We start from the raw sequence: 50,115 nt of genomic DNA on the forward strand, positions 1-50,115 counted from the left end.
CCGTTTTTAGCCTGTTGTGGCGAAAATAGGCCAAAAACGCAAATTCCACTTCTCCCCTTTGTCATCCTGAAAGGAACTTAGGGAACAATGGGCGAACTAAACAGGCCGAAAACAGGAGCTTAAACTGTTAAAGCTTAGGCAGAACTCCCGCTATCTATCTGTCCGGAATGAGGAAGCGGGCAGTCCTTCTTTGTTGTAGAGGTTGGCGCCTTCCGGGTTGTTGGCCCAGGCATACCTGACGGCTACCGGCTGGGGAACACGGTCACTCCAAACTTCTACCTGGTCTCCTTTGATGTGGGCAGTGGCCGCCACAAACGTACCGCTGGCCCCAGCCACCATAAACTGATTCAGTTCTCCGCCGCCTTTGGCTACCAGCCCACTCCCTGTATGCTCAAAAGAAAGCACCATCTTCTTGCCATCCTGCTTAACCGCTTTCAAGGTAGGCCCAGAAGCAACAACCTCAGTATTACCATACACCAGGTTTTGCGCCAACAGGGCCAACCGGTGCCCCACCTCTTTTTTGTTTCTGGGGTGTATGTCATTGGCTTCCCCAATATCATGGGTTACCGCCATGCCTGTGTTGGGCAGGGAAAGAGTTTGGGACTGGGCCTCCCGCAGGAGCGCCCAGGAGTCATCCCCTGGTTTTGCTTTGGGTAAGGCATAGTTGGCGAGCTGCACAAACAGAAACGGAAAATCTTTCTGCCCCCAGTGCGAGCGCCAGTCTTTGATTAGCGCCGGAAACAGTTGGGCATATTCTTTGCCTTTCCCCGCGTTTGCGTTGGCCTCCCCCTGGTACCAGATCACCCCTTTGATTGTGTAAGGGAGGAGCGGCGCCACCATGCCATTGTACAGGACTGACGGCTTTTTCTTCTCCCCATTTTCCTTTAATGGCCCGGCTGGGGCGCTTTTGGGAATAAGAGCCTGGTACTCCGGAAATTCTTGCAGCGCGTCTGCACTCATCCAGGCTTCTGCTGGCGTTCCTCCGTTAGAGGTGTGCAGCAGTCCAATGGGAACTTTATATTTTTCAAACAGCTCTCTGGCAAAGAAATACCCAACAGCGGTAAAACCCAGCACCGTCTCCGGATTCGCCTCCTGCCAGCCGGCTGACTCTACATCACGGGCAGGGGAATACGCCAAAGCATGTTTCACCAGAAAATGCCTAATCTGAGGATTGGCCGAACTTGCAATCTCCTGGCGGTACCGGTCTTGTACGGTTTTCATCTGAAACTGCATGTTAGACTGCCCGCTACACACCCAGACATCGCCCACCAGTATATCCTGAAGGGTGATGGTGTTGCGGCCTTTCACCACCATTGTGTAAGGTCCGCCGGCCGGGGTAGACGGCAGTTTCACCTGCCACTTCTGGTCAGCCCCGGCTTGGGTAGCAAAGGTTTTGCCGTTAAAGGTGAGGGCTACCTTCTCTTTTGCCTCTGCCCAACCCCATACGGTTATGGGCTGGTCCCGCTGCAGCACCATTCCGTTCCCAACAAGGCTGGGTAAGGTAACTTCTGCCTGCGCAGAAAAAGTTACCACAAAAATGCTACTCACAAGTGCTACCCACTGAAAGGCGGGAGCCACGTTAAGGTGTCTAAATTGAGTGGAGAACCTCATTATCACAGCTATATAAGAAACCGTAAGAAGACAATATCAATATTGTGTTCAATCCTGATGCTTTCTATTTGCTCCCACCTCTGTGTGAAGAACTTTCTGTTTTGACCTGTTTTTCAGAAAACAGGTCCAAAACAGAAGGCTGGCCGCGTTTAGTCCTGACGGCTATGCACCTTTCTTCCCTCACCAGCGGGTAGCTTTACAGGGGTACCCGCTGGAATAGGTGTTCCAAAGACGGGGTTCCCCTTCTTATCCCAGGTAAATTTCTGCAGCCTGATATCTCTGGCCCACCCGGGCTGGGTAGAGATCTTTGCGTGGTAGATAATCCAGTCTTCCGTGCCATCTGCCGAGGTGGTGAAACTGGGGTGCCCTACGCCAAACACCTGATCAGTACCCTGAAAGACCGGCCCGGTTTTGACCCAATTCTTCGGTTCCAGGGGGTTCAGCGTAGAGTCTGCCAAAGAAAGCTGGCCCAGCCTGTACTCTTTGAGCCAAGACTCCCGGGTGGAATAGATTATAAACACCTTCTTATTTTTCTTCAGGATCTGTGGCCCCTCCTGCAAATCTAGCGGCCCTCCCGTTTCCCAACTTTCTTCCGGTGAGGAAATTTTGACCCGGTTACTGCCAATGGTCCAGGGGTTATTCATGCGGGCCATGTACAGGTGCTGCCTGGTGGCATCTGTTTTCGCATTCTTCTGCCAGCCAGACCAGACGGCATATAAACTGCCGTTCAACGGCAGAATAGTCACATCAATGGCCCATACCGGCTCAGAGCCGGTGTACTGTAGGCTGTCACCGGTGTACAACATGCCTTTGTCTCTGTAGGGCCCAAACGGGTCCTGCCCTACAGACTCCAGCACACCAGAACGCTGGTGAATGAACGGCTTGCCGGGCGCCTTGGCCGCAGCATAGTAGATGTACCATTTACCGTTCAGAAAGTGTAGTTCCGGGGCCCAGACACTGTAAGCATTCCATCCTTCTTCGGGGGCTTTCCAGACGGTTTTCCGTTCGCCTACCTGCGTAAGTTTATCTGATTTCGCCACGTAAATCCCGCCTTTCCCGGCCCCGCAGGAATAATAAAAACCGTCTTTTTTGATAAACCAGGGATCAGCCCCCTTGGCTATAGGATTGGTAAAATATCCCTCAGTGGTTTGGGTAGTGCTGACCGATGTTACCGAACGGGGGGTACACCCAAACAGCGCCCCACCCAGAAGAAACAACAGATAATAAACTTGAGAAAGCTTTAATGGCATGACAGCGGTTATACAGACACCTATTGATGTTCCCTTTTTCTCTTTATCTGAATAGACTTATGATCCTTTCTCATCACCGTCTCAGAAGCCTACTATACACAAACATAAAGGTAGTACTCTAGATAACAGGTTCTTCAGCGTTCACTTCTGTTTTCCAGTTAGTAAGCAATTGTTGCAGCTCCCTCACTTTGTCTGGCATTTTTTCAGCCAGGTCTTTCTTCTCCCCCGGGTCTGCTTTAAGATTGTAGAGCTCTACCCGCGGTTTAGCGTAAAACTGGATGAGTTTGTAATCCCCCTTCCGGACGGCACTGGCCATTCTAGGTTTCCATTTACCCGTTTCTGAGGGATAATGCCAGTACAGCGTCTCCCGGTTGGGGGTTTGTCCTTTGGTAAGGAACGGCGCTAAGCTCACCCCGTCCAGCTTGTAGCCGGCGGGATTCTTCCCTTTGCCAAATTCTACAAACGTGGGGTAAAAGTCCATAGTGGTCACGGGCACGTCTGTTCTGGTGCCGGCTTTGATTTTACCGGGCAGGCGCATAATGAGAGGCTCTCTGATCCCCCCTTCATAGAGCCAGGTTTTATTCATGCGCAAACCACCGTTATTGGCCACGCTCCCGGCTCCGCCGTTATCTGAATAAAATACCAACAGCGTGTTGTTTGCCAGACCGGTTCTCTCCAGTTCCTGCATGATGGCCCCTACCCCTTGGTCTATGCTCTCCAACATGGCGGCCAGGTACGGGTTGTCCAGGTGCTTGGCTAAATGTTTGCCATCTGCCCCTTCTTTAGCACTTTCAAACAATTTATCTGCTTGCCCGGCACCGTACTTGGCGTCAAACTTGCGCTTGTATTTATCTACCAGTTCCTGCTTTGCCTCTAGTGCGGTGTGCACGCTATAGTATGAAAGGTACAGGAAGAAAGGCTTCTCCTTGTTACGCTGAATGAATTTTACAGCCTCCTCACTTTGTCTGTCTGTGAGGTACTCATTTTCTTTTCCGGTGGTAAAGGTGCTGATTTTGTCATAAGGGAAGAAGTAGTCCCCGTCTGCAATGTATTTGGTCTCAGTACCAATGACTTCATGAAAGCCGTGCTTTTTGGGGCCTCCAATAGACTCTTTGTAATTAGTATCCAGATGCCACTTGCCTACCAGCCCCGTGTGATACCCTGCCTGTGCCATTGCTTCATTGATGGTCACATATTTAGCCGGATCCAGCGCCCGGTCTGTCTGGGTACCCATAAAATCTGTAATTCTCACCCGCGCCGGAAACTGACCGGTAATTAGACTGGCACGGGTGGGGGAACACACCGGCGCGGCGGCGTAGGCGTTAGTAAACGTGATTCCTTGACTAGCCAGCTTATCCAGATGGGGGGTTTCATTGAAGGTGTTGCCATACGCGCCCAGCTCACCCCAGCCCAAGTCATCTGCCATGATGAATATAATATTGGGTTGGTCCGTCTGGACTACTGTTTCTGCATTTCCGGCATTGTTGCTGGAACCTGCCGTGGCAATTTTACTTTGGCATGCACTTGCTTGTAGCAGGCAGGCGGCTATGAAATATAAAAGCGGCTGTTTCATGAAATTTTATGGTTTTTAGCCATTGACAGGGGAGACAATTAAACTTATAAGAACAAGAAGCAATATTACTCCACCTCCCATTGGCTGACTAACACTATTGTAGCAAAAAATGGTAATTATGTGGTCTGAGACGTCTAGCTCCCTGTCTCAGCAATTCACAGGCTTGGATTCTGAGCTTGCCATAAACAACAGGCGATCATTACTGCAGCACTTTTTTCAAAAACGCGTTTTCAAACATGGTGCTATCCCTCCCCCCCTTACTTCCACAAAAATTTAGATTGCCTAAGCACACCTTATTTTGCCAATTCTTTAAAAAGAAGTAATTTAAGGGTGGCTAATCTTTAATTTTACAAAATTTTAACACAAAGTTTTTGTTAAAATTAAACTAAGGAGCTAAACCGTTGTCTATACCGCACCCTTAGAACTCTATTACCGCTTCTCCCCTAACCTGGCGGGAGTTTGCCCATGTTTTGAAAGCGTCTGCGTACCTGAGAATACCTGCTTATGTTGTGCATTAAAAAGCTCCTTTTCACCCTTTGCTTATTTTTACCTGTTCCTTTTTTGCTTTCTACCCACGCCCAGGAGAGAATCCATTTCAGGAACTACTCTGTATCAGATGGGTTAAGCTCCAACACCGTCTGGGCCATCTCCCAAGATGCGCAAGGCTACATGTGGTTTGGCACCAAAGATGGGTTAAACCGCTTTGACGGGCACCAGTTCAAGTCTTTCAAGTTTGATAAGAAAAACACGGCTTCCTTGGGAAACAACTTCATCAGGGACATTCTCAACTTTGACGCCAATACTTGCTGGGTTGCCACAGAGCAGGGTGTCTTCCTATTAGACCTGGAGAAAGAAACATTTCAGCCCTTTGCCAAATTAGGACCGGTCATGGTCTATGACTTAGAACGTGACCAGAGGGGTAACATCTGGATTGCGACTGCAAACAAAGGCGTCTTTCAGTATAATACGGGTGAGGGTACGCTGGTGAATCTGGTTCACCAGAAAGGCAACCCCAATACTATCTCAGACAACCAGGTACGCAAAATAAAGACCGGCAAGGATGGGAGCATCTGGATTGGCACTTTCAGCGGCTTAGACCGTTATACCCCCACCAATGGCACCTTCTCCCATTACTATGCCTCTACGGCCCCTACCTCCTTATCAAACAATAACATCATAGAACTCTATCAAGATGTAGACGGAATGCTCTGGCTAGGGACCCTTACGGGCGGCTTAAACAGACTAGATCCGGAGACAGGCATCTTTACCCGTTTTCAAAAAGCAGGCCCTAATTCTATCAATGATAACATTGTACGCGCTATTTACCAGCCCCAGCCAGACCGGCTGTACATTGGCACTGAGAAAGGTCTTAATATTTTAGATACCAAAACCCTCACCTTTAAACACTTCTCTAACAAGAACAATGACCCCTTCAGCATTAGTGACAATGCGGTGTATTCAATTCTTGAGGATAGGGAGGGAGGAATTTGGCTGGGCACCTATTTTGGGGGAGTCAATTACTTCCACAGCAAAGACAACAACTTTGAGCTGTATTACCCCACTGGCGAGAAAAACATGCTTTCAGGCAACGCAGTGAGTGCTTTCCTGGAAGACAGCCCCGGGAAAATATGGATTGGCACTGAAGACGGCGGGCTTAATCTTTTTGACACAAACTCTAAAACGTTCTTACAATATCCGTTCTCACCCAAACAGGAGAATCTTACCTACCATAACATTCACACCCTCTACAAAGACAGACAAGGCAACCTCTGGATTGGCACCTTCTCTGGTGGCTTAAACGTGTATACTCCTAAAACTGGCAAGATTAAGAAATACAGGCACAATCCGGCAGATCCTCACACCATTAACAACAATACCGTTTACACCATTAACGAAGACAGCCAGGGCAAAATCTGGGTGGGTACGGTAGCGGGGGTAAGTATATACAACCCGGAGAAAGACAATTTTGACCGCATTACCTATACTACCCTCGCCAAGGCCTGTATCTATGACATCTATGATGATCACCGGGGCATGATCTGGTTCGCCACCTATAACTATGGAGTGGTGGGGCTAAACCAAAGCACCAGGCAATGGGTACACTATGGCAAATCAGAGAAACCGGGGGCAATCAGCTCCAACAGAGTCATCTCCATCTACGGTGATAAGAAAGGCAATTTATGGCTTGGTACTGAGGGAGGCGGCTTAAATTTCTTTGACCGTAAAACCAAGACTTTTCAGGTGTTTGATGAAGACAACGGGGTGAACAGTTCTGTCATCTACGGGGTACTTGAAGACAACAAAGGCCACTTATGGTTATCTACCAACAATGGCATTTTCAATTTCGACCCTAAAAACCAGCAGAGCATTAGGTACGGTAAATTTGACAAGCTGCAAAGCCGACAGTTCAACTACAAAGCGTATTTAAAAGCCTCTGATGGAAAGTTTTACCTGGGCGGAATCAACGGGTTCAATGTTTTTCACCCAGACAGTGTCAAAAGCGTGACCACCAGGAACAACGTGGTATTTACAAACCTACAGCTGTTCAACAAAGATGTGACCCTTAAAAACGAAGGCAGCCCCCTCAAGAATCTGATCCATCATACCAAAGAGCTCACGCTCACCCATGACCAGTCTGTTATCAGTTTAGAATATGCGGCTTTAAGCTTTGTGGCACCGCAAAAGATACACTATGCCTTTAAAATGGAAGGCTTTGACAAAGACTGGAACTATGTAGAAGACCAGCGGAAAGCCACCTACACCAACTTACCGGCAGGAAGGTACAGGTTTCTGGTAAAAGCCACCAACAATGACGGTTCCTGGAACAACCAAGCCACCTCCATTCAACTTACCATTCTTCCGCCTTTCTATAAAACCACGGCAGCCTATATCTTATATGTATGCGTTGCCATAGGTTTATTCTGGGCAGCCCGGAATGCCGCCATCAAGCGGGCCAAAAAACGGGCCAAAGCACGATTGGAAAAGCTCAAGAACAAAGAGCAGAAAGCCTTTTACCGGCAGAAGATTGATTTCTTCACCACCATGGCACATGAAATCAGGACCCCGCTTTCTTTGATTACCGCTCCTCTGGAGAGCCTTATCCACTCGGGCAAAGGCGGGGCTGAGGTGCAGGACCAACTCAAGATTATGGATGAAAACTCTGACCGACTGCTCACCCTGGTCAACCAGCTGCTTGACTTCAGACGGATTGAAAGCCGGATTTACACCATCAATCTGGAGAAGATGGAACTGATCTCCATGGTGCGCTCCCTGTACGCCCAATTCACCCCAATCGCGCAGAAGCGCAACCTGCAATTCACCCTGAACACCAACATTAAGCGATTACAGGTAGAAGCTGACCCAGAGGCACTAACCAAAATTCTAAGTAACTTATTGAGCAATGCCTTTAAGTTTACCAGAACCCAGGTACAGCTCCATATCAATGAACCCACTCATAACGAGGCCGGGCAACGGTTCTTCTCCATTAGTGTACAGGATGACGGTATTGGTATTCCCAAAGAGCAGTTGAGCAGTATCTTTAAAAAGTTCTTTAAGATTACTTCTGGCCAGCACCAGTACAGCAATCTGGGTGGTACAGGTATAGGTCTGGCCTTGGCCAAGTCGCTGGCGGTTAAACATGGCGGTGATTTGCAGGTAAAAAGCGAGGAAGGGGTGCAAACCACCTTTACGGTACTGCTGCCCCTCCAGGAATATGAACAGGCAGAAAGTTCTCCAACCGCTACCGTTTTAGAAGATGAAGCACCTAACGCAGATGAGGTTGTATCTGCTCAAGAGACAAAAGGCCTTTCAACCATTCTATTGGTAGAAGATGATGCCTCGTTACGGGATTTCCTCTCTAAGAGCCTTCTCCTTGCAAACTACCGCTGCCTCACCGCCCAAAATGGAGTCCAGGCGCTGGAAATCCTGAAAGATGAGGAAGTAGACCTCATTGTTTCTGACTTGATGATGCCTGAGATGGATGGCATCACCTTGTGCCAAACGGTGAAGAATGACCTGGAATATAGCCATTTACCATTTGTACTGCTCACCGCCCAGGCCAACCCAGACGCTGAGATTGAAGGAATAGAGAGCGGTGCCGATTTCTACATAACCAAACCGTTCAAGTGGCGCCACATTTTGGCTGTCATCAAAAACCAACTAGAGGCCCAGGCCAAACTGAGGCAGAAGTTCTCCCAGCTGCCGTTTGTGGAACCCGCCACCCTCACTACCAATTCCCGTGACAATGTGTTTCTGCAGAAGATTGTGGAGGTCATTGAAGAACGTATTACAGACCCTAAGCTGTCTGTAGAGGAGCTGAGCCGCGAAATGGCCATGAGCCGTTCCTCCCTCCATAAAAAGCTCAAGTCGCTGACCGGTCAGGTACCCAACGAGTTCATCAGGATTGTACGGTTGAAAGAAGCTGCCAAACTGCTGCTGCAAAACCAGTATAACATCTCTGAAGTGGGCTATATGGTGGGCTTTAATTCGCACTCTTATTTCTCCAAATGCTTTGTTCAGCAGTTCAAAGTCACGCCAAGCGAGTTTCTGGAGAAGCACGTGGCAGAGCAGGTGGACCATCCTATTTCCTAACACCACTATTACCGTTTCTGTTTCCGCTGTTTTCCAGAAAACAGGCCGGAAACAGAAACCGGATACAACACTCTTATTCTGTACACCAGCGCTCCAAACAGAACTTGTGTTTTCTCTACATCAGAGACATCAATTACAAGCCTTACTATTGCTGGAATAGCCTCTACTTCCTCTTGAGCCGGAGTAAATAGTGGATTCGCTTTCAATCAATTGAGTACACTTTTCGCCACATGGCGAAAAAAAAATGGGATAAGTTGTAAAGAACGGGGAAGTGACGCACAAAATCTAAGTGCAACATAGCTCTTGGGAGAAGTGGCAATAGGAGCAATACGCTGCGGCATTTATCCTTCAAAAAACTGCTAATCTTCCGGGTAAAAGGTTGAGGAAGTAGAACGCGGCTTTCTGGTAGTACCAGGTATTGTCACCGGTGGTGTTCCTACCTTTACTGTAGCAGGAACAGTAAACGTCTGGTTAATTGGTTCCCCTTCCTCAGTGGCAGGCCCAAAAGGAGGAAACAATTTTATAACTCTAATTGCTTCCCTATCCACTTCTGGCAGGAATGATTTCACAATTTCTATCTTTCCTATTTTCCCAGTTCTATCTACCTGAAATTGCACAACGGAAGTTCCAGAGGAACCAGTTCTTGTGGCGGCAGCTGGCACTCTAAAGTTCCTGCCCCAAAACTCCCGCATCTTCTGTGGCCCACCAGGAAATTCAACAGGCGTGAAATGAGGAAAATAGCTTACCTCTGTTCCATCTTCTTTAAAACATTGTCCTTTATCTAGTTTGCCATTAATGAAATTCTCTCGGCGTCTGAGGTTTCCATTAGGATAATACCCTACTGCCTCCCCTTCCTTCATACCATTCACTTCTGAAAACCTGTAGTACACCTGCCCATTGTCATGCCACTTGGTTACGCTGGTTTCTTTGCCTTTCACTACCCTTTCTTCTTTCAGTTGCCCATTCTTGAACCACTCCTTGTATGGGGCTACCTTACGGTACCTGCCTTCCTTATTTTTCGCCGTAATATTTTCAGAATACTTCTCCCCCGTCACATAATAGGTAGTTTCTGTTCTTCGTTCATCAGGCGTTTCTGAAACATGAATGACTTTGTAGAAAAACGCATCTCCCTTTGGCGCTTTGAAAAAGGCACCATCTAAATAAACTGTGTCAGATTGGCTATAGGCCGAAAAACAGATGTAAAAAAAGAATAAAATAAACAGGCTTCGTTTCATTGAGATTTAATTTACCAGATAACTATAGAATATAGAGATAGTTAATCAAGGTAGCTTTTTCCTTCATAATCCGCAATGCTGTTTGCTGCAAATTGCATGACAATAAGCCTATTAATACCTATTCGCTTTTACAAAAAAAAGATAATTCCTGTTTCCGACCTACTTTTCAGAAATGGGCCAGAAACAGGAAGTTTAATAAGACATCTTCAGTGAAGCCTATACAGTTTAAGTATTTAGGCTGAAGCTAAAACGAGAGGAGTTTTTTACTGCATTTCTCCAACCTTTTCTGTTTCTCACCTATTATTCAGAAAAGAGCCAGGAAACGGAAGCTGAACATTACTTCAGTTCTGCCACCACTACTTCCAACGGCGACAGGTTTATAATAGCTTTCCCATTCTTCACGGCTACTTTTTCTTCTTTAACTTGATAGTCAAACTCGCTGCCGCTGATGCGCCAGACAGAACAAGAGGTAGCATTGCTTTTTGCTCCCGCTAATAGCACAGTCACAGGAGTAACTTTGTCAATTTTACTGCCACTCAAAACCACTGTTGCTTTGCCGTTGGCCGCAGTAGAAGCAAACGCCGCGAAATCACCTTTCACTTCAGTTGGCACCACCGCGCCTTTCAGGCTTTGGGACAATTTGCGGTGAATCTGGTACACCATGGTGGGTTGGGCTGTTTTTACATCTACCAGGGTGGGTTTCTTATAGGCCATGCGCATGGGCCAGAGCATGGCCAAATCGGTTTTCGCCTCCAGCATGGCACCAACCATCTCGGTAAGTTCCAGGTGCGACGTGGCGTTGCGCTCCAGCACATTGTACTCAGATAGGTTGAGCAGGTAGTTCTTGCCTGGGTTCTTCTGGGCAAACAACTCCCGTACCTCCAGCAGCTTTCTGGTCACCATGGGCAGTTGGTTCGCCCCGAAGTACCAGTGCACAATAATCATATTCACGTTCTTGCCGCAGATGCCGGCCACCGTTTCCCACCACTTCTGCTCGCCGGTGGTGATGGGTTTGATGGTATTCTCTTCATGGAATTTCTTGTAGGCATTGTAGCTTTCGCGGCTGGTGATGTTTTCGCGCATTTGCAGCACCCGGGGCAGCTGGCTTTCTTTGATGCGCTCTTTGGTCCCCACAAAATTTACGTCCCAGTGGCCGTTCACGCCCAGCACCACGTTGGGGTCTACCCGGCGCATGGAATCAGCGTACACGTTCACCAGATGGGCATATTCATCAGCCGACATCACCGGATGCCAGTACGTCTCGTTGCCAATTTCCCAGTATTTCACCTGATAGCCTTTCTTCTTGCAGTACCGGAGCCAGTTGGCCGCCTCATGGGCTCCGCCTGGTATGTCTTTCTTCACGGCCCAGCTTTCGGTGTTGAGCACCAGAGACGGAGTGGCACCTACTTTCTTGCATTGCGCCATGAATTCGTCAAAATCGGTTTCAGCGGGGCCACTCTCATAGGGGAACATGTTGGTGTTGTCCAGGGTGGCAGTCTGCCAGTGGAAGTTATCGGCCACGGTGCCGCCGGGGTAGCGCAGCACTTTCATGTTCACGTCTTTCAGCCTTTGCACAATCTTGCCATCGGCCAGGGCCGCATCATCATCTACCCAATACAGAAAGTTGGTGCCCCAGAAATCTGGGTGAATGGGGTGAAGGGGTTTCTGGGTTTGCACCACCACCTGGGCATTTGTGTTTTCCTGACCTGCTTTTTGCTGGGTTTTCGCTTGCAGAGCAGCCACTAAACCAACGAATATCAATACAATTTTTCTCATTCTAGGAATCGGGAACTGTGTAACGGGTACTAAGAATTTTTCTGTTTTCGCTGTTTTCTGGAAAACAGGCCGAAAATAGAAAAGCATCAACTGGGCAGGTTATTTTACTTTCTGGGGCTTCAGGTAGCCTAAAGACGTCAGGAAATCATCTGCGGCCTGCAGGGTTTTCTGGTAATATTCTTTGTCTTTCTTTGTGTAGTTGAAGAAACCGTGCGGCTGGTCTTCATACAAAATCAGGTCACAGCGGGTGCCCACCGCCTCCAATTTCTGTTTGTACAGCTGAGCGGTTTTCACCGGAATTAAGTGGTCTTTAGTACCCAGCAGAACCAACGTAGGGGCCGTACCTTTCCTGATGTTGTGCATAGGTGAAATCTCCTGATATCTTTCCTTCACCCGCTCATAGCCATACCCGTCCGGGCCATTGTCAAACACGGGGTTGAACAGCACCAACACATTGGGCCTGGAGCTAATGCTTTTATCTTCTTTAGGTTCGTCCAGTTGCGTTAAATCAGCCGCCGCCGCCAAATGTCCGCCCGCCGAACCTCCGCTGGCGGCAATCCGATTCGGGTCTATGTTTAATTTTCGGCTGTTGGCGCGCACATACCTTATAGCTGACTTCGCATCATTGACCGCTACAAAAGGACTGGTGTTGTGCCGCTTGGCCACGCGGTAATCGGCCAGCACAGCCACCATGCCCCGCCCCGCGAAATGCTTGGCCTGCTCCTCAAACTGGTCCATGGAGCCGCTGCTCCAGCCACCGCCAAAGAAGAAGACAATGGCTGGCAAGGATTTGCTTTTCCCCGCGCCCTCGGGCGAATAAATTTTCAGTTTCAGTTGAACCGTGTCAATTGTTTTGTAGACCAACTCCTGCACCTGCAGGCCAGATGCGTTTGGCGCTTTCTGGGCAGAAGCCGGGTTTGTCTGGAACAGAAACACCAAAAGCCAAATGAGAGTGAGAAATGGATACCGGATACGCATGTGCCTTCTTTTGCTTGGAAAGAGATTTTGCGTTTTCGGCCTATTTTCTGAAAAACAGGCCGAAAGCGCAAATTGGTTGAGAGTTCTATTCTGCTGCTGTCCTGCTGTTCGGGATTTGCAATCCCGAACTTGTATAACCGGGGATTTAAAATCCCCCTTCTGCTCTACAAGTAACTGGGGATTACAAATCCCCGGTTACCTACTTCCTGTGTAGAAATCCAGAAGAGCGAGGGGCCAAAGCCAGCGGGATTCTTACGCAAGAGATTCAAGCCCACTCCTAGGATTAGACAACCCAAGTTGCGATTTATTAAAGCAGTTTACTCATTACCCACCCCTACCCCTCCAGGGAGGGGAATAATCTGCAAAAGTAGCAGGGGGAAATCCCCTCCCTGGAGGGGTAGGGGTGGGTATCAAAGTTAGGCGGTAAACAGCGCAACTTGAGTTAGATAATATGTCTTTCCGTTTTCGGCCTACTTTTCAGAAAACAGGCCGAAAACGCAAAACCTGATTAAGCTGGAAATTTGTTACTTCACCTGCACCTTCACCTCTCCGCTCTTCAGGCCGTCGGCATTGGCTTTCAAAACAATCTCTCCGGGTTTGTCAGTCGTTTGGACCATCACCAGACATTTGCCTTTGAACGCCTTGCGCTGCGGAATTTTCATAGACGCGAAGTCAATGATATCGCCGTTCTCTACGCCAATGATTTTGCCAGGGCCGGTGAGGGTAAACTTGACCAGGTTATCGGCTTCAGGCGCCAGGTTTCCTTGGGTATCAGTAATGTCTACTTCCATGTGAATGACGTCCCGCTTGTTGGCGCGCGCCTGTTTTTTATCTGGGGTTACCCTAATGTTAGAAGCGGCGCCAGCAGTGGAGACTGACGTTTCGGCCACCACTTTTCCGCCTTGGCGGGCAATGGCTTTCAAAGTACCGGCTTGGTACGGCACTTGCCAGACAATCTGCAGGTCTTCCGGCATTTTCTGCTCACCCAGCGATTTCCCGTTCAGGAAAAGCTCCACGGTTTCAGCGTTGGTATACGCCACCACCGGAATAGCCACGCCCTCTTTGCCGGGGTGCGTCCAGTGCGGCAACAGGTGCACCATGGGTTTCTTGGACCAAAGGCTTTGGTAGAGGTAATAATGGTCTTTGGGGAACCCGGCCAAATCCAGAATCCCGAAGTTGGCGGTGCGGGCGGGCTGAATGGTGGCTTCACCCAGGTAATCAAACCCCGTCCACCGGAACGTGCCAATCAGGTAATCCAGGCTTTCGGTGCGTTTGTGCTGATCACGCACGCCAATGCGCACAATGGCGTTGTCATAACTGGACTGGTAAAACTTTGAATTGTTTTTAAAGACCTCTTCCTGGGTTAAATCAGGAATCATAAACACTTTGCTTTTGAAGTTCTCCCACTTCACGCCGTCTTCCCATGGCGCGGGAAAATCACGGGTTCTATAAGAGGTTTTGGAAGCATACACCCCACGCGTCTGCAACGAATGGGTAATCTCTGTGCCCAGCAATGGTTTGTCTGGGTGTTTCTGGTGGAATTTCTCCAGCGTTTCGGGCATTTCGCCTTCGCCGTTGAAACCGGGAATGTCAATGTACGGCGAGCTGGAACCGCGGGCTTGGGTCACGGGGCGGGTGGTGTCCAGCTTTTTCAAGGCTTCTACCAATTCCCGCTGGCGCTCGGGCTCAAACTCGGGCACCTCGTTGCCAATGCTCCACATGACCACGCTGGGGTGGTTGCGGTCGCGTTTGATAAAATCCGCCAGGTCTTTCTGCCACCAATCTTTAAAGTACAGGCCGTAGTCAAATTTAGCTTTGGGTTTATCCCAACCGTCAAAGGCCTCGTCCAGCACCAGAAAGCCCATAGTGTCGGCCATTGTATAAAATTCGGGCGCAGCCGGATTATGGGAAGTTCTGATGGCGTTGCAGCCCATTTCTTTGAGCAGCTTGAGGCGGCGGTACAGCACATCTTCGGGTACGGCACTGCCCACGGGGCCGCCGTCATGGTGGTTGCACACGCCGTTCAGTTTCATTTTCTGGCCGTTCAGCACAAAACCGTCTTTGGCGTTCACCTCCACAGTTCTCACCCCGAAATAGGTGGTGTATTCCTGCAGGGTTTGCTTGCCGTTCTGCAGCCGGTGCACTGCCTGGTAGCGTTGCGGCTTCTCTGGGCTCCAGAATTTAGGTTTGCTGATGGTGGCTTTTTGCGTGACCGTCCGTTGCCCGGGATTGAGCGTCAGTTGCTGGGATACCTGGGTTACTTTCTTACCGCCTGGCTCTAGAATGTCTGTGAGCAAAGTGAGTTTTGTAGGCTGGCCGCTGGCATTCTCCAGGTCAATCTGCAGTTGCACCAGGGCCTGGTCTTTGGTCACTTGCGGGGTGGAAATGAACGTGCCCCAGGTAGGGATAAAGACATTTTGGGTCACTGCCAACCGCACGTGGCGGTAGATACCTGAGCCCGTGTACCAGCGGCTGCTGGGCAGTTTGCTGTTGTCAGCCCGCACGGCAATTACGTTCTGCCCATTTACCAGGTACGGCGAGAGGTCATACTGAAAGCTGATGTACCCGTACGGACGCTTGCCCAAATGGTGCCCGTTCACCCACACGTCTGAGTTCATGTACACCCCGTCAAACTGAACGAATACTTTCTGGTCTTTGGCCGGTTTCCAGTCAAAAGTTTTGCGGTACCAGCCAATGCCGCCGGGCAAATACGCCCCGCTCCACCCCGAGGGGTGGTTCAAGTCAAAGTCCTGCTCAATGCTGAAATCATGGGGTACATCTACTTTCCGCCATTGGCGGTCATCAAAGGCTTTCTCTTTGGCCGCGGACACGTCGCCTAAATGGAACCGCCAGTCAAAATCAAAGTCAATGGTTTTCTGTGTACCAGTTGCCCCGGGTTGCGCCGCCCTGGCGGGCGAAGTTCCCCAGAAACAGAAAACCAAGAGACAGGAAAAGATGAGTTGCAAAAACTTCATAGGTGAGAGAATACATTCTAAACCCAAACCTAAGCACCAAACAGGGTTTGTTCCTCTCATATAGGGTTTGTTTTTGTCTCACAAGCGCGATAACACTTACACCAGGGCCTTCTCTGACGGGGCTCCCTCCTGTTTCATATAATCGGTAGGGGTTAAGCCGTATTCCTTCAGGAAGCTTTTGGTAAACTGTTTGGGGTTTTTGGAGCCTACCATGTATGCTACCTGTGACACGTAAAATTTGCCTTCTTTCAGCAAGGCGGCAGCTTTTCTGAGGCGGGCCTTCTTGATAAAATCTGAAGGCGATTCGCTGAGCAGTTCCTCCATCTTACGGTAAAGGGTGGCGCGGCTCATGCACATGCTCTCTGCCAGGAACTCTACATTAAGGTCATGGTTGGCCATGTGGGTATCAATCAGTTCTACCACCTCATGAATGAACTTCTCATCAGGCGATTCTACCCGCGTTTCCTCCTGCTGGGTTATGGCCACTTTCCTGATGAACTTGTCTTTAAGAATCTCCCGGTTTTTGAGCAGCCCCACAATTCGCCACCGCAGCAACTCTGGGCTGAACGGCTTTTCAATGAAATCATCAGCGTTGTTTTTGAGGCAGAGGTATTTCTCGCTGGCTGAGCTTTTACCCGTTAAAATAATCACCGGAATGTCATTCAGGTCAGGCGACTGTTTCACCCGTTTAAGTAAAGAAATACCATCTAGCAGCGGCATGGAAATGTCACTGACCACCAGAGACACAGATTCTGCCAGCAGCAATTGATAGGCTTCTTCGCCATTGCCCGCCTCCAGCACATCAAATTCTTCTGCCAGCGTTTCGCGTATCAGCTGCCTTATTTCAGGCTCATCATCTACCACTACCACTTTGGGTTTGTCTTCAATGACCAGGGCACCTTTGGACTTCTGCTCTTTTTTGGCGGGCTGTTGCTGGGGCAGTTCCTCTACAATTGGCGTGTTGGCCAATGTTGGCCTGAGTTCAGTGAGAGAATAATGGTCTTTCTCAGCAGGGAAGTAGAACGTGACGGCGGTATATTCATGCTGTCGGCTTTGAATGGAGAGCCAACCGTGGTGGCGCTTGATTAACCGCTGTACCAGGTTCAGTCCCAGCCCTACGCCCTCTTTCTCTTTGCTCTCCTGTGCATTTTTGGCACGGTAGAAAAGTGAGGTGACGTTTTGCAGCTCTTCCTCCGGAATACCCATGCCCGTGTCTTTCACTTCGCAGCACACGTATGTGCCAGGTTCCCGGTCTTCGGCCTCCTGGCCTTCTATGGCAACAGATTTCAGCGTGATAGTGACATTCGCCCCCGGCTCTGAATATTTGATGGCGTTGGAAAGCAGGTTGAGCAGGATAATCTCTAGCAGTTCCTTGTCAAAGAAAACTTGTCCGTTGTCTATATCTGACTCAAAGGCAATGTCAATGTCGCGCACCAGGGCCAGCGGTTTCACCCGTTCACAGACATCGGCCACGTACTGGGTAATGTCTCCCTCCTCCACACTCAATATAAACTCCCCGGCCTCACTCTTCCTGATGTTGATAATCTGCTCATTAATGCGCTTCAAGCGAAGGGCTTGCTCATACAGATTATGTAGAATGGCTTTGTTTACCTTTTTTCCAGTCAGAGCGGTTTCTAACGGACCCAGGATCAAAGTGAGGCGGTTCTTGATTTCATGCGATAAGTCAGAGAAGTACACCATTTGCTGGGTTTGCAGTTGCAGCACCTCTGCTTCTTCTTTAAGTTGGTTGTTCAGTTTGAACCACCTCCTCAGGAAATATAGTACCACCGCCACCACCAGCAACAGCACTACGGCATACACGGCATACGCCCACGGACTGAACCAAAACGGCGGTTGCACCTCTACTTGAAAAGAGATGGGGTTGTCAAACCAGATGCCTTCGGCGTTAGAGCTTTTCACCTCAAAGGTGTATTTCCCCGCCGGGAGGTCCAGGTACTGAATCTCCCGCCCATTGGCGTCTGTGTACTGCCACTCCTGCTCCCAACCTTTCAGGCGGTAGGCGTACTTTACTTTCTCAGGCGAGGTAAAATCAAGGGTGGCGAAAGAGACTAGAAAACTATTGTGGTTATAAGGTAAACTGAAACTGCCTTTAATACGAATAGCGTTCAGATATTCCTGCTGTGCCTGGGCTGCCTCTTCTCCCTCACTCAGTATCTGGAATTCAGAAAATGCCAGCTGGGGAGCTTTGGTGGAATGCTTGTTGCCCGCGCTGAGGTTAAGCTGGTAAATACCATCTAAATTGGCGAAGTACAGGGTGTTGTTTTTCCCGATCGCCACGGCATTGAAAGAGAACTCCGGATGCACAATGCCATCTTGCACGCCGTAATGCTGGAAAGGCACCGGCTGGCCCGGCAAATACTTGGCTAATCCGTTTTGGGTGGAGACCCACAGCGTTCCTTTTGCGTCTTCGCCGAAGGCGCACACTGAATTTGACGGCAAACCGTGCGCCGTGGTGAAGGACGTAAACCGGTCTTTCTGCGCATCATACACCTGCACTCCATGCCCCCGCGTAGCCACCCAAACGTTGCCGTTTTTATCTGGGTAAATGCTTACAATCCGGTCACTCTGCAAGCCGTTCTTGCCGGCGTGGTATTCCTGAATTTTCTTTGTTTGCGGGTTTGCTTTGATGAGGCCGTTGCCCCGGTACCCAATCCAGATGTTGCCCTGTTGGTCTTTCACCAGATTGAAGATGTGGGTTACTTTGTTGGCCACCTTAGCTACCTGCTGAAAGAATGGGTCTGGTGCCTTGCCGTCTAGGGCGACTTGCAGAAGGCCGTTGTTCCAGGTCCCCAGCCACCAGTTGCCCGGCGACACCTCTAACATGGTCTGAATATCTGCACTGGTATAAGGCAGCAGTTCCAGGTGCTCTTGCTTGAAATCAGCGAGCGAAGCGCCTTTGTACCGGTAAAGCCTGTCATCAATGTTGAGGAGGTAATGGCCGCTTTTGCCCTGTTCTATGTTCTTCACCCGCCCCTTCACCGGCATTTCTACCCGGCTAACGGTGTTGGTCTGTGGCTCAAACTGAAACAAACCGTCATTGTTGCTGATGGCCCAAAGCGTGCCCTGCCGGTCTGCGCTGAGCTTTACCACATGGTTGTTGACTGGAATATAGTTGGGGGTGGCCAGCTTGATTCTGGTAAAGGCGTACTCCTGCTTTTTGAGTTTGTACAAGCCATACAAGGTGCCCACCCAAATGTTCTGTTCCCGGTCTACCAAGGTGCACAGCACGTTGTTGTCCTGAAAAAACGAAGCGGTTTTCTGAGGCTCTTTAAACCGTTGGTTCCAGGAAGAAATGGGTTCCCCCAGATAAAGGTGGTTGAAGGTGCCCGCTATAAGCTGGTTGTTCTGGAGCGACGTAATGCTGTTGACTTTCCCGAAACTTGCTTCCTGCGGCTCGCCTAATTTGTAGATTTTCAGGGTGGTAAGCTGCACTGCGTCTTGCTGCACCTGCGGCGAAACGGCCAATAGGCCTTCGGTGCGGGTGCCTACCCACAACACGCCATTCTGGTCTGCGTAGATTTTGAGAACGGGGGCCGTGAGGCTGGTCTCAAACACCTTCTTCCGCTGGGCGTCTAAATAAAATACTCCGTTCTCGGTCCCTAGCCATAGATTGCCTTGGGAGGTTTGGTAAAAACAGGTAATGCCGCGACCCATTTTCTGCACCACCGGGTCGGTTTTCCGGAAATAAGGCTGCTGGGTTTTCTGGGCGGCGCCTACCGGGGAGATTTTGTACAGCAGGTGCTCGGCGTCTAGCGTGGTGACCCAAACGGCCCCGTCTGGCGCTACAGCCAGGTTCTGGATTCCTTCGCTCAACGCCAGCTTAACCTGATACGGATGGGTTTGAATCACGCCCAGCCCGCTGCCGGTGGCAATCCAAATATTGCCTTGTTTGTCTTCGGCAATGTCTCTGATGGTATTGTTGAGCAGGGTGCTCTTGCCGTTGTGGGTGAGGGCGTATTCAGTGGTTTTGTGCCCGTCATACTTGAACAGGCCCGAGTTGGTGCCCACCCAGAAATACCCTTTGCTGTCCTGGAAAATACTTAGGATTGAATATTTGGGCAGCCACTTTTCCTCAGACAGCTCAGTGTACAAATGACTGCTTACTCCCTGGGCAACCGCCAAACAACCCCACAAGCAAAACAGCACTTTCAGGAACAGAAACTTCATATTCTTAACAACCGAAAATCAGATTGGTACTGAGCCCATTATGTTAAGGAAAGTTACGTTTATTCTAGGGAAAATCAAAAACCGCCCCCGCATGAGCAAGTGACGCACTTCCACTTCATCTGGAAAACATGCTACAAGTGCTGTTTTGAGCTTGTTTTGGAAAAGTAGCCCAGAAACGGAAAATTAAGAGTGAAGCTGTTCCAGCCAGCAAGGCTAAGTCCCGGCGGCGGCGATGACCGTTTCCGTTTTGGGCCTGTTTTTCTGAAAACAAGCCGAAAACAGGAAAGCCTCTCAGCTGCTTAAGATTGTTCTAGAACCTGCTTGCAATACGCCAAGCTTCGCCCTACTTCCTCTACAGGGTCACCTTCGTACTCAAATTCTATGTTGGCCGGAATATTCCAGTGGTTGTCTCTGATGAGTTTCAGCACCTCGGCCAAGGGCGTGTCCCCTTCCCCGAACCGCGTTCTGGGGCCGTGGCTTTTCTTGCGGTCTTTCAGGTGCAGGCAGTAAATTTTGGCGTGGTGCTCTTTCAGGTAGGCCACCGGGTCAAAGTTGGCGGCCGTGAAATGTCCTAAATCTAGGTTAATTCCAATAAAATCTGAATTACCGGCCATGCCCTGGGCAAACGATTCCGGAGTGGCAAACTCATTGGGATCTTTGAGGTTGTCATGGTTGTGCATGCCCACCTTCATCTTGTATTTCCGGGCGAACGCGTCAATGCGGGGCATCACCTTCACCGTAGCCGACACCGTGAGTACCTCGGCCCCCAGCGTCTGGGCAATCCGGAACGCCAGGTCAATTTCACTGTCGGGCGTTCTGTCTTTGATAGAGGGGTTGTACGCCTGAATGGCAATGCCCGCTTGCGCGAATTTCTCTTTGATACCCTTGATTTCGTCCATGGTCACGGTGGCGCGCCATTTCTTGAGGTTCTCCTGGTTTTCTTTGGCCTGCTCCGGGGTAAGGTTGCGGCGCCACTGGTGCTGGCGCGGCTCCACGTGGCCCACCCACAGCTCGCAGCTGGTGATGCCCAGTTGGCGCATGGCGGCAATGGCCCCGTCCAAATCCCGGTCCCTGAAACTGTAGGTCTGCACCCCCAGCACCACGCCCCGCTTTTTTTCTTCGGCCTTGGCCGATGCAGAAGAAGCACACCCGAACGGCAACATAGCCCCTGCCATTCCGGCCAAAGTCAATAGGCCCCACTCCCGCCTAGTCAATTTACGCGACATTACTTTTATGTTTTTGTAGAACGAATGTTATCCATTTAGCCCTCCCTTCTACCCTTCTCCACCTAATGCGTTTTTGACCTCTTTTTCAGAAAACAGCCCGAAAACGCAAGCAAACGTCAAAGCGACTTTTTTCTTTTCCAGCGGAATTTTCCCCGCTAGTTCACGCAGTTTACCTTGCCGCTTGCGCTTAAAAAGTTATGGTCTGGTCTTTTCTTTCGCTTTCACTGATGCCAACAGGGTCTGCAGTTCCTTTAAAGTGGCAGGATTGGCTTGGGCCACGTTCTGCTTTTCAGCCACGTCTTTTTTGAGGTGGTAGAGTTGCGGCTGTGGGTTATTGCCCAGTTCAGTGTTGGTGTTCTTGTTCATGGTTGGGCCGCTGCTGGGTTCAATGTACTTCCAATCACCGCGCACAATAGACAGGGTGTTGTTCAAAGACTGCTGCACCACGTACTCGCGCCCGATTTTTGCCTTGCCCAACAGCGTCTGCAATTGGTTGTGGCTGTCTGGGGCATCTTGGGTGGCTAATTTCTGGCCCGTCAGGCTGGCAAACGAGGCGTACAAATCCACTTGGCTGAACAGAGCATTGGAGACGCCAGGGCTGATTTTACTCGGCCACCGCACCAGGAACGGCACGCGGGTGCCTGCTTCAAACGCGCTGTATTTGCCGCCCCGCATCGGTCCGGAAGGCGTATGTTTGCCCAGTTTCTCTACCGCCTGGTCTACGTACCCATCATCTACCACGGGCCCGTTGTCACTGGTGAAAATCAGAATAGTGTTTTTGGCCAGATTGAGCCGGTCCAGCGCGTTCATGATTTCGCCCACGGTCCAGTCCAGCTGCAGAATGGCGTCGCCGCGCGGGCCCATGCCGCTCTTGCCCGCAAACCTTGAGTGCGGCAGCCGCGGCACGTGAATGTCATGCGTAGCGAAGTACAGGAAGAACGGCTGCTTCTGGTTTTGGTCAATGAATTTCACGGCGCGGTTGGTGAACACGTCGGCCATGTCCTCGTCAATCCAGCGTGCTTTGGTGCCGCCTGTCATGTACCCAATGCGGCTCACGCCGTTCACAATGGTATTATCATGCCCGTGCGAATACTTCATTTTCAGCAGCTCGGGGTTTTCTCTGCCGGTGGGCTCGTCGCCAATCTTGTCTTTGTAGCTTACCTGAATGGGGTCGGCGGGGTCCAGGTCCACAATGCGGTAGTTCTCCAGGTACACGCAGGGCACGCGGTCGGCGGTGGCGGGCATCAGGAACGAGTAGTTGAACCCAATTTCCAGCGGCCCCGGTTTCACGTCTGCGTTCCAGTCCGGCCCACCCTTCGGCCCCAGGCCGAGGTGCCATTTGCCCACCACCCCGGTTTTGTAGCCCGCTGATTGCAGCATGTCGGGCAGGGTTCGCATGTCTTGGGGGATGATGAGCGCGGCATCACCGGGGGCAATGCCCGTGTCTTGCTTTCGCCAGGCGTACTTGCCGGTGAGCATGGAGAACCGCGAGGGCGTGCACGTGGCCGAGGTGGCATATGCCTGGGTAAACCTTAGCCCCTGCGCGGCCAGCTTGTCAATGTTGGGGGTTTTCACCTGGGTAGCCCCATTGCAGCTGATGTCACCGTAGCCCAAATCATCAGTGTAAATGATAATGATGTTGGGTTTCTGCTGGGCCTGTACGGTCGATGATGCCCCGAATAAAAGACACAAGGCACCGGCTACAAGCCGAAGAGCGTGAAGGGCTGAGACTGAATAGAAGTGTTTCATTCTGAATTGTATTTACACTTGTGGTAATGGCGCTGACTGATTGTAGAGCTGCTTTTCCTATTAGCAGTATTTCATGGAGCTAGCCTCTGCTTTTCTATTTTCGGCCTGTTTTCTAAAAAATAGCCCGGAAACGCAAATTCTCTAAAGCGATTCTGTCTTCTTTTGAAAACTGATGCATTTCTAATTCTCAAAAAAAGTTACTCCTGCCGCTCTTCCCTGCTCTTCGGGTTTTACAATCCGGAAGCAACTAAGGAGGGGATTTGTAATCCCCGTATCTGCTTCTAACCTGCAAACCCGCAGATTAAAAATCCGCTGAGGACTCAAGCTTGGGATTACAAATCCCGAACAGCAAACGCATTCCGTCCCCCTTTGAAGGGGGACGGAATACGTGAGCTTTTCCAATTTTCATCACCCTGCTTTTCTGGATTTTCGCCCTCCTTTTCTTACTCTGCTTTTCTCCTCTGCTCTTCCTGATTTGCAATCCGGAAGCACCTGCTTCGGGGATTTGTACTCCCCATCCCTCGCTTTCTCTGAAAAAATCCGCGGATTGCAAATCCGCTGAGTCCCCAAGTTCGGGATTACAAATCCCGAACAGCTGAGGCAGCAGAAAGACCGCTGAGACAGTTGCTTTCATAGCGCAAGCGGATGTTTATATTTTCCGTTTCCGGGCTGTTTTTCTAAAAACAGCCCGAAAACGGAAATCCATTAAGGCGCACCGCCCTATATTAATCACTGGTTTTCTCACCGGCCTGGTACAGCGCCGAATATGGCAGCACGCCGCAGTTGATTAAGATGGAGCGGAGGTAGAACTTATGCTTGTTACCGCCTTTTCCGTCTAACAGCGCCTGTAATTCAGGGGCAATGGGTTTGGCTTCGGCACCTATGTTCTGCAGGCACGCCGCCGCCGGTCCGAAATTGTCTTTCACCTGCAGCAGCAGGAAATCCAGGCCTTGCTTTTTGTTTCCGGCATAGACCATGGCCTCAGCTAAGAGACTTTTTACCTCTGGGATTATTTCTGCCTGCCCCATGGCGGCAGTGGCTTTGGTAGGCCAGGATTTTAGCTGTCCGGTTTTGGCTAGTCCGCAAATACCGCTGGCGCCCCAGAATTGCACCACCGGGTCTTTGTCGGCCAGATAATCGGTTAGGGTTTTCAGGTTGGCAGGGTTCCTTAAAGAAGCTGTTTCGGCGGCGCCGATTTGCTTGTCTACGTCAATGTTGTTTTTTCTCACCACGTTGAACAGCGGCCCCTGCTCCTGCAAAGTTTTGCGGTATTCTCTCGGCATAAAGCCTAAGTCTTTCTGCTGGCGCACCTCGCGCTGTAATTCGGCTTTGAGCTCATTGAAGATTTTGCCGTAGGCTTTGTCTTGGGCCAGATTCTTGGTTTCCAGGGAGTCTTTCTGCAGGTCATACAGCTCAAAGGTCTCAACCGGTACCCAGAACGCTTTGTGCAGCGGGCTCAGTTTGGTTTTCATGTTGGCCACGTCCCAGGCTTGCTGCGCGGGCATTTGCCACTGGTAGTCCTGGCGGGTACCGTTGGGGTACGCGCTCTGGTAGTTCCAGACGAGTTTGTACTGGCCATTGGTGATTCCGCGCGACGGCGCAAAACTGTCGCCCTGGTTCGCCCGGAACGCGAAGGTGTATTTTCTGGTATTCTCGGGTTTGTTCGCGTCTGGGCCTAAGAACGGTTTGCCCACCAGAAAGTCCGGGGTTTTCACCCCTGCCAGATTGAGTACCGTGGCCGAGAAGTCTACAAACGACACCTGCCGGTTGCTCACCGATGGCACCGCAGTGTTGGCCAGGTGCTGCCATTTTTTGGGGAAGTACACAATCAACGGCACGCGGGTGCCGCTTTCATACACGTAGGCCTTGCCGCGCGGTACGGTGCCACCGTGGTCAGCGTAGAAGAAGATGATGGTGTTTTCGGCCTCGCCGCTTTTCTCCAGTTCCGCCAGTTTCTCGCCCATCCATTTGTCCATGAGCATGACGGCGTCCATGTTCCAGGCGATGTCATTGCGCACCTCTGGTAAATCAGGCACGTAGCCCGGCACAGATACTTTGTCCATGGGTACGGTGCGCTGGTCGCGACCTTCTACGCTGCGGGTGGCTACGCGCACCATGTGGGTGATGCCGCAGTTGAACACCGAGAAAAACGGCTGGCTTTTGTCTGGCCGCTTGGTGTAGCTGGCTTTGTTGCTGGACTCGTGCCACACGTCTTCGGGCGTTTTTTTGTCGTTGTAATCTTTCTTGGCGTTGTTAGAGGTGTAGTATCCGGCCTCGCGCAGGTACTTGGGGAAATAAAACGCAGCCGGAACCGGACGGCCTTCGCGGTGAATGTCTGTGCCCAGGCTCACGGCGTATTTCCCGGAAATCAAGGTGGAGCGTGCCGGTGAACACTGCGGCCCATTTGACCGGGCCTGCGTATACCTGATGCCTTGCGCCGCCAGTTTGTCTAAGTTAGGGGTTTTGACCAGTTTGTTCCCGTAGCTGCTCAAGTAAGGACTCATGTCTTCGGTGACCAGCCACAGAATATTGGGCCGGTCTTGGGCGAAGCCATGGAATGCGAAGAGAACCAGCGCAAACAGGGAAAAGAATTTCTTCATAAAGGTTGAAAAAGACGTCTAGTAATGTACAAGCAAAGGCGAGCGCTTTACGCCCGCTGGCAGGTCAGCCCTTTGATGGCGACTAACCCAATTAGTTTAATGCGCTCCCTAAATTTAAGAGTTTCTGTTTTTGAGCTGTTTTCCGAAAAACAGGCCGGAAACGCTTCTATTCCCGACCTGAACTACAACAAACAAATTCTTATATCACATAAAAAAGAGCCAGGCATAGGAAAACTTTCACCACGGGAAACAGATTTACTGCGGATTCGGCACAGCTGCCGCAGCTCCGGTTTTCAACGGCCACAGCTCGTGAGGTTCCCGGGCCTTGGCCAAAATGCTTTCCATTTTCTTCACCACCGCCGGGTTTTCCGGGGCTATGTTTTTGGTCTCGCTTTCGTCTTGGCTCAGGTCATACAGTTCCAGCGGGCCCGCGGGGCTTTGGCGAACCGCTTTCCAGTTGCCTAGGCGCACGGCCTGGCTGCTGGTTTTAGCCTCATGGAACTCCCAGTACAGATAAGCATGCGCCTTCTGCTGCGCCGAATTCCCCGTGAATGTGGGGTACAAGGAAATACCGTCTGTCTTAATTCCGGCTTTGGGTAAGTTTACCCCAGCTAAGTCTGCAAAGGTGGGCATGATGTCCCAGAACGCCGACACATGGTTGGATACCGCTGGCTGTTTGATTTGGGCGGGCCAGTGCACAATGAACGGCACCCGTATGCCGCCTTCGTATACATCGCGCTTAGCGCCGCGCAAGGTTCCGTTGCTTTGGTGAAAAGTCGGGTCGGCGCCCCCTTCTTTGTGCGACCCGTTGTCACTGCTGAACATGATGACCGTGTTTTTATCAAGCCCCATTTTCTGCAGCTGCGCCATAATTTTGGCCACATCACGGTCAATGCGCACCACCATAGACGCATAGGCCGCCGCCGGATAATCCTGGCTTGCATACGCCCCGAAATCTTCAACGCCGTTGCTGCCCTGCTTGCTTTTGACAAATGGGGTTTCTTGAAACTTGCCTTTAAAGTGGTTGAAAATGCTGTCTTCAGGCACAATCAATTCCGCATGCGGAGTCACAAACGAGAGATACAGGAAAAAGGGCTGATCTTTCTTCTGCTTGGCAATGTACTGGACAGCCTCTGCCGTAAAAATGTCATTGGAATATTTGCCGCGCTTGCCGTTCAGGTTTTCCTTCAGCGTTTCTTTTTTGCCGTTCCGGTACAGGTAGTCTGGGAACTGGTAATGCGCGTGGGCCTGGTTCAGGAAGCCGTACATCTCGTCAAACCCTTGCTTTTCGGGCGCGCCCGAAGTGCCGGTCATGCCCAACCCCCACTTGCCAATCAGCGCGGTACGGTAACCGGCCATTTTCACCACTTCGGCCAGGGTCACGTCTTCCGCTTTCAGCGGATATCCCGCCCCGAACCCATGCGGCCCTTTCTCATAATTACCCCGCACGCGCGAATGCCCGGCATCTCGCCCGGTCATCAGAGATGCCCTGGACGGGGCGCACACGGGGCTACCCGCGTAATGCTGCGTGAATTTGATGCCCTGCGCCGCCAGTTTGTCTAGCGTGGGGGTTTGGAAATTCTTCTGCCCGTAACAGCTTAAATCACCGTACCCCATGTCATCTGTGAGAATGTAGATGATGTTGGGTTTCTGCTGGGCAAACGAATTGCTGCCCACCCACAGGCCCAGAACTAGTACTACAATTTTTTTCATGGAATCCTTCATTGGCCGCTTCCGGTTGGCACTGGGGCTACGGCTTGCTTTTGCGTGCTGTTTTCAGAAAATCAGAACCGCAAACGACAAATCCTCTTTATACACTTAGTTTTCAGCTATTGCCATTCTTCAAACCGCAGGTCCAGCTCTGGGGCCTGACGGAGAATCAGTTGGTCTGTGACGCTGTAGGTACTACCGTTGGCGGTGAATCTGTATTCCAGGTTAAACTCCCGTTTGGTGGCATCATAAGTGCCACTGCTTTGCAAGATGGTCACCTTACTCCCGGCGGCTTTCTCAATGGTGACGGTATTATCTGCGTTTCTGAAGAGTTTAAGGCCAAAGCTGTTCTTCACATTGTTAACAGTTGTTGTCACAAACGTGCCAGCCCCAGAGGTTTCCACCTCATTTAAGGCTAGGGTTGTTAGGTTCCAGGTCTGGTTTTTGCTCAAATCTGTGGTGCTGTAAACAGTTTCCTCAGTTACGTTACCGGCATTGTCTAGCTTTCTTTGGGTTCCCTTGTGGTAATACACCCCGTGCAGCGGACTGATGTACTTCACCACTAGCACGGTGTAGTCTTTGGCTGGCGTAAGCACGCCCCCGTCCAGATCAAGTTTTCCCAGCAGAATAGAGTCTACTGAAGTCTCTTTTAACCGCAGGGGCAAAGCATAGGTGTTTGTATGCGCCAAGGGATCAGATGTAAAGGCGGCTTTGTTCAGGGTCACGGTCACATCGCCTATAAATTTTCCGGCGGGTATCACCATTCTGTTCTCATCACTCAGGGTGTAATATTCCTTAGGCAGAAGTTTAAAACTGGTGTTGGTTAAAAGCGATGGGTCAACCTCAAATGTAGCCCATTCGTCTTGCTTGTTCTCCCTTCTTCCGGCCAGGGTTACCCCCACCTTGAACTTCATTTCATCATAGGCGACAATGGTTCTCAAGGGTTTCTGGGTGCCAAAGTAAACTGCCGTGAACTCATTATCTTTTATATACTCTTCATAGTCATCACAGGCCGCAAGGGCTAAGGCCAGCATACTTAATAGCAAGGATAGTTTTAGCTTCTTCATGTCTCTGTTTCTTAAGGGCTTTCTACCAACCCAGGTTATTTACCAGTTGGTTTTTCACTACCTCATCATAAGGTAAAGGGAGGTAGTAATATCTGATATCATTAAACCCTCTCTTTTCCACCTCATACTTGTTATACTGTAAAGCCCCATTGGTATCACGGGTAATTTTCACGCCCATCACCGGATTGTTCAGCGGTAAAAGCCAACGCCGCATATCAAAGAACCAATGGTTTTCAAAGGCCAATACAATTCTGCGCTCATTTTGAATCAAGGCCCTGAACGCACTTTTTCCCTGACCGGCCACTTCACCTAAATAATCATCTGAATTTAGCCCGGCAGCTGTTCTTATGGACTTCAGCACACTTAAAGCGGATATGTTGCCATCAGGAATAGTACCGGTTGGCCCCCAGGCCTCATTAGCGGCCTCTGCAAAATTTAAATATACTTCAGTCTTTCTAAGAAGGACATGATAATGGTGATCATTTTGAGGGCTTTCTGGGTCTAACATATTAGGGATATCAGAAAGCCATTTTCTGAGATAATAGCCGGTACGAGTGGCTTGGGGAAATGCACCCTGAGCATCTTTACCACCTAAAACCATGTCTAAGGGAACTCCACCCAATGAACCGCCATGGCGTAAAATGGTTGAATCTAACCTTGGGTCTCGGCCAGCATATGGGGAGTTAGGATCATACATAGACAATGGGGTTCCAATAGGGCGGCCATTTTTCATGGGGAAGGCGTCTACCAAATTTTGTGAGGGCCCGGTAAAACCGCTTCCAAGATAGCTGGGCGGATAATTCCGGGTTTCAAGAGCCCTGTTGTTATGATAAAACCTAAATAAAAACTCACTGGGAGTTGCTGCTGCATTATAATTCTTTGCAATCAGGTTTGAAAAGTTCCCTAGCTGTGTTATGGCCTCATAGCTAACCTTTGCCGCTTTTTCCCAATTTGCCAGATAGGTGGCATTACTCACCACTGTGAAACTCCCCATTCCTGTAATCTGGGTAACGTCATTGGGTTGGTACGCGGGGCTTGCCCCATAGGTGTATGCTCTGGACTTAAGAGCCAAGGCCGCCAGTTTTGTAGCCCTCCCTATCTGTGCAGACCCTACAATCTGGTCCTCTCCCGCATAGGTAGTGGGTAAGTAATATGCTGCACTGTCACAGTCTCGGCTAATCTGATCTAAACATTCCTGATAGGTGTTTCTATTAAACAGACCAGGGTTGGTAGCTTCCTGATCTGTGAGAATTCTGGTGATGATGGGGTATCCTAATGCCTGCCCATTGTTTGTTTTTCCGCCGTAGTGCTGCAACAGTTTGAAGCCCCACCAGGCTCTCAAGAAAAACGCCTCTCCCTTCAGTCTGTTTTTATGTTGCTGGTTGGTGGTGGCACTGGTTAAGTTATAGATGATATTTTCCCCTAGACCCTTTTCCATAAACATGTGGATGTTCCTGAACTGGGTGTAGGCATCTCCCCATATAGCCAGCGGATTGGAAGGCGAGGAAATGGCACCTCCCCCAATTGTATAAAAAGCAGAGCCATAATTATTAGTCACGGCATTATCTGTGGCTACATCCAGAAAGTTATTGCCATAGCTATCAAACTGCCGGTCTATGTTAGCGTAGGCGTTTAATAAAACACCTTCCGCTTTTTCTGGCAACCTCCAGGTATCTTCATCACCATAGGTATTGTCTACTTTGGGCTCCAGAATATCTTCACAGGCGGCAATACTCATGCACAGAAAAAGCAGGGAGTAAAATGTATATTTTTTCATCCTCAAGTACTTTAATTAAAAGGAAAGGGAAACACCTCCAGTGAGGCCCCGCATCACCGGATAGTTGGCTACACCTCCGTTCAGCACTTCAGGGTCTAGATCCCTGATGCTAGACAGAACCAGCAAGTTGGTGCCTCTCACAAAAAACCGATACCCCTTGGCAAAAGAAGTGGCCGTGTTAAGGGTATAACTAAGCTCTACATTTTTGAGGCGCCAGAAAGAGGCATCATCTAACCAGAAGCTGGAACCTATATGATTATTGGCCCCGTTTGTTGTAGTAAGCCGGGGAGCGGTTCCGCCTGGGTTATTCTGTGGGTGCCATCTATCAAAGGCGGTAGTTGAATACTTTCCTTCGCCAAAATTCCAGTAATAACTGTTATTCAACATCTTGTCTACCCCCAACTCTGAGGTGCCCAGTAGATATAGCCCAAAACCTTTGTATTGGAGGGTCACCTCCATGCCCAGAGTAGTTCTGGGGAACGAATTTCCAATTTGCTTGCGGTCACGGCTATCAACTAGCCCATCACTATTCAGGTCTGCATACTTGATATCACCAATACCATAGGCCCCAAATGTTTGAAAGGCATGGCTTTCTACCTGCGCCTGGTCCCGGAACAACCCGTTGGCCACATACCCGAAGAGGGCGTCTGAACCACGTCCGGTCTGTCGCATGTATTCCTCGGGGTAAGCCACTTCATCTGTTTTAAGTACTTTATTCTTGGAGTATATGAAGTTCCCACCCATTTTTACATGTACCTCGCCCACAGACTGTTGCCAGCTAATAGAGCCTTCCAGGCCCCTGTTTGAGGTTTCACCATAATTGGTGAAAGGCACCAGCCCCCCGTGTATCCCTGTGTACTGTGCACCTTGCCGCATGATGATGTCATACCGCAACTCATCAAAGAAATTAAATTCAAACTGCAGCCTGTTCTGGAACGCCAACCCTTCTACCCCTACAGAAAACTCCCGGGATTTCTCCCAGTCCAGATCTGGGTTACCTATGAGTTCAATGCTGGTCCTGGGAAAAGATGTTTGATTCCGTTCATTAAATGGCATAGTGCCGTTGGTGTACCACCTATTTTGAAACAGGTAATAATCAGTGGCGCGGTCATATCCTAAAATACCAATGTTGGCTTTCAGCTTTAGAAAATTCACGGCTGAACTACCTTGTAAGAAGGCTTCTTCTGAGAGTACCCAGGCAGCCCCGGCAGCCCAGGATAAGAAATGACGGTTTTTAGAAGCTAACCGGTTGCTGCCCATATAGGCGGCAGTCCCTTCCAAATAGTACTTGTTCTGTAACCCATAGGCTAACCTTAGTGCCAGATTGGAGTTTTCCACGTCTTGCAACTGCCCACTAGACTCATTGCGGTAATAGAAATACGTAACATCTCCAGTCAACTCATGCACCCCCACCTGGTTATGATACTTTACTTCTCCCACCCAACCCAAAGTTCTGGAAATACTGTGCCCTTTCCTTACCTGGTCAGACTGGATAACACGTTTCTGCAGTTTGTAATAGGTTACCTGTTCCTCCCCAGCATCATTCAGAAACCAGCGTTGCCCATAGGAAACCGGGGTTTCTGACTGACCTCTGGAGAATGACTGGTAGTTGTCAAAGGTGAGGTAACTTTTGGCCGCCAGGCCTGGTATGATGTTGCCGAGTTTCAAATCTAACCCAAATGTTCCCTGGCCTGCCAGGTTCTGCCCATGCTGAGAACCGCCGTACATTAACCTGCCATAGAGGTTGTCTGGGTGCTGCAGGCTCCCACCTAACGCCGGAATAGACGTAACTCCTACCCCTGCATTAAGATTTCTCAGCTCTTCATTGTCAATAATGAAAGGATACCCGTTAGGTTTATGGGAAGACAACCTGGAAAAGACTGCGCCAGAAGTGATATCTGCAGACGTTGTCATTCCAATAATGCCTGCAAGACCGGCAAAGGCTCTCAGTGAAGGGGTTACCTCTAAGTCTAAGTTGCCCCTCAGGTTGAAACGGTCATTGGTAGGGGTGTTAATTTTTTCCAGACCACTTGCCCCTGTATACCCTACCACCAATGCATATTGTGTACGGTTATCTCCTCCCAGAAACTGAAGCGACGCCCGTCTGTAGGGCATGGCATCTTTGAGGAAATATCCATAGAAATCTGCATTGGGGTAACGTTGGTCATTGGCACCGGCACTGTTGCGGTAGCCATTCAACTCGGTCTCTGAATAAAAAGGGGCTAAGCCATCGTTCTCCCGCGCTTCATTGTACAAAGTGGCATAGTCATAGGCACCTAAAAATTTGGGCATTCGGGTGGCCATCATTGTACCGTATTCAGCGCTTACTTTGGTCACTCGTGTATTAGCTTTGCCGCGCTTGGTAGTTACCAGAATAACTCCGTTAGCCGCCCTTGAACCATAGAGTACTTTCGCGGTGGCATCTTTTAAAATTTCTACACGGTCAATTTCAGCAGGCACCAGCTCCTCCATAGGACGTTCCACACCGTCTACTATGGTGATGGCACCGTCTGAACCTCCCCTGGAGAGCCCTCTGATGATGAGAGCAGGTGCGTTGTTCCCTAACTCACCAGTATTATGGCGTACGGTTAACCCCGTCGCTCTCCCTTGTAAGGTATTGGTCAGTAACAGATCTGGATAAGTTTCTAAATCTGCACCGTCTATACTGCTGATAGAACTCACCGTACTGCGTTTGCTCGTAGTTATGCCTAGGGGTAGATATAAGACATCTCGGGAAGAAGAAAAAAGAGGCATTTTCTCAAGCGCATATGAGTCTAACACCCCTCCTTCTGCCACTTCAATAACTTTGTCTTCATACCCATTTGCCTGGATCATGACCACGCTACCGGGTAAAGCTTTCAAAACAAAGCTACCATCTTCACCGCTGTAGGTAGTGACAGTGCCCTCCTGTGTGCTCACCATGGCGTTCCTGAGAGGTGCGCCGTTTTCATCTGTCACCCTTGAGCTGATGATTGTCTGACGTATGGCTTTGGCCTTAGGCTGCTTTCGTTGACCAAAGGCAACTACAGGCAGAAACATCAGCAGCAACGCGTAAAATTTTACTTTCGAAATTGTGTCTCTCGTCATTTCTCTACGTTTTCAGATGATGTTACCAGCCGGGGTTTTGCGTTAGGTTCCGTAGCATTTGCACATGCTTTAAGTCAATAGGATACCAATAGTGTCGCATTTTAAATACCCGCTGCTCTGAAGCCAGTGGCTTCACCGAATAGGAAAACTTTAAGTTGCTTTTGTTAGCAACATTTCTGTGATTGGCAGGTGGCGTTGCCACTAACCCCTTAATTGGAGTTGGGTCAGCAAACAGTTCATCTGCAATCATCCAGCGTCTGATATCATGCCAGCGGTGGTTTTCGAACATTAGTTCTACAGCACGCTCATTTCTGATGCGCTCCCTGAAGATTTCTTTGCTTGCTGTGAATTCTTGCAAGACATTGGGCATTCCTACCCGGTTTCTGATCATATTAATGGCACCCACCGCGGTTAAACCATATCCCTCTGGGTCTGCGTTAGGGCCATATGCCTCGTTCATGGCCTCAGCGAAATCCAAATACACTTGAGACACCCGTATGTAGACTGTATTGAGATTGTATTTGCTCCACTCCTGCTGAAAGTTGTTAGCTTCTGGCCAGATAAACTTTTTAGCCATGTAGCCAGACACTTCCCGGCCAGCTGTATTCCCATTGGTGGTAGCATTGTTATAGTCAGTACCGCCAGGATAAAGCTCCTGGTAGATTTGAGCACCATTGGCGTTCAATCCCCAGGGCTCACCGGGCACAACTATATTGTTTTTGAGACGTGGGTCACGGTTTTCAAACGGTTTCTGAGGATCATAGCCAGAGCGTGGGTCTGAGATAGGATATGCCTCCCCATTTTTGAGAACCTCAAACTTTTCTACTATATTCTGGGTGGGGTTGCTATAGGCCGCAGCATCATTACCCGTACCTCCGGCAAACCGCTGGGGCAAATAAAGCACCCGCAGGCCACGAGCCCGGTTTCCCATAGGCCCGGTGTTGTTGTTATACCACAGGGACTCATCACTTACAAAAACAGAAGTGTACCTAAAAATCTCTGCATATTCGCTTCCGTTCATCAATCTGTACCTAGCTCCTGAAGCAGGCAGGTACTTTAACACGTCATTGGCATATCTAGCCGCCACTTTACACCGCTCAAGATTATAGTCTAGTTTTTGGACGGTGGAAAGTCCGTTTTGCATGAGCGGACTGGCGTCATAAAGTGCTGCCATTGCCTTTAAAGCCAATGCAGAGGCTTTGGTGGCACGCCCTGTCTCACTTTCTGGCCACGTGTGGGGCAGTAATTCTGCGGCTTTGGTAAGATCTGCAATTAGCCATTCACTAGACTCATGGTACGATAGCCGGGGAAAGTCCATGTCATCATCTACCAAATAGGCTTTATCAAACTTAGGCATGCCCCCCACCCGTTTGATCAGTTCAAAATAATACCAGGCCCTCATGAAATACGCCTGCCCTAATAACTCATTCTTCTGCTCAGTAGATAAGCCAGGAAGCTGCTCTACCCCCGCCAATACTTTGTTGGCCACCCGTATGCAGTAAAAAGAATTGTTAATGACAGAAGCATTATAAGTGCCAGCCGTACCAGCCGTCCAACTCATTTCCCCAAAGCCACCGTTGAGCCAGTTACCCGTATTGATCTGGTTCTTGATAGCGGCATAGTTGAAAATGGCCCCCATCTCATCAGACATGGCATTGATTGACTGACGTTCCAGATTAGGTTGGTGGTCCCAATCATGAATATTGTTTAAAGCAACATAACAATTATCTAAATATCCTCTAATGGAATTATAGTCAGAGAAGATATCTCCTTCAGAAATTCCCAAATCAGGAGATTTATCCAGATAGTCTTCACAACCCAAGCAAAAAAGCAGCACAATAGCGTAGATGAATTTTATATTTTTCATAGTCAGCTCTCCTTAAAATGAAACCCTGAAACCCAGATTGAATCTTCTAACCAAAGGGTAAACCCCTGCACTGCTGGTTTCAGGATCTATGCGCTCATCTAAATCAGTAAATGTTAACAGATTAGTACCGTTGGCATACACTTGTAAACCACTGATGCCTATTCTTTTCAGATAAGATGTTGGAATACGATAGGCGATTTCAGCATTTTTGAGCCGGAGGTAATCTCCACTGACATAGGAGTAAGAACTACTGGTCTGGCTGTGGTTCTTATTACTGAAATGTAACGCTGGTTTTTGTGCATTGACAGCATTGGTAGCTGTCCATCTATTAGCAATATTAGGCTGGCCTGAAACAAAATTGCCATTGAAATCCCACAGTAATTGACCGGGGATCTGTTTTCCCACATCAGTCACACCATAGAAAAGAACATTCACATCAAAATTCTTGAAGGAGAACCCCAGGTTCATGCCGTAGGTAGTCCAGGGATAGTTGGTTTTCTCCATGGCTACTCTATCCAGGTTGTCAATGCGGCCATCTGCATTGAAATCTATATACATAAAGTCGCCGGGCACAAGGTTCCCCTGCACAGTACCCAAACTTACAGCGCCATAATTATAGATATCATCTAGTGACGTATAATATCCTGCCGTCTGCACCCGAAAATCGCCTCCAATTGGTTTTCCTTCCTGCTTTTGATATTCTGGTGTGTCTCTGGCCCCGTCCCTGAAAACAATTCTGTTCTCGTTATGGGAAAAGTTAACCCCTATCCGGTAACTGAATTCACTCCCAATTTTATCCTTCCACCCTATTGCAAGTTCATAGCCGCGGCTCTTGGTTTCCCCTATGTTAGCGCTGGGAGCCGCAACACCAAACCAGGAAGGAACGGTATTGCGAATCATCAGCATATCTGTTCTTTTTTCACTATAAATGTCTACTGTCGCATTCAGTCTGTTCCATAGATCCATATCTATCCCCAGATTCTGCTTGGTACCAGTTTCCCAGGTAGCATTTGGGTTGGCAGCCCTACCTTCTGTGTAAATAGGTCCGTAAACGGTTCTGTTCTGGTAACCAAGCGGAAGATTCCCTCTGGTATCATAGATTTGAATGTACGTGAACCTATCCCCGGTTAATATATCACTCCCTACCTGGCCAAAGGAGTAGCGTACCTTTAGGAAATTGAGCACGTCACCGGCAAATTCATGAATAATCTTTTCCTCAGACAAAACCCAGCCAACTGATAGAGAAGGGAAAAAGCCAAAACGCTTACCTTTGGCAAACTGCTCTGAGCCAGTGTAGGCACCGTTTGCCTCCAGTAAATACCGGTTCTTAAACCCGTAGGTCACCCGCCCCACCCAGTCTTCTCTGTATTTTGGAAATTGAACTGCTGAACTTATGCCATTAGAGATATCAAACTGGCGGTTCATCAGAATCAATCCGGTCACATCATGCTGTCCAAACTTCCTTGCGTAGTTGAAAGAGAACTCATAGTATAGTTTCTGCCTATACCCGTAAATGTTGTCATATGAAGCAATAAGTACATCTGTTTGGGTAAGATCATCTGGCCATCTGTTTTGGGCAACCACCGGGTATGAAACATTGCCATTAGCGCCTTCAACCGGTTTTGAGTAATCATATTGGCGGTAGTACCTGATAATATCAAAATCTTTCCCGAAGCCCCTCAGGATATCTGACTGGTAGTTAGAAGCAGAAGTATAGGCAATCTTGCCCTTGACAGAAAGGCCTTTGGTTATCACCTCTAAATCCTGGCTCAGGCTGGCGTCATAGAACCCTTCATAGTATTTGTACATACGCTGGCCTCCTTCATTCAACTGTACCAGCATGTTATGGCCACCAGCTTTAGAGTCACCCCATTCTCCATCTGCATATTTCAAGGGGAAAAGATTATTAGGCGAGGAATAGATTTTCTCCATAAACTCCTCCTGCCCAAAACCATTCTCCCCCCCGCCATCAATGCGGTATCCCGGCTGGTTCCTGTAGCCGAACTTACCTGACAATCCCACTGAGAACTGCGTACTTTTGGTTAAAGTAAAATCAAGGTTAGACCGCCAGTTGTAGCGTTCATACCTGAAAGAAGGGTCATAATCTTCTCTTTTTTGGGTTCGGTAAATGTCACCGTCATTCAGGTATCCCAATGAGGTGAAATACCTGACAAATTCGGTTCCCCCACTAACGTTTAAATTGTATTGCTGCTGGTATCCGTAGTCTTTCACTAATTCATCCCACCAATTGATCTGAGGGAAATACTGGTTGTAAGGCCCTGCCTGCCCAATATTCTGTCGCCAAGCCTCTCTTTCAGACTCAGGGATCACCAGTTCCCAGCTCTTGTCATTTATCACCGCCTCGTTGTACATCTCCATGGTGGTGAGGTAGTCAGCATACTTGACTTTGGCAGTTGGCTCCTTTATGCCAAAATTGGTGGAAAAGCTAATCTTTGGTTTTCCGGTCTTGCCACGTTTGGTTGTCACCAAAATCACCCCGTTGGCACCACGCACTCCATAGACCGCAGTGGCAGAGGCGTCTTTTAAGACAGAAACATTTTCTATCTCATTCACATCTACGTCATTAATGTCCCGCTCAACCCCATCAACCAAGGTTAAAGGGCGGCTACTTACCCAGGAAGATTTCCCTCTAATCAGAATTTCAGCCGCATCTGAGCCAGGCTTCCCATTGCTATTCATGACCATTACCCCTGGCATTTGCCCCTGCAACGCCTCAGAAATAGTGGTCACCGAACCTGTTTTAAGCAAATCTTCCCCTCTGGTCTGGCTAATAGAACCCACCACACTGGCTTTCTTCTGCTCTCCATAGCCCACTACCACCACCTCAGTCAGTTCGCTCGCCTGCGGCTGAAGATTTACCAAAAGTGTGGTTTGATCACCCACTGGTATTTCTCTCGGCTCAAAACCTAAATAAGAAAACACCAACGTGCCGCCGTTTTCCGGCACAGACAAGGTGAATTTACCATCAATGTCTGTGAGGGTGCCCAAGGTAGTGCCTTTGATACTAATACTAACTCCGGGCAGCGGCTCCTTCTTCTCATCGGTCACACGCCCGCTTATGACCTTACCAGCGCTCTGCGCACAAATGAGTTGCGGGCTGAGGAGGCACAGCCAACTAAACACAAGCACAAGAAGGACAAGTTTTCTTTTAGGTAAACATTCATTCATAGTACTTTTATTAGGGTATGAAATAGGTCATGTGAAGTAAGAGAGAATTCAAAACTATAGGTTTCTAACCCCTGTTTTGTCTCAAATAGAGGAGCTTTTTGTCACAAAAACCTCCAATTCCTGCTCCAGCACCTAGCTGGGCAACTTTTTTGCTCAGCTTACAGTAATGCGCCAGCACAATACCATTTTCACAAGCAGGAAACTTAATAGCAGAGATTCTTTATCAACTTTCTATTTTCTCCCGAGGCAAACACTAATCTTTTCAGCTACTTTAAGAAAGGGGAAACAGAGGTATTCTTTACCTAATCATAACACAGGCAAAACCATTCCTTTACATGCCAAGGAATTTTACTATTCTACAAAGAAGTGAGCATAATGGCTTTTGCCTATAGCATTGGGAGCAGGTTCATAGTAATCACTGTCCATACCTGTAACAAGAATGGCCAAGCCTTTCAGAACACCGGTAAATGCCCCTCTTCTGTTTTTGACCTGTTTTCTGAAAAACAGCCCGAAAACAGAATCTGAAAACCTTATATTAATTCATCTTGGCGCCTACAGATTTCCGCCAGTTGGCGAGTTCCTGTTTCAGTTCGTTCACTTTGTCTGGGTGCCGGGCGGCCAGGTTATTCTGCTCACGTACATCTTCCTTGAGGTTGTAGAGCTGCACTTCCTGCTTGTCAAAGAATTCAATCAGTTTCCAGTCGCCTTTTCTGATGCTGCCCGCCGAGCGGCCACCCAGAAAGTGGGGTTCGGCTAACGGGTAATGCCAATAAAAGCTTCGTGCCGGCAACTTGGCGTTTGGCGATTTCAACACGGGCAATAGTGAAATTCCGTCCAGCTTCTGGCCTTGGTGTTTGGCACCCACGGCTTCCTCAAAAGTGGGGTAAAAATCAAAGTTCACCATGGGCTGCTCCACCACCGCGCCTTTGGCGAAGCGGCTGGGGTTCCAGACAATCAAAGGTTCGCGCACGCCGCCTTCATACAGGGTGCTCTTGCCCATGCGCAGCGGCGCGTTAGAGGTCACGTTAGACTCGCCGCCGTTGTCTGAGGTGAAAACGACAATGGTGTTCTGGTCCAGGCCCAGGCTCTTGAGTTTCTCCATGATCATGCCCACGCCTTCGTCAACAGACCACAGCTGCGCCGCCAAATGCGGATTGTTTTTAGAGGCCCAGTAATCTGCCGGGTATTTCTTGTAGGGGTCGTTCTCTGGGTTGTCTTTGAACGGGGCGCTGGTGCCGGCCCCGGGCTTCCGGCGGAATTTTTCTACCAGTTCTGGCTTGCCGTGCAGTTGGGTGTGTACCGCGTAATGGCTCAAATACAGAAAGAACGGTTTGTCTTTGTTGCGCTCAATGAACTCAACCGCCTCCACGTTCTGCCGGTCAGTGAGGTATTCTTTTTCGCCGGGTAGTTTCTTCTCAATTTCGCGGTTGAAGTGGTAGGGCCAGAAATAGGTGCCGTTGGCAATACCCCGGTTTTCGCTCACAATCACTTCCTGAAAGCCGTGCTGGTCGGGCAACGTCTCCTCTGGCGCCTTGTGGTTCTTGTAGCCCGACAAATGCCATTTGCCCACAATACCGGTGCGGTAGCCGTTTTTCTGGAACATCTCGGCCAGCGTGACATACGCCGTGTCCAGATGCCCAGACGCGTCTGGCCGAAGATAATCGGTGATGCCCACGCGGGCCGGGTATTGCCCCACCATCAAGGCCGCTCGGTACGGGCTGCACACGGGCGCCGAGGCGTACGCATTGGTAAACCTCACCCCTTCGGCGGCCAGTTTGTCCAGGTTAGGCGTCTCATTAAATGTATTTCCGTAGGCACCCAACTCAGAATAACCCAAGTCATCGGCCAGAATGAAAATCACGTTGGGTTGGCGGTTCTGCCCACCTTTACTGCCGGTTGAGGGATTGGAAGAAGTAGAGCACGCTGAAGCCAGCGCCACCATCGCCAAACCGGCAAAAGCCCATAGTGTCTGGTTCTTTAGGTTGGTCATAAGGTCCATAAAAGCAATTAGCTAACTTTTCTAACTGAAGCAGATGGCTCGGCTCCCTTTTCTGTTTTCGGCCTGTTTTAGCCAAAATAGGCCGAAAACAGAAACCATGTCCAGGCGAATGAATCTGCTACCCCCTTCTCCAAAGGATTTTCCCCTTACTGCTTTCAACTCAAATGCTTGCGTTTTTGGCTTGTTTTCAGGAAAACAGGCCAAAAACAGCTCTGGGAATTTAGTATTGGTACAGCCCGAAATCAAACTCAGAATCTTCTACCGTATTGGTCAGTTCAAAGCCAATCACGTTCTTGCCAGGCTTCAGGAATTTGGTAAACTCGCTGATGTTGATTTCATCATAGTGCCGTTTGGTGAGCGTGTAGCGGTTCACAATGAGGTGGCCGTTCAGGTACACTTTCACATCGCCCCGGGCGAAGAGTTTCAAGGCCATATTATCTGGCGTGGCGTTATTCATAAAGCTGTTCACCGCCCACAGGTTCTGGCCTTTGTCTACTTTCACCGGACCGTTTACCTTTTTGAAAGCTGCGGCAAACGGATTGTGCAGATTCCACTCGGCGCCGGGGTGGGTGTAAGAGGCCATGATGTGGCCGGGTTCCACTTCTGAATCGCGCACCAGGTACTCGCGCTTTTTCACGTTTTTGTAGAATAGCGGTTCGTGCAGAATGCGGGCGGTGGCCACGGGTATTTTAATGATTTCGCGGTCATAGGTCAACAGGCCGTTCACTTCGCCCTCCACGTCTGAGGTCTGGGTATAAATGGCCGCCGCCAACCCTCTCGCCACCAACGGATAGGTGTTGTGCAACAGCCTGGTGTACTCGTCAATCAGTTCATTATTGGTAAGATACGTACGGTAGCCCCAGTTGCGTTTGCCCGTGTCCCACAAGTGGTCTTGCACCGGATAGCCCAACCCGCCGAACTCGCCCAGCACAATGGCACGTCCCTGGTTCTGCGTGGCGGGTTCTATGGACGGACCCGGATATTGGTGCGCGTCATACATGTGTCCTACGTTGCGGTCGGTCCAGCCGCTCACGCCGTCTACCAGGCGGGTGGGGTCGTATTTCATGGTCCAGTTCACTACGCGCTCGGTGTCATACTGTCCCCAGCCCTCATTGAAGGGCACCCACACCACAATTGACGGGAAAAATTTGAGGTTGTCCATGATAGACTTCCACTCCTGCTCAAACTGCACCGCAGATGCTGCGGGGCGCACCCAGTCTTTCTCGGCGTCATGTTTCACGTGCTGCTCGGGGTGGTTCAACCGCAGGAAACCCGACGGCATGTCTTGCCACACCAGCAACCCCATGGTATCGGCGTGAAAGTAAAACCGCGCGGGCTCCACTTTGATGTGCTTTCTAATGGTGTTGTAGCCCATGGCCTTCACCACTTCCATGTCATATTTCAGGGCCGCGTCAGTGGGCGGCGTGAGCAACCCGTCTGGCCACCAGCCCTGGTCCAGCACACCCCAATGGAAGTACGGTTGGTTGTTCAGGAAAAGTTTAGTGTAGCCGTTCTGGTCTTTGCCCAACGCAATTTTCCGCATGGCGAAGTAAGAATCTACCTTGTCCAGCACCTGGCCGCCCCGCACAATCTCCATCTGAAACTGGTACAAATTTGGGTACTCTGGTGACCACAGCTGCGGGTCTTGAATGTTAATCGAAAACTCAGGTTTATAAGGAATTTCCTGCTCAGCAACCACTTTGCCTTTGTGGCTGATTTTCAACCGCATCTGCTCCTTTCCCTTGGGTTTGTACAGGCTGGATTTGAAGGTGATTTGCTTTTGGTCGATGTTGGGTTCGGGCACCAGCGTTTGAATCGCCGCCGGGTTCAGCGGCTCCAGCCAAACGGTTTGCCAGATACCAGACACGGCGGTGTACCAGAACCCATGCGGCTTGAGAATTTGCTTGCCCCGCGGCTGAATGTCAGAATCGGTCGGGTCCCAGACTTGCACCACCAGCTCCTGGTTTCCTTTGCTCAGGTATTTGGTCACGTCAAACCAGAACGGGTCTGACCCGCCTTTGTGCTCGCCCACTTTCTTGCCGTTCAGGTACACGGTGGCTTGCCAGTCAACAGCGCCAAAGTGCAGAATGGCGTTTTTGTCGCTCCAGGTCTTGGGCAGCGCGAAGCTGGTTCTGTACCACAGTTCCTGCTCGGGCTGCAGCGGTTTGCCTACGCCCGACAGGCTGGACTCCACCGCGTAGGGCACTAAAATCTGCCCCTGGAATTGCTTCGGCTGCGCCGACCCTTTGGGTAGGATGGCGTACTCCCAGAGGCCGTTCAGGTTCTTCCAGTCCTGGCGCACCAGCTGGGGGCGCGGATATTCATGCCAGGCGTTGGTGGGGCTTACGTTTTTGGCCCAGCGGGTTTTGATTTTATCGCCTACTGGTTGCCAGGTTTGAGCGTTTGCCTCCAGCAGAAGCGCCAGCACCAGGAAAAACAAGCTATTGAATCTCTTCATACAATATTATATAACTGCCAGCGCCGGTGATCAACACGCCACGGCCTATCACATTACATTATGCCACCCCTCTCTCAGCCTACCTTTGTAAACCCGCTATGACAGAGATTTTTGGTAAACAATGATACTAGTTAGCTTTTTCTGGCTGTAGCACATTTGTCGTTAATGCTGGCAATATTGTAGGCCACGTTATCAGTAGCCTTTTTCTAAGCGTATTAGGGGAATTTTCAAGCTTTTTCGGAAGGAATTTGGGGTTACGTTTTTGAGCTGTTTTGGCGAAAACAGGCCAGAAACAGACGGCTATTGAGATTAGCCAATGGTTTGGAAGGAAAGATGGAAACTTGCGGAATAGAAGCCACAAGTTACGCTAGCGCTAAACTTGCGGCAGAAAACGGGGCATGCACCCGTAGAGACCAGGCACCGCCTTGTCTCGTACGCATTGCTGATATTCCCCTCCTTGGTGGGGTTGGGGTGAGTTCAAACACTTCAATTTCTTTGCCCCGGCATATCTAATAGCCAGCGCAAGAGGCAAGGCAGTGCCTGGCCTTTACGGGTAAAACGGACAAATGAAAACCCGTTTTCGGCCTGATTTCTGAAAAACAGGCGAAAACGGGTTTGCAAATTTATCTAAAGAAATAGGCTTACTTCTGCCCTACGGCGCTGGCCATCATTTGGGCTTTGGTCATTTTAGGGTTTACACAGAACGCAGCCTTCTTGCCCGAAGTCAAGGCCACGTTGCCGTTTTCGCTTTTACCGGGTTGGGTGTTTGCCTGTTCCCCGGGTCCCGGACCGTCTTTCACGCACCGGAAACCCAGATTGTCTGAGGCGCTGGTGACTTCGCCTTTGCCGCGGCTGCCCGCTTTGTAGCGAATGCAGTATTGGTCACTGCACAGGAACGAGCCGCCGCGCTGCACGCGCTTCACAATGCCAGGTTCTTCGGGGTCATAGCTGGCTTCTGGGCCTTTGGGGTTCTTCTTGGGGCTTTGGGCGTAGTAGTTAGGCGTGTAGAAATCGCTGGTCCATTCCCAGACGTTGCCGTCCATGTCATACAACCCAAACGCGTTGGGTGGGAACGATTTCACCGGCGCGGCCGAAGCAAAACCGTCTTCCTTGGCGTTCTGGTTTGGGAAGTTGCCCTGGTAAATGTTGGCTACCCATTTGCCGCCTGGTTTCAACTCATTGCCCCAATAATAGGTAGTGCCTTCCTTTCCGCCGCGGGCGGCGTACTCCCACTCGGCCTCGGTGGGCAGACGCTTGCCGGCCCATTTGGCGTAGGCGGCGGCGTCTTCATAGCTGATGTGCACGGCGGGTTTATTGGGCTGACCTTCAATGGTACTGTTAGGTCCTTTCGGATTTTTCCAGCTGCCCCGGCCACGTACTTCCACCACTGCATGGGATTGTCCAGCGGCACCGCCGAGGCGGGCGGCGTAAACACACCAGACCCGGCCACTACGTATTCGGCGGGCACGCCGGGGAAATCTGCGGGGTTGGGCTGGCGCTCGGCAATAGTTTTATAGCCGGTGGCTTTCACAAAGGCGGCAAACTCAGCGTTGGTGACTTCGTGCTCGTCCATCCAGAAACCGTCCAGCTCCACCTCGTGCACGGGCTGGGCATCGGCGAACGCCGGGTCTTCTGACCCCATCTTGAACTTGCCACCCGGAATATAAACCATTTTCGCCTCTACAGTGTCAGTCTGCACAACATCTTCGGGGTCTGCTGTGGCCGCCGGGGCGGCGGCTTGGGTACTCTCTTCTTTCTTCGCCTCCTGGCACTGGGTGAACCCAACTAGTAGGGCTGCACTTAGGCCAAAGGTCACTACTTTACTCAACTGCATACTCTAAATTTACTTATTTCTATTGGAAATGCCTAGAATTCCTTCTCCCCGAACTCACTTTCAGTGAACTTGGCTTTCTTGCCTAGTTTGTTGAGGTTGAAACTCAGGTTCACCAGAATCATGTCTACCTCATAAATGTAATTGGTGGTGGTGTAGAAATCACGCCCCCAGGTGGAGATGCGCTGTTCTGCGGTGTTGAGCAAGCCTAAATCCATGTTCTGCCATTGCAGCGTGGCCGCCAACTTTCCGTTTAAGAACGTTTTGCGCAAGGCCAGGCTGGGCGTGTAGTAGCGGGAGTCTTCGCCCTGGGCCGTGGCCCGGTCAGAGATATAGTTCAAACTCCACTGCAGGCTGGTGTTTTTAGACAGCTGGAAATTGGTGTTGGCGTTGAGGGTGTAGACCAGGCTGGAGTTGTTCACGGCCACGGTGTTGTCAAACAGCGCGCCTTTGATTTGGTAATCATACACGTTGCCGCCCACATACAGTTTCCACCAGTGCACTGGTTTCAGGTCAAGTCCCACTTCTACCCCTAAACGTCTGGCCCGACCTGCATTGGTGTAAATGCGCCCCAGAATGGTATCTGCGTACACGTTGTTCACGCGGTTAATCACGTTCATAATGTCTTGGTGGTACGCGGTGGCAAACACAGAACCAATCTTGAAATTCTTGATCACGCCTATTTCAGACAGGTTCACAAACTCGGGCAGCAACTCGGGGTCGCCTTGCTCCAGGGTCTCAGAGTGCTCACGCTCCGGCAACGGATTCAGCTCAAAACTACTGCTGCGCTGCACGCGGCGGCTGTACCCGGCTTTCAGTTTCCAGCTGTCATTGAAGGTGTACTGCACATTCAGTGACGGGAAGAAGTTGCTCAGGTTCAGTTCGTGGTTTTCGCCGCGTATCTTGAAATCACGCTCGGCGTGTTCATAGCGCAACCCGCCCACGTAGTCCAGCTTTCCGGCATTGCCGGAATATTGGCTGTACACCGAGTGAATCACATTGGTCAGGTTCACATTGCCGCTGAACTCCGGGAAGAACGTAAACACCGTTTCCCCGGCGTTCTTCTGCTTGTACACAAACTCCCCATCGTCATTATGGTGCCTGAACTGATAGCCGCTCTCCAGTTTGCCCGCCCCTACTTTGGTGGCGAAATCGGCGCGCAGGCGCAGACCGTCCAGCGGGCGCTCGTTGGTGTTTTCTGTATACTGCAGCGTGTCAAACACCTCCTGGCTGCGTACATTCAGGTTTTTGGTGTAGCCAGAGAGTTTGTCTTTCTCTACCAACCCAGACAAAGAAAGCGAGGTATTGGGCGTGAATTTGTGCGTATAGTCCAGGTTGGCGATGAAGAACTTGCCCTGCTTTTTCACCAGGTTGTGGTTGAAATACTGGCTTCGCCCGATGACCTCGCCGGTAGACACATTGCGCGTAGTGTTGTTGTAGTTGATGTCTGCAAGGCGGTACTCCGTGCGGTTGCCGTAGTAGAAGCCGGTCTGGAACGCGTTTTTGGCGTCTGGGGTAAAGCCCACGGTGGCGCGCACCGTGCGGTTGAACTTGTCAAAACTGCGCTCGCCCTCAGACGGGAAACGGGTGGTACGGTTGCCAATAGTGGTGCTCACGTCACCGGAGCGCCAGCCGGTGTTGTCATTGCGCAGGTAACTGGCCCCCAAAGACACGTCCCATTTGTTTTTCTTGAAGCTGAACGTAGCGTCTGCGCCGTAGCGTTTGGCAGTCTCAGCGTTGTTGTAGTCTTCAATGCTGGGCAAGCCGCCCTGCACGCTGGCCGTGACAGAGTAGCCGTCTGTAGCACCTTGTTTGGTGGTAATGTTGATGATGCCGGCCTTGCCGTCCGGGTCATATTTCGCCGAGGGCGCGGTAATGACCTCTACGTTTTCAATGGCATTGGCCGGAATCTGGCTCAGCACCGAGGCCGCGTCTGCCTGCACCGGTTTGCCGTTCAGAAACACCGTGAAGCCCGTAGAACCCCGCATGCTGATTTCGCCCTGCGCGTTCACCGACACCGAAGGCACGTTTTTGAGCACGTCTACCCCCGTCCCGCCGGTGGCGTTCTGGAATTGGGCGGCGTTGAACACCTGCTTGTCAATTTGGTGGTACACGGTGGCGCGCTCGCCGGTCACGGTCACTTCCTGCAGCAACTTCGCGCTGGGCGCGAGAGTGATGGTGCCTAAATTCAGGTTTTGGTTGCGCGCCAAGTTTAGGTTTTCGCTTTTGTTGGCTTCAAATCCCAGAAATTGCACCTGTACATGGTAGGTACCTTCTTTGAGTTTAGAGAGCGTGAAATTCCCTTGTTCATCGGTCATGGCACCGGTTACTACTTTGCCGTCTTGGGCATTCTGCAGCGTGACCGTGGCAAACCCGATGGGCTGGTTGTCCAGTTTGCTCACCGCCTTGCCAGAAATGGAACCGGACTGGGCAACGGCCTGCAAAACAGAGAACAGCGAAAGGAAAAGGATAGATAGGTTTTTCACGGAATGGGATTGTACTTGCGGTGGGTTAGATGCCGCTGGGGGTAAATAGTTTAATTTGTATGTAGGTTTCGGGGAAATTTCCCTACCCGCCTGCGGCGGATAAGGGGAAAGGCATTTCGTGGCTATTTTCAGGAAAATAGGTCAAAAATGGGGGCTCTCTCCAGCCATCTCCTGCATCGGCCAGAGGTCGAAGGGTTGTGTACCTGAAGATACCTTTTGCTCTCCCTAGAGAACTTCCTGTTTTCGGGCTATTTTGGCCAAAACAGCCGAAAACGGAAAAGGTTACTCCTGCACTTTCAGGAAATGGAACGTCTTGGCGTCAACGGTAAGTAAGTCTGGCCCGCCGTTGGGGTTCTTGGCAAATTTCATTTTCACCACGCCGGTCTTGCGCGGATTGATGGCCGTTTCTGAGGGGTGCGTGTGCATGACGTAGTACATGTCGCCTTTCTTGTCTTTCACCACATCACCGTGGCCGGTGCCGTTGTGGCCAATATTAGCCTTGCTGATGATGGGGTTGCCCTCAAATTTCTCCCAGGGCCCGTACGGACTTTTGCTGGTGGCGTAGCCCACGGCGTACGTAGGCCACTTGAAATGATTGGCGCTGTAAATGAAGTAATACGTGCCTTTGTGCTTGAGAACGGTGGGACCTTCGGTCACAGACCAGGCGTCTTTATGGGTGTTTTCCCAGGGTTGGGTGGCTCAATGCACATTTTTAGGGTCTTCATCTTTATGGTCTTGAGGTCATCGTTCATTTCGGCTACATACATACGGTTGCCACCATCTGCCACGCGCACATGGTAGAGGTATTTCTTGCCGTCATCGTCTACAAACAAAAAAGGGTCAATCTGCCGCACCGGGGCTTCAATGGCTTTTTTCTCTGGGTTGATGAACGGCCCCAGCGGGCTGTCGCTCGTAGCCAGGGCTATGCCTTCATCGGCTACGTAAGCCATGTAAAACTGATTGTTGTACCGGAACACCTGCGGCGCCCAGAACTTTGAATTCCCGAACCCGTCGCCTTTCTTGAACGCAAACCCATCGCGGTTGCCCACCGGTCCCTGCCAGGCTTTGAGGTCTTTGGAGGTGTACACCTTGAACCCGTTGGGATTACCCGTGCCGTACAGGTAATACGTGCCGTCATGGAAGAAAATGGTAGGGTCGGCCAGCGGAATGTCTTTGCCCGTTGCGGCTGCCGCCGAGGCAGAAGTAGAAGGTGCCGCCGCCGATGCTGTTGCATTTTCAGAGGGTTTGCAACCGGCCACTGCGCCAGAAAACAAGGCCAGGCAGAGCGAGGTTTTGGCAAGGGTAAAGACGCGGGTACTGGATAATTTCATTGGGTGAAAGGGGTTAGTTTAGTAGTTCCGTTTTCGGCCTGTTTTAGCCAAAACAGCCCGAAAACGGAAATGGAAAGATTAGTTGTGCCGGGCGAATTCTTTGTCAAAGTCAGCACCGGTGTCACCTTGCTGTTGCATCCACTGCCGGAGGGCGGCGGTCATGGTGTTCACCTTTTCGGCGTGCGCCGGGTCTTTGGCCAGGTTTTTCAGTTCTGCCGGGTCTTGCTGGGTGTCATAGAATTCTACCGCCGGGCGGTGCACAATGCGGTCAGTGAGCACCTTGGCGGCGGGGTTTTGCTTGGCGACTTCTTGCCACGTGCGCCAGGTGGGGTTGGCGGCACCGGGGTTCATCATGTATTTGATGTGGTAGTTGGCCTCGGGCGTGAGGTTGAGAATGAGTTTGTAACGCCCGTCAGTAATGGCCCTGATGGGGTAAGCCGGCCCTTCGGGAATGTTGTTGTGAATCCCGTAGGCGTACTGGCGGTGCTTTTGAGATTTGCCGTCAATCACAGGCAGAAAACTGGTGCCGTCCAGGCCGGGAACGGGTTGACCGCCGGCCAAGGCGACCAGCGTAGGCGTAATGTCTTCATACTGCGTCACCGCGTTGGTTTTGGTGTTGGGTTTCACGTGGCCGGGGTGCCGCACAATCATGGCACTTTTCACGCCGTGGTCCCAGAGATTCCATTTGCCGCCGGGGAACTGCGGCCCCTGTTCGCCCAGAAAGATAACCATGGTGTTTTTGTCCTGCCCGATTTCCTTCAACATCTTCATCACGTCGCCCACCTCGTTGTCCAACTGCCGCACCTCGGCCAAGTAGCGGGCAAAATGTTGGCGGGTTTGTTTGGTGTCTACCCAATGCGCGGGAAGCACCAGTTTCTCGGGGTCAAACTCGTTGGGGTCACCCACGGTCCAGGGCGCGTGCGGATTGGTGCTCATCACGAACAGACAGAACGGCTTCTTGCTCCCGGTCACGAAGTTCCGGATGCCGTCCACGGTATAATCGGCGGTTTTGGCCACGCAGTTTTTCTCAAAGCCGTCAATGATTTCAAACGGAAACACGGTGGCCGGTTTGGTGCTGTGGTCTTTGCCCGTGAGGCCCACGCGGTAGCCGGCACTGCCTAAATAATGCCCCACGCTTTTCAGGTTTTCATGCACGCCTTTGTGGTTCTGGTACGAGCCGTGTTTGGCCGGGTACAGCCCCGTGAACAGACTCGCCCTGATGGGCACGCACATGGCTTCAGAGGCGTACATGTTGTTGAACTGCATGCCTTCTTTGGCCAACGCGTCTATGTGGTGCGTGGTCAGGTTTTTACCGCCGTAACAGCTCAACTCACTGCTGGCCAAATCATCTGCCATGATGATGACAATATTCGGCTGCGCCGATGGTTTGGCGGCGTTGGCTTGTTCGGTTTTGGTAGTCTGGCAACCGGCATTCACCAGTACCAGCAAGGCTAGCAAAACTGCGGCTGGTTTCCTTCTCACTCTCTCACGTATCATGCTCATTTTCTTGTCTGTCCTGTTTTCTGTTTCTGTGCATGTCGAACAGCGTACGTGAATGTGGA

General features: G+C 50.4%; 25 protein-coding genes and 1 pseudogene. 1 reads left to right on the forward strand and 25 read right to left on the reverse strand.

Features of this window, described 5'->3' with window-relative positions:
- Positions 1–150: 150 nt before the first annotated feature.
- From A8O25_RS13335 to A8O25_RS13345, 3 genes are all read right to left on the reverse strand, one after another.
- On the reverse strand, positions 151–1,548 hold the full coding sequence (locus A8O25_RS13335) for a sialate O-acetylesterase (protein WP_241499026.1): 1,398 nt from the start codon (positions 1,546–1,548) through the stop codon (positions 151–153).
- Positions 1,549–1,760: 212 nt separating this feature from the next.
- A complete protein-coding gene (locus A8O25_RS13340) occupies positions 1,761–2,861 on the reverse strand; it encodes a glycoside hydrolase family 43 protein (RefSeq protein WP_082893630.1) in 1,101 nt (366 codons plus the stop codon).
- Between the two features lie 118 nt (positions 2,862–2,979).
- Positions 2,980–4,434 carry a sulfatase gene (locus A8O25_RS13345; RefSeq protein WP_082893631.1) on the reverse strand — a complete coding sequence of 485 codons (1,455 nt, stop codon included), beginning with the start codon at positions 4,432–4,434 and terminating at the stop codon, positions 2,980–2,982.
- A 561-nt stretch (positions 4,435–4,995) separates the two neighbouring features.
- Between A8O25_RS13345 and A8O25_RS13350 the strand changes: the two genes are divergently transcribed.
- The gene (locus tag A8O25_RS13350; RefSeq protein ID WP_161947748.1) at positions 4,996–9,024 is read left to right on the forward strand and encodes a hybrid sensor histidine kinase/response regulator transcription factor; all 4,029 of its coding nucleotides are present in this window, start codon (positions 4,996–4,998) and stop codon (positions 9,022–9,024) included.
- 359 nt (positions 9,025–9,383) lie between these two features.
- Here A8O25_RS13350 and A8O25_RS13355 read toward each other — a convergent pair whose 3' ends face one another.
- The 22 genes and pseudogenes from A8O25_RS13355 to A8O25_RS13455 form a co-directional block, all read right to left on the reverse strand.
- Complete coding sequence (locus A8O25_RS13355; protein WP_066835682.1) at positions 9,384–10,259, reverse strand: energy transducer TonB; 876 nt, start codon at positions 10,257–10,259, stop codon at positions 9,384–9,386.
- Positions 10,260–10,595: 336 nt separating this feature from the next.
- Positions 10,596–12,035: a hypothetical protein gene (locus A8O25_RS13360; RefSeq protein ID WP_153042743.1), complete on the reverse strand. Its 1,440-nt coding sequence runs from the start codon at positions 12,033–12,035 to the stop codon at positions 10,596–10,598.
- Positions 12,036–12,134: 99 nt separating this feature from the next.
- Entirely contained in the window at positions 12,135–13,013 is an 879-nt protein-coding gene (locus tag A8O25_RS13365) for an alpha/beta hydrolase (RefSeq protein ID WP_066835684.1), read from the reverse strand.
- A gap of 524 nt (positions 13,014–13,537) precedes the next feature.
- On the reverse strand, positions 13,538–15,988 hold the full coding sequence (locus tag A8O25_RS13370; protein WP_206598686.1) for a glycoside hydrolase family 2 TIM barrel-domain containing protein: 2,451 nt from the start codon (positions 15,986–15,988) through the stop codon (positions 13,538–13,540).
- Between the two features lie 96 nt (positions 15,989–16,084).
- Positions 16,085–20,176, reverse strand: a complete 4,092-nt coding sequence (locus A8O25_RS13375) for a hybrid sensor histidine kinase/response regulator transcription factor (RefSeq protein WP_066835685.1) — start codon at positions 20,174–20,176, stop codon at positions 16,085–16,087.
- Between the two features lie 299 nt (positions 20,177–20,475).
- Positions 20,476–21,402 carry a sugar phosphate isomerase/epimerase family protein gene (locus tag A8O25_RS13380; RefSeq protein ID WP_066835687.1) on the reverse strand — a complete coding sequence of 309 codons (927 nt, stop codon included), beginning with the start codon at positions 21,400–21,402 and terminating at the stop codon, positions 20,476–20,478.
- 195 nt (positions 21,403–21,597) lie between these two features.
- Positions 21,598–23,151: a sulfatase family protein gene (locus tag A8O25_RS13385; RefSeq protein WP_082893632.1), complete on the reverse strand. Its 1,554-nt coding sequence runs from the start codon at positions 23,149–23,151 to the stop codon at positions 21,598–21,600.
- A gap of 301 nt (positions 23,152–23,452) precedes the next feature.
- Positions 23,453–23,785 carry a hypothetical protein gene (locus A8O25_RS13390; RefSeq protein WP_066835691.1) on the reverse strand — a complete coding sequence of 111 codons (333 nt, stop codon included), beginning with the start codon at positions 23,783–23,785 and terminating at the stop codon, positions 23,453–23,455.
- 91 nt (positions 23,786–23,876) lie between these two features.
- On the reverse strand, positions 23,877–25,751 hold the full coding sequence (locus tag A8O25_RS13395) for a sulfatase family protein (RefSeq protein WP_066835693.1): 1,875 nt from the start codon (positions 25,749–25,751) through the stop codon (positions 23,877–23,879).
- Positions 25,752–26,006: 255 nt separating this feature from the next.
- The gene (locus A8O25_RS13400; protein WP_066835714.1) at positions 26,007–27,464 is read right to left on the reverse strand and encodes an arylsulfatase; all 1,458 of its coding nucleotides are present in this window, start codon (positions 27,462–27,464) and stop codon (positions 26,007–26,009) included.
- Positions 27,465–27,580: 116 nt separating this feature from the next.
- The gene (locus A8O25_RS13405; RefSeq protein ID WP_066835695.1) at positions 27,581–28,528 is read right to left on the reverse strand and encodes a DUF1735 domain-containing protein; all 948 of its coding nucleotides are present in this window, start codon (positions 28,526–28,528) and stop codon (positions 27,581–27,583) included.
- A gap of 22 nt (positions 28,529–28,550) precedes the next feature.
- Entirely contained in the window at positions 28,551–30,305 is a 1,755-nt protein-coding gene (locus tag A8O25_RS13410; RefSeq protein ID WP_066835697.1) for a RagB/SusD family nutrient uptake outer membrane protein, read from the reverse strand.
- A 15-nt stretch (positions 30,306–30,320) separates the two neighbouring features.
- The gene (locus tag A8O25_RS13415) at positions 30,321–33,392 is read right to left on the reverse strand and encodes a SusC/RagA family TonB-linked outer membrane protein (RefSeq protein ID WP_066835699.1); all 3,072 of its coding nucleotides are present in this window, start codon (positions 33,390–33,392) and stop codon (positions 30,321–30,323) included.
- A 22-nt stretch (positions 33,393–33,414) separates the two neighbouring features.
- Positions 33,415–35,259, reverse strand: a complete 1,845-nt coding sequence (locus A8O25_RS13420; protein WP_066835701.1) for a RagB/SusD family nutrient uptake outer membrane protein — start codon at positions 35,257–35,259, stop codon at positions 33,415–33,417.
- A 12-nt stretch (positions 35,260–35,271) separates the two neighbouring features.
- A complete protein-coding gene (locus tag A8O25_RS13425) occupies positions 35,272–38,448 on the reverse strand; it encodes a SusC/RagA family TonB-linked outer membrane protein (RefSeq protein ID WP_066835703.1) in 3,177 nt (1,058 codons plus the stop codon).
- A 535-nt stretch (positions 38,449–38,983) separates the two neighbouring features.
- Positions 38,984–40,438 carry a sulfatase gene (locus A8O25_RS13430; protein ID WP_193788622.1) on the reverse strand — a complete coding sequence of 485 codons (1,455 nt, stop codon included), beginning with the start codon at positions 40,436–40,438 and terminating at the stop codon, positions 38,984–38,986.
- Positions 40,439–40,667: 229 nt separating this feature from the next.
- Positions 40,668–42,905 carry a glycoside hydrolase family 2 protein gene (locus tag A8O25_RS13435; RefSeq protein WP_066835704.1) on the reverse strand — a complete coding sequence of 746 codons (2,238 nt, stop codon included), beginning with the start codon at positions 42,903–42,905 and terminating at the stop codon, positions 40,668–40,670.
- Between the two features lie 641 nt (positions 42,906–43,546).
- Positions 43,547–44,739 (reverse strand): annotated as a pseudogene (locus A8O25_RS24360) (formylglycine-generating enzyme family protein).
- A 32-nt stretch (positions 44,740–44,771) separates the two neighbouring features.
- Entirely contained in the window at positions 44,772–47,222 is a 2,451-nt protein-coding gene (locus A8O25_RS13445) for a TonB-dependent receptor (RefSeq protein WP_066835706.1), read from the reverse strand.
- Positions 47,223–47,504: 282 nt separating this feature from the next.
- A complete protein-coding gene (locus tag A8O25_RS24120; RefSeq protein ID WP_206598688.1) occupies positions 47,505–47,879 on the reverse strand; it encodes a family 43 glycosylhydrolase in 375 nt (124 codons plus the stop codon).
- Positions 47,876–48,553 (reverse strand): family 43 glycosylhydrolase, encoded by a 678-nt coding sequence (locus A8O25_RS24125; RefSeq protein WP_206598689.1) that lies wholly within the window; start codon positions 48,551–48,553, stop codon positions 47,876–47,878. The genes A8O25_RS24120 and A8O25_RS24125 overlap by 4 nt, the downstream gene beginning before the upstream one ends.
- Before the next feature lie 78 nt (positions 48,554–48,631).
- The gene (locus A8O25_RS13455; RefSeq protein ID WP_066835718.1) at positions 48,632–50,050 is read right to left on the reverse strand and encodes a sulfatase family protein; all 1,419 of its coding nucleotides are present in this window, start codon (positions 50,048–50,050) and stop codon (positions 48,632–48,634) included.
- Positions 50,051–50,115 lie beyond the last annotated feature (65 nt).

Source organism: Rufibacter ruber (assembly GCF_001647275.1).
GTDB classification, from domain to species: Bacteria; Bacteroidota; Bacteroidia; order Cytophagales; family Hymenobacteraceae; genus Nibribacter; species Nibribacter ruber_C.

What these genes read in the sequence shown, in the direction of transcription:
- A8O25_RS13340 (WP_082893630.1), bottom strand. Translation starts at nt 2,861, where the DNA reads ATGCCATTAAAGCTTTCTCAAGTTTATTATCTGTTGTTTCTTCTGGGT.
- A8O25_RS13345 (WP_082893631.1), bottom strand. Translation starts at nt 4,434, where the DNA reads ATGAAACAGCCGCTTTTATATTTCATAGCCGCCTGCCTGCTACAAGCA.
- A8O25_RS13355 (WP_066835682.1), bottom strand. Translation starts at nt 10,259, where the DNA reads ATGAAACGAAGCCTGTTTATTTTATTCTTTTTTTACATCTGTTTTTCG.
- A8O25_RS13360 (WP_153042743.1), bottom strand. Translation starts at nt 12,035, where the DNA reads ATGAGAAAAATTGTATTGATATTCGTTGGTTTAGTGGCTGCTCTGCAA.
- A8O25_RS13365 (WP_066835684.1), bottom strand. Translation starts at nt 13,013, where the DNA reads ATGCGTATCCGGTATCCATTTCTCACTCTCATTTGGCTTTTGGTGTTT.
- A8O25_RS13370 (WP_206598686.1), bottom strand. Translation starts at nt 15,988, where the DNA reads ATGAAGTTTTTGCAACTCATCTTTTCCTGTCTCTTGGTTTTCTGTTTC.
- A8O25_RS13375 (WP_066835685.1), bottom strand. Translation starts at nt 20,176, where the DNA reads ATGAAGTTTCTGTTCCTGAAAGTGCTGTTTTGCTTGTGGGGTTGTTTG.
- A8O25_RS13380 (WP_066835687.1), bottom strand. Translation starts at nt 21,402, where the DNA reads ATGTCGCGTAAATTGACTAGGCGGGAGTGGGGCCTATTGACTTTGGCC.
- A8O25_RS13385 (WP_082893632.1), bottom strand. Translation starts at nt 23,151, where the DNA reads ATGAAACACTTCTATTCAGTCTCAGCCCTTCACGCTCTTCGGCTTGTA.
- A8O25_RS13390 (WP_066835691.1), bottom strand. Translation starts at nt 23,785, where the DNA reads ATGAAAGCAACTGTCTCAGCGGTCTTTCTGCTGCCTCAGCTGTTCGGG.
- A8O25_RS13395 (WP_066835693.1), bottom strand. Translation starts at nt 25,751, where the DNA reads ATGAAGAAATTCTTTTCCCTGTTTGCGCTGGTTCTCTTCGCATTCCAT.
- A8O25_RS13400 (WP_066835714.1), bottom strand. Translation starts at nt 27,464, where the DNA reads ATGAAAAAAATTGTAGTACTAGTTCTGGGCCTGTGGGTGGGCAGCAAT.
- A8O25_RS13405 (WP_066835695.1), bottom strand. Translation starts at nt 28,528, where the DNA reads ATGAAGAAGCTAAAACTATCCTTGCTATTAAGTATGCTGGCCTTAGCC.
- A8O25_RS13410 (WP_066835697.1), bottom strand. Translation starts at nt 30,305, where the DNA reads ATGAAAAAATATACATTTTACTCCCTGCTTTTTCTGTGCATGAGTATT.
- A8O25_RS13415 (WP_066835699.1), bottom strand. Translation starts at nt 33,392, where the DNA reads ATGACGAGAGACACAATTTCGAAAGTAAAATTTTACGCGTTGCTGCTG.
- A8O25_RS13420 (WP_066835701.1), bottom strand. Translation starts at nt 35,259, where the DNA reads ATGAAAAATATAAAATTCATCTACGCTATTGTGCTGCTTTTTTGCTTG.
- A8O25_RS13425 (WP_066835703.1), bottom strand. Translation starts at nt 38,448, where the DNA reads ATGAATGAATGTTTACCTAAAAGAAAACTTGTCCTTCTTGTGCTTGTG.
- A8O25_RS13430 (WP_193788622.1), bottom strand. Translation starts at nt 40,438, where the DNA reads ATGACCAACCTAAAGAACCAGACACTATGGGCTTTTGCCGGTTTGGCG.
- A8O25_RS13435 (WP_066835704.1), bottom strand. Translation starts at nt 42,905, where the DNA reads ATGAAGAGATTCAATAGCTTGTTTTTCCTGGTGCTGGCGCTTCTGCTG.
- A8O25_RS24125 (WP_206598689.1), bottom strand. Translation starts at nt 48,553, where the DNA reads ATGAAATTATCCAGTACCCGCGTCTTTACCCTTGCCAAAACCTCGCTC.
- A8O25_RS13455 (WP_066835718.1), bottom strand. Translation starts at nt 50,050, where the DNA reads ATGATACGTGAGAGAGTGAGAAGGAAACCAGCCGCAGTTTTGCTAGCC.